The following is a 57,671-nucleotide window of genomic DNA, read 5'->3' as shown; positions in this document are numbered from 1 at the left end:
CCTATTTCTTTGCGCCGTTGCTGGGCCGTAAAAGTTGCCAACCCAAACAAGCCCAGGCAGGCAATAAAAATGGTAAGCCCGGCAAAGATGCCCAATATTTTACCTAATTTCTGTTCGGTTTGGTACACCTCGGCAAAACGGTCGTCGAGGAAAGAATAAGCAAACGGCGCTTCGGCAGTCAGGTCGTTCCAGGTATTTTCCAGAGAAGCTATCAAACCCGGAATATTATCGGTTTTAATTTTTACGAGTACGCTGCCGGAGTTTTCGCCGTAGGTCATGACCATGGGACCTATTTTCTGGTGCATCGATTCAAAATGGAAATCTTTTAGTACGCCCACTACGTGCAGGATGCGGCCATTACCATCTTGAATTTTCTGGCCCAACGGGTTTTTCTGCCAGTTCAGGGCCGTTACGGCGGCTTCGTTTAACAGCACCCCCAAAGAATCGGTTTTAAAATCTTTCGAAAAATTGCGCCCAGCTACCAGTTTGAGGCCCAAGGTAGGCAGGTAATTTTCGTCGATTAAATATTGCCGCATTACAATAGGCTGGCCTTTCCGATCTTGCGGGAAAAAGCCATTGTTGCTTTCTTTCGAATCGCCAACCGGTACGTTGCCCGAAATACTGGCCTGCACTACCTGCGGGAACTGCGCTATTTTCTCTTTAAATACTTTTTCGTTCTTTTTAAGGGCGTAACTATCCTGCACCACCAGCACCTGCTCTTTGCTGTAGCCCACCGCTTTTTGCTGCATATAAGTTAGCTGCCGGTACACTACCACCGTACCCACCAATAAGGCTATAGAAATAAAAAACTGGAACACCACCAGCATGCTCCGTAACCGAAAACTGCCCCACCACTGGTTACCGCTGAATAATTTGCTACCCAGGCTACTGCCTTTTAAAACCGCTACCGGCCGGAAACCCGATAAATAAAACGCGGGGTAACTGCCGGCCAGCAAACCAACCAGGATACCAAATACAGGCAAGCCCACCAGGTAAACCGGCTGTAGCAAAAAATCGAGGGTGAAAGATTTACCCGTTAAGTCGTTGAAAACCGGTAAAGCCAGGCTCACCAGAAAAATGGCAATAAACAGCGCGCAAAAGCTAATCAGCACCGATTCCGACATAAACTGAAAGATTAGCTGCTGGCGCACCGAACCCAATACTTTCCGGATGCCTACTTCTTTGGCCCGTTTGGAAGCCCCGGCCGTAGATAAATTCATAAAATTAATACAGGCAATCAAGAGCATAAAACCCGCAATCGCCAGAAAAATATATACGTACTGAATATTGCCGTTCGGCTCCAGTTCAAATTTATACTGCGACCGCAAATGTATACTGGTCAGGGGCTGTAAGAATAACCCAAAATCGTTACCGGCTTTCCGGAACTCGGCCATACTAACGCCAATGCCGTCTTTTACTTCTTTGGAGATAAAGCGTTCGGCTTCCGCCTGAAATTTAGTTTCGAGCTGGCGCATGTTGGTACCGGGTTTTACCAGCACGTAGGTGTAAAAATTAAAACCTAACCAAGCTGGGTTTTTAGCTAAACCGTGGCTGTGCATCGAGGCCAGCATATCGAAATGGAAATGGGTATTGGCGGGCATTTTGGAGATAACGCCGGTTATTTTATAAGAAGCATTCCAGGCTTTTAAATCCAGCACTTTGCCCATGGGGTTTTCTTGCCCGAAATATTTTTGGGCGAAATCTTCGGTAATGACAATACCGCTGGGGTCGGATAAAGCGGTGGCCGGATCGCCCTGCAACAACGGGAAATCAAATACCTGAAAAAAAGTAGGATCGGCGTAGGCAAACTTTTCTTCTTTAAACGTTTGGCCATTGTAGGTCACAAACGGACTGCCATTTACCCGAATGCGGGTATAGGCCGCTACTTCCGGGAAAACGGTTTTAAGCTGCTCGCCCACCGGCGCCCCGGTCATCGGAAATTCCAGCACCTCCTGGTTTAACCGGCCATTAAACCCAACCCGGTAAATTTGGTCGGCCCGACTGAAATGCTTGTCGTAACTAACTTCATCGAACACAAATAAAATTATGAGCAGGCAGGAGGCAATGCCAATAGCCAGACCCAGAATATTAATCGCCGAAAATGCTTTGTTCCGGGCAATATTCCGGATCGCAATCGTCAGGTAGTTCTTAAGCATGGTTCGATATTGTTATCTAACTTTTGTTTTGTCGTTAATGCGAAGTGCCCCTTTGGAGGGGCAGGATTACACATCTAGGCAATAAATATTCTGATGAAAATATTTATACCGCTTTAGCTTTCAACAACCGTTTTTTGTGTCCGCAACAGTACTTGTCCTCCCCCTACCCCCTCCAAAGGGTGACAGCCATCCACACCGGCTAGGCGGGCAGAAAAGTTGTTGTAGGCAACATTGGCCTTTTCTGAATAGTCAGGGCAGATTGTTTAGCTTATAAAAATTACTTTTCTAGTTCCATCTTAATGCTGCCCATGCCGGCACTAACGGTAATATCCAGGTTCTGCGGGGTTTTGCCGTAGGCATCATTTACGTAGTAGCCGCCTTGTTTTCTCAAAGTTCGGCTTTCTACCCCGCCCAAGCCCGAGACTTTTACCCGCACACCAGTTTGGCGTGGCAGTACCAGGGTCAGGTCGCCGATGCCGCCATTAATTTCTGCTTTTAGATTGGTGTTGCGTTTGCCCGTGAGGTTTAGGGTTAAAGCACCTACTCCGGCACTTACTTTTAAACTGGCAACAGCGGTATTGGCTAAATTTACTTTAAAATCGCCGGCGCCAGCTTCCATTTCCAGCCGGTTTACTTTTGCCCCGCTTAAATTTACCGTGCCTTCACCGGCTCCCATTCTAAACTTCAGATCAGTAGGTACAGAGCGGGGCATTTTTATTTCCCATTCGTTCCGCTCCTTCTCCTGCATGTTCGTATTCTTTTCTTCGGGCTGCTTTATGCTTAATATTCCTTTACCAGCTTGTGGTGTAAATTTTATTTCGGGTTTCCAGTTTTTGCGGGTGTAATTAAAACTGGCATTTACCGCTGCCTGGTCCTGGGTTGTAAGCTTAAAGGTGCCGGCATTCAGCTGCAGTTCGGCTTGCAAATTTTTAATATTTTTTAAGTCGATTGTTTGCTTGGAAATAAGCTGACTTTTGGCAGGAGTTGCCAAAAACCAACTTACTAAAAAGAAACTGGCAGCATAAAACAAAAGCAGTTTGAATGGTTTCGGGAGCATTATTTTGAATGTTATAAGGTGTAAGGTGGTAGTAATATAAATCTTAATTTATTATTTACCACGCCTGCCCCACCTAAAATAGGCGGGGAATTTTCGGAATATTTTTTAGTAATAATTACTCGCTGCGCAAGGCTTTTACCGGGTTAGAAACGGCTGCTTTTACCGCGTGGAAACTTACGGTAAACAACGCAATCACCAGCGCTGCCATAGCCGCTACCATAAATATCCACCACGAAAAAGGCGTCCGGAAGGCAAAGTTCTGCAACCATTGGTTCATGCCGTACCAGGCCAGCGGCCAGGCAATAATATTGGCTACTAATACTAGTTTCAGGAAATCTTTGGAGAGCATGCCTACAATACCGCTTACCGAAGCCCCCAGTACTTTGCGGATACCAATTTCTTTGGTGCGCTGCTCAGTGGTAAAAGAAGCCAGGCCAAATAAACCCAAACAGGCAATAAAAATGGCTAACCCGGCAAAAGTGGCAAATATTCTACCTAATTGCAGTTCGGCCTGGTACTGATTCTGTAACCGGTCGTCCATAAAAGTAAAGTCAAAAGGGTGTTTGGGGTCGAAGGCGTTCCATTTGCTTTCGAGTTGGGCCAGGGTGCCGGAAATATCGTTAGTGGCCAGGCGCACAGCCAAAAACGAGACACGGCGGGTGCTGGCGCTAAATACCATGGGCTCTACTTTCTGGTGCAACGACTGGAAATTAAAGTCTTTTAGTACGCCTACTACCACGCTGCCAATCGAGTCGCGGCCACCATAACTAATGCGTTGCCCCACGGCCTCTTCCGGCGATTGCCAGCCAAAAGCCGCAGCGGCTGCTTCGTTCAGCATAATAGATCGGGCCGTATCGGTGGCAAATTTCTTATCAAGGAAACGCCCGGCTTTCAACTCCAGGTCGAAGGTTTGAATAAATTCAAAATCGGTGGGCAATACAAACCCAATGATAGAATTATCCTGAGAATTGCCTTTACCCATCGGGCGCATAGGCGTACGCCACCAGCCTTCGTCGGCCGGAATAGAGCCGGTAAGGGTGGCATTTTTTACCTGCGGTAGCTGCCGTATTTCGTCGCGGAAGGTGCGTGATTTCTGGATAGGCAAGTTACCCGGAATATTTACAATAACCATTTGCTCCTGGTTAAAGCCCAGGCGTTTGTTTTGCACGTACTGCATCTGGTTATACACTACGGCGGTGCCCACAATCATGCCAATAGAAATGGCAAACTGCAATATTACCAAGCCCTGCCGCAAAGCCACGCCGCTAACCGCACCGGTTTGCCGGCCTTTAAGCACCTGCACCGGCCGGAAACCCGATAAATAAAACGCCGGATAAATGCCCGCTACCAAACCCGCCAATAAAGTAAGCCCCAGCATACCCAGCCACAACTCCGGATTATGCAGGTAGTTTAGTTCGATATATTTACCAGATAATTTATTAAACAAAGGCAAAGCCAGGTAAACCATAATAATGGCTAGTAGCAAGGCAAAGCCCGAAAGCAACATTGATTCGGCTAAAAACTGGCGAATAAGTTGCGAACGGGTAGCGCCAATTACCTTACGCACACCTACTTCTTTGGAGCGGTTCTGCGACCGGGCCGTAGCCAGGTTCATGAAATTAATGCAGGCCAGCAAAATAATAAACAAAGCCAGTGCCGAGAACAGATAAATATTATTAATATCGCTAACGGGTGCTATCTGCCCGCCGTAATCCGGGTCCAGGTGAATAGCTAACAAAGGTTGAATATGCAAAGAAGGCGGCGGCGGGGTGCCAGGGCGATTGGGCTGATATTTTTTAGTAAAAGCAGCCAGTTTTTTATCGAAAGCAGCAGCATTAAAATTATTGTTTACCAAAATATAAGCTGTAACACCGTAAGCAAACCACTGATTTAGGTAATCGCGACCAGCCAGGCGCATGGGTACTAAAAAATCGGGACGTAATTGGGTGGTACGCGGCACTTCGGCCAATATTCCGGTTACTTTTAAGGTATGCGGCGTATTGCCTTCCATTTCAATTATTTTACCCATCGGGTTTTCGCTGCCGAAATATTTCTGGGCCAGCTCCTGACTCAGTACAATCGAATTAGGCTCACTTAAAGCCGTTTGGGAGTTTCCGGCTGCCAGCGGAAAATCGAATACTTCAAAAACCGTGGAATCGGCAAAAAAGCCCCCGGTTTCGTAAAGGGCTTTGTCACCGTAGCGGAGCAGTTCGTGGCCGCCGGTACTGTTGAAACGCACAAATTGTTTTACTTCCGGGTAATCTTGTTTTAGGTGCGGCGCAATAGGCGGCGAGGTAATACCGGCTTTTTCGGTGGTGCCGTTGTTATCAATGGTAATGGTAAGCCGGTAAATATTTTCGGCCTGCCGATGGTGTTTCTCAAAAGAAAGCTCATCCTGCACATACAGCAAAATAAACGTGCAGCAGGCAATGCCCACCGCCAAACCCGCCATGTTAATAAAAGTATAACCTTTGTGCCGGAGCAGGTTTCTAAACGCAATTTTCAGACAGTTTTTCAGCATAGTAGCAGCAAATAGGTCTATGGTGGTGGTTTAAGCAGAATCAGGAAATCTAACCGAAAGTTTTGGAGTAAGCATAATTTAACCTGGCTCCGCTATTCTTTCAATAATAAAAATGCCACAATATTATATTATTGTTAATCAATTATTTATATAAAAAATATTAAAACTAAAGGAATAAACCGTTCGGTTTTGATACACTTTTTTGTTCGGTTTTATAACACCCCCAATCAGATAATTTAATCCGGACGGGGCCACTTGTAAATCCTTAACCTGTAACTTTATTTGTTTTAAATTTAAATATTTTACCGCTTACCGCCGTTTTTAAAGTCCGTGCTTTTAGCGGGCAGGCCGCGGGTAAAAGAAAACGAATTGCCCAAAAAGCTGGAGAAAATAGAAGGCGTTTTAAGAATTTTTCTGTATGTTAGATATCTGGTTTTGGCTTAAAATTTATGCATGGCGTCCATGAAGGTACTCTTTTCGTTGGTTAGGTTTTTGTGGTTGGCGGGCTTCTGCTTGTTGTTTTCCTGTTCCGAATCAGCCTCCGATAAAAATGAGGCAGCGGCAGCAGAACAAGACGAGCAGTTCGATAAAATAGTGGCGCTCGTAAACCCCGAAAGAGCCAAAAAGCAGGAGTGCCAACTGGATTCGCTGTTCCGGGATTTACATAAAAAACGAGGATTTAACGGCACGGTGCTGGTAACGCAGTACAACCAAATATTATACAAAGGCGCTTTTGGCTACGCCGATTTTCAGAAGAAAGACACCTTAACCACGCAAAAGCCTTTTCAGTTAGCCTCGGTCAGTAAGCAGTTTACCGCCATGGCCATTATGATGCTGCAGGAACAAGGACGCCTGAAATACGAAGACGAGGTGCAGCGTTTTTTCCCGGATTTTCCTTACGAGTGCATCACCGTCCGGCACTTACTTACGCACCGCTCGGGCTTGCCCAACTACACTTATTTTACCGAAAAATATTGGAAAGACCGCCGGGCTTTTATCAGCAACGAAGAAGTAATCGGGCTGATGACCCAACACAAACCCGCCGTTTATTACCAACCCGATAAACGCTTTAATTATAGTAATACGGGCTATATGTTGCTGGCCGCCATTGTTGCCAAAGCATCGGGTATGCCTTACGAGCAGTTTATGGAAAAGAAAATATTCCGGCCCCTGGGCATGAAAAACAGTTGGGTACTTACCGATAAGAACGCTGAAATTCCGCCTGGCCACACGGCCCGCCGCCGCAAACGCGAAATTGATTTTTTAGATGGCGTGCAGGGCGATAAAGGTATTTATTCCACGGTAGAAGATTTATATAAATGGGACCAGGCTTTGTACACCGAAAAACTGGTTAAGCGGAAAACCCTGGAAGAAGCTTTTGTAGGAGCCGCCAAGGAAACAACAAAAGAAGATTACGGCTTTGGCTGGCGCCTCCGCAAACTCGCCGACACCGAACCGGTGGAGTACCATGGCGGCTTGTGGCACGGGTTTAATAATTATTTTATGCGCAACCGCAAAGACCACAGCGCCATAATTGTATTAAGCAACGTAACCAACGGCAGCTTGGTGTATATGCAAAATGTGCAGGCCATTCTGTACCCCGAAACAGTAAAACCATTGGTTATTGCCGAAAGAAAAGTAAAACGACCAACTAAGAAAATAGCCCGCGCCAAGAAAGCTAAAAAATCATCGGTAGCGGCCCGGCGCAAACAAAGTAGGCGCAACTCATCTTAGTTTCATTGGCACAGAGAATCTTGTTACAGACTCTATAATTGGAGGCCGTACAACACATACCAGATTATAAGTCAGGAATTTACATATTTTTATTAATAAGAATAGTACTTCAGTTCTGCGCTTAAGAAGATTAAACACCGGGTGGTATATGGCGCGGGCGTCCCGCCCGTGTCTTCTTTTTCTGGCCTCTGGCCGCTATAAACAACCGGCTATTTTTTTACCGATGAAAGCGGCCAGAGGCCGGCAGAAATTATCTCCAGCGGGACGCTGGCGATAACATTAAATAAAGCACTCAAGTAATTTTTTGGTATAATAACAATTTGTATCAAGCTTTATTTTTATAAATTAGAAACAAAACAATAGCTCTCAACCTGAACCTTACAGCAATACCCTGATGAACAAAACCATCCTGGCATTATTATCCATTCTATTATTGGCGACTTCGTTTCAGCAACCTGAAATTGCTTATAAAGCCAGGAAAGTACCAGCCATTATTGATAAATCGGTAAAGGCCCGCATAGATGCTACTCTAAAAAGCTTTGTTGATTCCGGCAAAATAGCAGGAGTATCGGCTTTGATTTTTGAGAAAAACAAGGAGGTCTATTACAATGCTTTTGGCCATGCCGACCGTGAAGCCAAAATCCCGATGGACCGAAATACGATTGTACGCATTTATTCCATGACCAAGCCGGTAACTGGGGTAGCCTTAATGCAGCTTTATGAAAAAGGTGCTTTCCAACTGGATGATCCGTTGGCCAAATACCTGCCCGAGTTTGCCGATATGAAAGTGTATAAAGGTGTTGATGCGGCGGGCAACTTAATATTGGAACCGGCCAAACGCCCCATTACCATCCGCGATATTACCCGCCATACCGCTGGTTTTGCTACCAGTACCAACCTGCCGGGCCTCAGCGATTTGGTAAAGCAGGCTGATGTGATGAACCCTGCCAATACCTTAAGCGAAATGGCTAAAAAATTAGCTGGTCTGCCGCTGGAGTTTCATCCGGGCGAGCAATGGGCTTACGGACCATCGGTAGACGTGCAGGCTTATTTGGTAGAGCGTATTTCCGGCAAACCTTTTGACCAATATTTGCAAGAAAATATCTTTAATCCGCTGGGCATGACCAACACCCGTTACGTAGTTCCGGCAAGCGACCGGCAGAAGTTTGCCGGTATGTATCGCCGCAGCACCGAAGGCCAGTTAACGCGCGTACCCGATGATGAAAACACCTACAACATTAAAAACTGGCCGTTAAAACCTGGCGGTTTTGGCCTCACCTCTACCCTGGACGATTACATGAAATTTGCCCGCATGCTGGTGAATAAAGGCAAGTCGGGTAAAGCTACTATTCTAAAACCCGAAACAATAAAATTAATGGCTACCAACCATTTAGCCGAAAGTATTACCGAACGCATGTGGCTACCCAGCAAAGGGCAGGTGGGTTTTGGCATTGATTTCGCGGTGCGGCTGCGCCCGCCTTTTACAAAAGAAGAAAACAATGGTGTAGTGGGTGAGTTTTTCTGGGATGGCGCCGCCAGCACTTTATTTTGGGTAGATCCGGTTAATGAAGTCACCGCCGTACTGTTTGTGCAGGTCATGCCCTTTTACGGCCAATTGCACAAGCGCTTCCGGGATGCGGTATATGGCGAATACTTGCCTAAGTAAATTAGAATAGCAGAAAATTTATAGGCTTAGGAAATAATCCTAAAAGAATACCTATAGCTTTCCTGGCGCGTCAGGTTATCACCCTAAGCAGGCTAAGCTACTAGCGCTGGCGCAAGTTTAGCGAAGCGCAACTTGTGCCTACTAATAATTGCCAGTTTTCAACTGGTCGGAAATTGGAAACGTCCTTTCATAAAACACACCAGCTACAATCTGGTGCGAGCAAACGTAAATTATTCTAAAATATTCCTTAGTCTGACGGGCATCTTCCCTTAATCCCCCGACTTTGAATTACCCCTGACTTCAGTCAGGGGTGCCAAATATTTCTTAAAACCCGGGGCTAAAGCTCCCGGGCAATACAATGCTGCGTTTACCCTGAGGCCATGGTGATAACTCCTGACATGGCGAAAAATATCAAAATAAAGAGATAAAATTTTTGTGGAATTCGATTGCACTTGCATCTGTAAAGAACAAGTCATGGCAATTCTTATGAAAAAAATACCCAAACCTCTGCTGCTACATTTTTCTCCTCTGGGTTGGGTTTGCCTTGCAGCTGGCTATTACTTTCTCCCAGCTATAAACGCTGCCTACCTGCACCTCAATTAAATATATACCTAAACCTTATAACCTTAACTATAAAATTTTCTCGCTATGAAAACAAGTCCTTTTTTATCTCGCCCGATCGGCAGCTATTTATCATTTACCCTGGCAATTATTTTAGCTTTAGTATTGCCAATCAGCCTGCTGGCTAACAAACCACAGAAAATAACCCGCCAACCCGCAGCAGATTTAAAACAGTTTGAAGGCACTTACCAATTACTTGGCGATCAAAACCTGAAATTACAGATTAGTGCTGTCGGTTCTGGTTTAACCCTGAAAGAACTTTGGAGCAACCGGGAAATCAGCTTTCAGCAAAAAGCAGATTTAAACTTTGTTGCCGCCGAGCACCCGGAATTCACCCTGGATTTTGTCCAGGATAAGAGCGGCACCATTAACCAGGTTACTGCTTTTAAAAGGGATATTTGGATAAAAGCAAACGCCAACGCTACTGAAAAGAAACTAAGCGCAGCCGAAACTGCCCGCTTAAACCAAAGTTACCAGAAAATATTCCCAGCTTTTCAGGAAGCCATTAACGCCAACGCTACCGATAAAATACAAAGCTTTTTAAAAACCTATCTGGATGAGAGCCTAATATCTGCGCTGACCTTAGAAAAATTAACGGTGCAGGCAAAGGAAATGTACCAAAAAACCGGCGGTATTATGCTGGATACAACCAAACCCATTAATCCCGAAACGGGAGCCGCCAATTTTAAAAGTAAAAACCAGGCAGTTTCATTCCAGATGAGTTTTACCTTAAACCCAGCCGGTAAAATCACCAATTTTGGTTTGCAGGAGTAACCAGCTTTATTTTTTAGATAACGCTTACCTTTAAAGAGCAAGGTCTAAGCAATCCACATTTGTCATTCAGGAGGAACCTATGTAGTAGGCAACCAAATAGATTCCTCTGGAATGACAAATGTGGACTCCTATCACTTAAAAAAAACAGCAAAGTCTTGTTTGCAGGCAATATTGTCCTGGCTTTATTTAGCTAGAATATTGCGCCTACTTTTTAAGAAGCTCAGCCAGGCTTCTCCTTTCTATTATCCTTACACAACACTTCGGCCGCTTCACTTTCCGGTTACTATTTACCTTGTTAAGGCACCATGCAGAAGGCTTTTCTAATTCTTATATGGATAATATTATTGATATGGTTGCCATTACGTACATCAGCCCAAAATAAACTGGCGGCCCAACTCGATAGTTTTATGCAAACAAAAGTGGCTACGCAACATTTTAATGGGAATGTACTGGTGGCAAAATCCGGAAAGGTTGTTTATCAAAAGGCTTTTGGTTACCGAAATTATACAACCAAAGAGCCTTTAACCAACAACTCGGTCTTTGAACTAGCATCCATTTCGAAGCAATTTACCGCCGTGGGCATTCTGCTCCTGGTAGAAAAAGGCAAATTAAAATTATCGGATACCTTGAGAAAGTTCTTTCCGGAACTCCCTTACCCTAATATTACTATTCGGCATCTGCTCACGCATACCTCCGGTTTACCCGATTACATGGATATGCTGAAAACCTGGCCCACCAACCAATTTGCCTCTAATCAGGATGTGCTTGCTTTTCTGATTAAAACAAAACCAGCTAGCTTTTTTAAACCGGGTGAAAAATGGAAATACTCTAACGCCGCCTTTGTACTACTGGCTTCTATTATAGAGAAAATATCCGGCCAACCCTTCCCGGATTACATGAATAAAAATATTTTCAAGCCGCTCCGGATGCAACATACCAGCATTTACAATAGCAGGCATTCAGCAGGTGCAAGCATGGCTAATTACGCTTATGGCTACGTTTATTCAGAGCGTAGAGATAGGTATATTCTGCCGGATAGTTTACTTTCTTATGGGTTTGTTATTCCGAGGGATGGCATCCAAGGCGATGGTAATGTAAATGCTACTACCGCCGATTTATTAAAGTGGGACCGGGCTTTAAAAAATAATAGCTTGCTCAGCACAAAGACCCAGCAGCAGATGCTTTCCCCACAAGTAACTGTTGATCCATCTTCTGCAATGTATCTGGCTACCAAAATAAAAAGCTATGGCTACGGAATAGGCGTTGGCACGAATAAATACGGTAATTATTTGTGGCACGGCGGAAATCAGCCGGGTTATGCTACCAATCTTATTCAGTACGTAGAGGAAGATATAACCATTATTGTACTCTCCAACAACGCTTCTAATGTTTTAGAAATTACAGAGGGCTTAGCGGGCCTGATGATCGCTAAATAAATATTGCAGCTACTCATTACGCAAAGCCTGCACCGGATTAGCCAGTGCTGCCTTTTTCTGCCGTGTCTGGTGTTATAACCTAGCACTTACATTCTCAACTTAAACTTACCCAAAGGTTCCACGCTAGCGGGTTAATACATAAGAGGCTAAAAGTATTATTCTAAATACAAAAACTTACTGCAAAGGAAAAGAACTAAAAATATATTCTTTCATTTATGTAAGCGTAAATGAAACAACTATAATCAAGTATCTCTAACTTTTATAAAATAGAGTCTCTGAATTATAAGGGGCGATGTATATTTCTGTAATCTCATCAGGGTCAAAAGCCTTATCTGTAACTTCTCCGGTCTTACTATCATAAGCTTTTAAATCATTCATTATGTTTGGGTCGAATGAGAATGTAATTTTTTCTTCCTCTCTAACTTTCTCATTTGATGATAAGTCTTTTATAGCCCTGAAATACTTAGCTCCAAATTCTGGTTTTGATAATAGTAATGGAGGACATAAAGGAACCGAATAAGGTTCTCCATTATATAAATTATTGTCTATATCTACTTTAGAAAAAGGAATAGGAAATTGAAAGACATGATTTTGGAAATATAGAGCAAATACATGGTTAATAATCCTACTTTCAGGTTTCAATTTTTTAAACAAAAAAGAAACCGGATTATGAACTATATGATTATATGGTAATTCATAATGTATAATTTTTGCTACCTCAGAATATTTATTATCACTTCTTTTCAAATATTCAAAAGTATATTGATATTCCAATACATATTTTTCAGGCAATATTGATAACGCAATTTTCAGTAATGCCTTATAAACCTTTAAAGGGATATATGGCTGCTTTGGGTATTTAATCTCTGTTCTTCCTTCTTTGCTATCAATATTAAAAATACCTTTTGCCGATTTAGATAGGGAAATTATTAATCCTTCTTTTATTCCATGAAACTCTGTTCTCCTTGCCGAAAGGTTATATCCAGGAGAATTAAATATTGGAATTTTATCTTTTTTGTTCTTAACACCTGAGAATGTTCTCGACATGCCCAAAAAGTTGGCTAAATCATTCTCATAATTAGCACCAAAGAAAGTATTACATTTATCACATTCGAAATCTGAAATCAAATACTTATTACCTAGAAGTTCTGAAATAATGTGTGGTTTATTATCAAAAGTTGTCTGTGAGTAATCTAACCCACAAAACCTGCATCTTCTCTCTTCTTTCGGTTTAAGATTCTTTATTTCTTCAATAGGACAAACTATAAATTCCTCTATTGTATAACTTTTAGTGAATATATCTAATTCATTACCGAGATCAGAAAAAGTATACGCCACAAAATTCATAAGTTAGGATTAATATAAAATCGGGATTGAAATCAAATCTTAAATTTATTCAATTTACTTCTATTAATTTAGTAATAAAAATCCAATACGATTTTAATTACTCATTCCGCAAAGCTTTCACCGGATTAGCTAAGGCCGCTTTTAAAGCCTGATAACTCACCGTTAGTAAAGCAATTATTACGGCGGCTGAACCAGCCAAAACAAATATCCACCAGCTAATATTTGTGCGGTAAGCGTAATCCTGGAGCCAGCGGTGCATGGCCCAGCCCGCCAGCGGCCAGGCAATTATATTGGCTAGTAAAACCAACCGCAGAAAATCTGTGGTTAATAACCGCACAATGGTAGCTACCGAAGCGCCTAAAACCTTACGAATGCCAATTTCTTTGGTGCGCTGCACCGTGGCAAAGGAAATTAAACCGTACAAACCCAGGCAACTAATGAATATAGCCACCCAGGTAAAAGCTTGGATTAATTTCCCCAGCATTGCTTCGGTGGCATAAAAGCGGGCAATTTGTTCGTTCAGGAACTGGTATTCAAAAACTTCTTTGGGGTAAATAGCCTGCCATTTGGCTTGGATAGCAGCTAACTTGGAAGTTAAGTTGTTTCCCTGTAATGCAATTGCAGCATATTGGTAGGTCTCCGGCGCGGTGCCAATTACGGTAGGTTCAATGTCGGTGTGTAAAGAGCGGGTATTAAAATCCGCAACCACGCCCACCACTTTGCCGGGTTTATCGCCCAATTCGCCCACTATTAGTTTTTTACCCAATATTTGGTTTGGGTCCTGTATTTGGAGTTTGCGCAATAAGGTTTCGTTTACCAGCAGTTCCAGCGTAGAATCGCGGTCAATTATATTCCGGCCGGCCAGCAATTTTAAGCCAAATGTGGCTAAATATTCCGAATCACCCCATTTAGACCGAATAGGAAAGGCTTCCCATTCGGTGCGGTTATGGTATTTAAAACTGCCACCATTGTTGGTGGTAGAGGCTGGCGCCCGAAAACACAAACTAACCTGGCGCACCTCAGCTAGCTGTTTTAACTCGTTCCGGAAAGCTTCCATTTTGCCTTTAACAGGTTCCGGCAAAGGCACCATTACCAACGCTTGGGTATTAAAACCCAAATCGGTATTCCGGAAAAGCTTCATTTGGTTAGCTACCACTACCGTACAGATTAAAAGTACCTGGGCAATTGCAAACTGGGTAACCACCAATACTTTGCGTAGCGCTGCCAGGCTCATTTGCGGGGTAGCGACCTTGCCTTTTAAAGCCGCCACCGGGTTAAAACCCGCCAACACCAGGGCCGGATAAAATCCCGCCAGGAAAATAATGGTTAATGCCAATAATACTAAGAAAAGCCATAGCACCGGGTCTGTAGCCAGATTCAGTTGTAATGGCAAGCTGGTCCAGTTATTCAGGTAAGGCAAAAAGAACTTAGCAAGCACCAACGACAGAAACGTAGCAGCCAAGGTAAGCAAACCCGTTTCGAGCATAAACTGCTGGAAAAGCTGAGTCCGCGAGCTACCCAGTACCTTCCGCACCCCAATTTCTTTAGCCCTTCGGAACGACTGCACCGTAGCCAGGTTCACGAAATTAATACCCGCAATAATTACCAGGAAAACGCCAATTAAACTCAGGCCCCAGAGCAGCGATTTCCGGATTACACCTTTGTAACGTTCGTTAAAATGAATATCGCTTAAGGGTTGCAAGTGATGGTGGTAGACCGGGGCCAGGTCGCCGTGGTATTTACGGGAGAAAGCCGGCATAGCTTGGTCAAATGTGCGGGCCGTAAAGCTAGGTGGTAGCAGCACAAAGGTTTCCTTGTTGCTGTCAATCCAACCCCAGTCGTTTTCCGGAAATTCGGGCTTAATAATTTTATACGTGCTCAGCGACACCAACATATTGGCTTTCGTGTCGGTGTTGTCCGGTAAGTTTTGTAGTAAGCCGGTTACTTTAAACGTAAACTGGTTATTTACCCGAATAAATTTACCAATGGGGTTCTCCTGCCCGAAATATTTATTCGCCCACTCTTGCGTTAAGACCACCGCGTTCGGTTCGGATAGGGCATGTTGCGGATTACCGGCCAGCCATTGGTAATCGAATATTTTAAACCATGCGGGGCTAACAAAGCTGATGCCTTCTTTTTCGAGGTAGCGTTTGGGCGCAGTTTGTCGGTTGTTTGGTATTTCCACCGTCAGGGCCTGGTTCCGGATAATAAAGGCGGTGGTTTTAATCTCCGGAAAATCATTCCTAATCGCTTCGGCCATCGGGTAAGGGCTGCCGGGCCCATATTCAATGCTGCCGTCTTCCAGGTGTAAATCGGTAACTACCCGGTAAATCCGGTCAGCATTGGTATGGTAGCGGTCGGTGCTCAGGTGGTATTTCACGAGCAAAAAAATCAGAATGGCCCCGGTAATGCCCAACGCTAAACCCAGAATATTCAATACCGAGTGGCTCCGGTGCCGCAGCAGGTTACGGAAAGCTATTTTCAGAAATGGGTACACCATGCTATTTCTTTACCTTGCCTAAGCGGTTTGAATTATTCAATAATATTTGAATTATTTAATAATAAATATTACTGCTACTCGCTCCTTAAGGATTTTACCGGGTTAACTACGCCCGCTTTTATAGCCAGGAAACTCACCGGTACCAGGGCAATTAGCATAGCCATAACCCCAGCCAGAATAAAGGCCCAGCCACTAATATTGGTGCGATATTCAAAATCTTGTAACCATTGCTGCATGGCATACCAGGCTAGCGGCCAGGCAATAATATTGGCCACCAATACTAATTTTAGTAAGTCTTTAGAAAGAAGCGAAACAATATTTAGCAAAGAAGCACCCAGCACTTTCCGGATGCCAATTTCTTTGGTGCGTTGTTCGGCGGTAAACATGGCTAAGCCAAATAAACCCAAACAAGCAATAAAAACGGTGAGCCCCGCAAATATTGCCAGAATACGGCCAATCTTTTGTTCGGCCTGGTAGGTTTGGGCAAAACGCTCATCCATAAAGGTGTAAGTTAACGGGGCTTCGGCCGTTAAATTCTGCCATTCTTCTTTTATGGAGGTTAATAGGCCTGCCATATCTTTGGTTTTAGCTTTTACCACCAGCGAGCCAGAATTATCGTTCAGCATCATGAGCAGCGGGGTAATGCGTTGGTGCAGCGATTGAAAATGAAAATCTTTTACCACGCCAATAACCTGGTAAATAGCCTTATCGCCCTGGTTATTTATAAAGCAGGTAACCTTACGGCCCAGAATATTATTTCCCCAGCCAAAAGCTTTGGCAGCGGCTTCGTTAATTATCATGCCGGCCGAATCGGTAGCAAAGTCTTTAGAGAAATTACGGCCGGCCGCCAACTGCATACCCAACGTGGGAATATAATTATAATCAACCCGGTACTGATAAGTGCTCACGCTTTGGGCGGCATTATTATCAGGAAAAACCACAGAATTATTTGCATTGGTTGGCCCTACCGGCAGGTAAGAAGATATACTGGCATTACCTACCCGCGGATCTTGCAGGAGTTTCTGCCGGAGTATTTCTTCCTGTTTGCCCAGTAAGTAGGTGTCGTGCAGTACCATTAACTGGTCTTTGCTGTAGCCAACTTTTTTATTTTGAATAAAGGTAAGCTGCTCATACACCACGGCTGTACTAATAATAAGGGCAATGGAAACAAAGAACTGAAATACAACCAAACCACTGCGAAGGCTCAGGCTTTCTTTACCCGAACTGAACTTACCTTTAAGCACCGCCACGGGCCGGAAGGAAGAAAGAAAAAAGGCCGGATAACTACCTGCTAAAATGCCCACGAGCAAACCAAATAAACAAAGCCCAGTAAGTACCCAAATATTCTTCAGGAATTGCATGGTTAATTGTTTGTTAGCCAACTCATTAAAAACGGGCAAAGCTACCTGAACCAGAACTATTGCCAACAGCAAGGCAATAATGGTAAGCAGAACAGACTCAAACAGGAACTGGCGTATTAATTCGCCTTTAACCGAGCCCAGCACTTTCCGGATGCCTACTTCCCGGGCCCGGCGCGAAGCCCCGGCCGTAGAAAGATTCATAAAATTTATAGCGGCAATAAGCAGCATAAATAAGGCAATAGCCGAGAAAATATAAACGTACCGGATGTCGCCGGCAGCACCTACGTCGGAAGTAAAATTAGAATGCAAGTGAATATCCGCGAGGGGTTGTAAAAACAAACCGGCATCATCGCCTTTTTTACGAAACTGCGCCAGGCTCATTCCCATAGATTTCTGGATTTCCGGGCCCATGTACTTTTCTACTACCAGCGGTAATTTGGCTTCGAGTTGCTTATAATTATAACCTGGCTGCAGTACCAAATACGTAAAAAAATTATTGCTTAACCAGGTGGTCTCTTTAGCTTCCGGCAAGCTGGCCATAGAAGCAAAAAAATCGAACTTGAAGTGCGAATTAGTGGGTACGCGGTCTATTACACCGGTTATTTTATAATTTGTTTTTTCGCTTTTAAATTGCAACACCTTCCCGATAGGGTCTTGGTCGCCGAAATATTTCTTGGCAATGGCCTGCGAAATAACCATGGTATTGGGGTCTTGCAAAGCCGCTTTAGCATCGCCCTTGAGCAAGGGTATGGTAAAAACCTGAAAGAAATTAGCATCAACAAAGGCAAAGCTTTCTTCCTTAAAAGTTTTATTTTGGTAGGTAACAATTGGCGAGCCGTAAGGGCGCAAACGCGTAGCTTCCTGCACCTCCGGGTAATCGGCAAGAAACGTTTGCGCAGCGGGAGCCGCAGAAGTAGGCGTTTCCAACTTTTCGCCGTTTAGTACAGCCCGGAAGTTTAAGCGTACCATCCGGTCGGCTTTAATATTATACCGGTCGTAGCTCAGCTCATCCATCACGAAGAGCATAATAATTAAGCAGGTTGCCATACCAATAGCCAAACCAAATATGTTTATGGCCGAGAAGGCCTTGTTGCGCCAAAGATTACGCAACGCAATTTTTAAATAATTCTGAAACATAGTTTTATTGTTAATCGGCAATATTGGTTTGTTACTCGTTCCGCAGCGAATTTACCGGGTTAGATAAAGCGGCCCGCACTGCCTGAATACTAATAGTAAGCAAGGCAATCAGCAAAGCAGCCACGCCAGCCAAAGCAAATATTCCCGGACTTATATTGATGCGGTACTCGAAATCCTGGAGCCACTGCCGCATGCCCCACCAGGCCAAAGGCCAGGCAATGAGGTTGGCTATTAAAACCAGTTTGAGAAAATCTTTCGAAAGCAGTGTTAGAATATTGGTTACCGAAGCACCCAGTACTTTGCGAATACCGATTTCTTTGGTGCGCTGCTCGGCCATAAAAATGGCTAAACCCAACAAGCCCAAACAAGCAATAAAAATGGTGAGGCTGGCAAAAATACCCAGAATGGTTCCGGTTTTTCTCTCAGTTTCGTAAGTTGCCTGAAAACGTTCGTCCAGGAACGAGTAAGTAAAAGGCGAATCGGCGGTTAAGTTTTTCCAGTTCGTTTCCATGGCGGCGAGCAAGCCGGCCATGTCGGAGGTTTTGGCTTTCACGATTATAGAACCCGAGTGCCGGCCCAGCACCATCATCAGCGGCGAGATGCGCTCGTGCAACGATTTAAAATGGAAATCTTTTATCACGCCAATTACCCGGTAATTCTTTTTCGCGCCATCGTTGTTTATAAAATCGGTTAGGCGGCGGCCCAGCGGGTCTTTTTCCCAGCCGTAAGTCCGTACGGCGGTTTCGTTCAGAATTACGCTGAGCGAATCGCTGGTTAAATCCTCAGAAAAATTACGGCCGGCTATGAGTTGCATACCCAGCGTAGCAATATATTGGTGGTCGACTTCGTACTTCAGGGTTTTAACTAACTGGTTCGGGTTGTCTTCGGTGTAAATCATGTTATTATTGCCGTAGGTTGGTCCCACTGGCAAATAACCCGAAGCGCTCATACTTACTACCCTGGAGTCTTGCGCTAACTGGTTCAAGAAAGCTTTTTCGTTGCCACCCAACACCCAGGTTTCCGGCAATATTAATACCTGGTCTTTGTTGTAGCCCAACTCCTTGTTCCAGATATAGCGCAGTTGCTGGTACACCAATACGGTGCTAATCATGAGCGTAATGGAAATAAAAAACTGAAACACCACCAATCCACTACGTAAATTCAGGCTGCTTTTAGCGGAAGTAATTTTGCCTTTTAGTACGGTTACCGGCTGGAAGCTAGACAAAAAGAAAGCCGGGTAAGAACCCGCTAAAACGCCAATAAACAAGCCGAACACCAGCAAGCCCGGCAACAAAGCCGGATGCGCCAATAAATTAAACTCCAAGTTTTTACCGGCCAGTTGGTTAAATACGGGTAAGGCCAGTTGCACCAGCAAAATAGCCAGCACCAGAGCCACAACCGTTACCAGAATAGATTCCAATAAAAACTGCCGCACCAACTGCAGCTTTACCGAACCCAAAACTTTGCGGATGCCCACCTCGCGAGCCCGCTTGGAAGCCCCGGCCGTTGATAAATTCATAAAATTAATGCAGGCAATCAAAAGCATAAAAAGGGCGATAGCGCCGAAAACGTACACGTACCGGATATCGCCTACGGGTTCAATGTCGTTGGTAGATTCAGAATGCAAATGAATAGAAGTAACCGGCTCCAGGAACAAACCAATCTGGTTACCTTTTTTCCGGAATTCGGCCAGGCTCATGCCCATGGCTTGCAATATTTGAGGGCCCATATATTTTTCAATTACCTGCGGCAGTTTGGCTTCCAGCTTTTTGTAATCGTAGCCTTTGGGTAGCACCAGGTAAGTGAAATAATTAGAAGTCATCCACGACGAAGATTTTGCTTCCTGGTCGGAAGCCAGCGAGGCAATCAGGTCGAAGTGAAAATGGGTGTTAGCCGGTATTTTGTCGAAAACGCCGGTAACGCGGTACGTTTTTTTCCAGGTTTTAAAGTTCAGCACCTTGCCAATGGGATTACTCGCACCGAAATATTTTTGCGCAGTAGCCCGCGAAATAACCACAGTATAAGGCTCTACTAAGGCTGTTTTGGGATTGCCTTGCAGCAAAGGCAGCGTAAACACCTCGAAAAAATTAGCATCTACGTGGGCCAGGGAAGTTTCTTTAAAAGCTTTGTCGCCGTAAGTTACCATCGGTTCACCACCCTGGCGGATGCGGGTAGCAGCCTGCACTTCCGGGTAATCGGCTTGCAAAGTTTTTGCTACCGGCGGCATCACCACGGCTTCTTTTATTTTATCGCCGTTAATCGAGGCCCGGAAAATAACCCGCACCAGGCGGTCGGCTTTTTCGTGGTATTGGTCGTAACTGAGTTCATGCACCACGAACAAAGAGATAATTAAGCAAGTAGCCAAACCAATCGCCAGCCCCAAAATATTAATGGCCGAGAAGGTTTTGTTGCGCCACAAGTTGCGGAAAGCTATTTTGAGGTAATTTTTAAACATGACTGTATATTGTCTTAACCAGGATTTACCTGATTTTTATGATTAATATGATTATTATTTAATGTATTTAGAATCTGTTTTGGATTATTATTTAGATGAAAGACTACTTATAATTTATGCTTTATAGTGATAATGCCAAGAGCTTCTTTTTCTTAGTTGCGTGCAGTCCTCCCCCTACCCCCTCCGAAGGGGCACTTTCGCAGGCTGGGCAAATTTTCCTTAAATACATTTCATAAAGGCAATTCGGTAAAACATTCATAATCAATTCAAAAACCTTTCTTCAAGGCGTTTTCCTCAAAAGTCACATTACCAGAAAGTCCCCCTTCGGAGGGGGTAGGGGGAGGATTTGTTGACCACTATTCCCTATTATCAACAATCCCATTATTCACAAACCATAAATAATTTACCTACTCGCTCCGCAGTGATTTAACCGGATTAGCTACCGCCGCTCTTATCGCCTGAAAACTAACTGTAAACAAAGCAATTAAAACTCCTATTCCTCCGGCCAACGCAAATATTCCCCAACTTAAATTAATACGGTAAGCAAAATCCTGGAGCCACTGGTGCATGGCATACCACGCTACCGGGAAAGCAATAATGGCAGCAATGAATACCAGCTTCAAAAAATCTTTCGAGAGCATAATCACCACGCTTTGGATGCTGGCACCTAACACTTTGCGAATGCCAATTTCCTTCGTGCGTTGCTCGGCGGCAAAAGTGGCCAGCCCGAATAAACCTAAACAACCAATAAAAATAGCCAGCGCGGCGCCCATCAGAAAAATGGTTTCCCGGATTTTATCTTCGCGGTAAAACAAATCCCACTGGCTATCCAGGAAATGATATTCAAATAAATGTTCCTGGTCTATGTTGTGCAGCACCGCCTCCATTTGCTTAATGGTTTCGCTCATGTTAGCGGCGCTTACCCGGGCAGTAAAATAATCGATGTTGTGCACCGGATTTTTATGGAAAGCCAGTACCATGGGAGCCAGCGGTTCGCGTAAAGACTGGAAGTTGAAATCTTTTACAATACCCACTACCCGCACCCGGTAAGGCTTATCGGCCGGCATCGGGTCAAAGCTACTCCCGAAATTGGTAGCCGGAATCTGAATAATTTGCCCGGAAGGTTCGGTAATGCCGAGTTCATGTGCCGCCGTTTGGTTTAGCAATACCGCCGACGAATCGGCCAGGCTGCCGGCTCTAAAGTTGCGGCCTTTTAGTAGTTCAATTTCGTAAGTCGGAAGAAATTTATCATCTACCCCCAGGAAAAACATTTCGTGGTCCGCAGCCGGGGCGGTGTTGTTTTGGGTAACCTTTACTTTGGGCAAATTTTTCCATTCGCCGGGCACCCGCGAGCTAACGGTTACGCCTTTTACCTGCGCTATTTTAGCGAATTCATTTTTAATCGTTTCGGCGCCCTGGCGTACCTTGCCGCTGTTAATATCTACCACCAGCAACTGGCTTTTGGTGAAGCCCATGTCTTTGGTACTTACATATTTTATTTGGCGGTAAACCACCAGCGTGGCCACTATCATCACAATAGAAACCGCGAACTGCATTACTACCAGAAACTGCCGAAGCGAAATACTATCGTTTCCAACCGGAATTTTAGATTTAAACAACACCAACGGGTTTAACCTTGACTGAAATAAGGCTGGGTAAATACCGGATAAACCTCCCACCAAAAGCATAATAATAGCCGTGCCCAGCCAAATGCGGTAATCAGTTCCCGGTCCCAGACTAAGTTGCTTTTCGGTGAAGCCATTAAAATATGGCAACAACAGTTTTACGAGCGTTAAGGCCAAGACCAGCGAGATGAAAGTAGTTAGGAAAGCTTCGGCCAAAAACTGGTTCGCCAGGGTTTTGCGCGAAGCCCCAATCATTTTGCGTACGCCAATTTCTTTTGCCCGTTTCGAGAACAGGGCCGTGGTTAAATTGGTGTAATTAATGCAGGCCAGCAGCAGCACAAACACGGCTATCAACGAGAAAACGTATATATAAGTCAGGCTACCCGTTTTGCCCAAAGTGCCTTCAATGCCTTCGGAATTAAAATGCACTTCTTTTAGAGGTTGTAAGGTAAGCTGGCGTTTATCCTGGTTATCGGGTTTGCGGTTAGCGGCTACTAACTGATTTATTTTACCGGAAACGACCTGCGGATTTGCTTTAGCGTCTAATAACAAATAGGTATAAAAATTATTGGAGTCCCAGTCGGTGTTAAAACCAGCATCCTGGTAAGTAACCTCGGAGAAAAGCAGGTTAAAGGAAAACTGGGAGTTAACCGGAAAATTCTTCAGTACCCCGGTTACGAGAAAAGGCGTTGGTTCCCGGTCTACTTTAATGCTTTTGCCCAGCGCGTTGGTGGTGCCGAACATTTTCCGGGCCATTTCTTCGGTAACAATTACACTATGGGGCGCCTTTAAAGCCGTTTGGCCATTCCCTTGCAGCAATTTAAAATCGAATATTTGCAGAAAGCCGGGGCTGCTAATCCAGAAATCTTCGTAAAAAATATTGGTACTATTAGATGGCGCTACATTGGCGCGGCCCAACGCCACCAGCCGCACGGCATTTTTTACTTCGGGTAAATTAGCCTGGGCACCAGCCGACACCTGGTAACCGGTACCCGCTATTTTGGTTTCCTTTCCTTCGGGCGTAGTGCGGTGCTCTACCAACCGGTAAATATTATTGGCATTCTGATGAAACCGGTCGAAGGTAACCTCATCGAAAATATAGAGCGCAATCAGCAGAAAACTGGTTAATCCAACAGATAGCCCCACCACGTTTATGAAGGTGAATATTTTGTTTCGCCAGATGTGTCGCCAGGCCGTTTTAATATGATTTTTAAACATAAAAGTGGTTTTTTTAAGAAGATTAAAAATCAATATTATTCCGTTCGTAAACTCTTGACCGGGTTAACCAATGCCGCCCGTACCGAGTGAAAACTGACCGTGAGCAGCGCAATTAAAAGCGTTGCAGCGCCCGCCAACCCGAACAACCACCAGCCTACATCTACCCGGTAAGCAAAATCCTGCAGCCACTGGTGCAGACCGTACCAGGCCAGCGGCCAGGCCAAAATATTGGCTACCACTACCAAGGCAATAAAATCTTTCGAAAGCAGGCTTATAATATCGCCCACCGAAGCACCCAGTACTTTGCGCACGCCAATTTCTTTCGTGCGGCGCGCTACCGCCAGTGTAGCCAAACCAAATAAACCCAGGCAGGAAATAAAAATGGAAAGCCCCGAAGCAATGGTTACAATAGTACCCAAACGTTTTTCCTGTTGGTATTGGCTGGCGATATTCTCGTCTAAGAAGGTATAGCTAAAGGGTTCGTCCGGGAGTACTTTTTTCCAGGTTTGTTCTAACAAGGCCACTTGTTCGGCTACCGCGCCGGGCTGCAAACGCACCGAAATATCCGGGTCCGGCGACGACTGGAACATTAAATCGTTAATACCGGCAAAGAGCGAATCGGGCCGCTGCACCAGTAGCAGGGGTTCTACTTTTGAGTGCAGCGAGGCATAATGAAAATCCTCGACTACCCCAATAATTTGGTGCGCCGGGAAATCTCCGGGTAATTTCTGATTCAGTGGGTCCGGCAAACCAAAGGCTTTTACAAAGGCTTCGTTTATAATAAAGGCAGTGTATTTATCGGCGGTATTATTCTGGTCGAAATTGCGGCCAGCTACGAGTTTAATATTATAAACCGGAATAAATTCCGGGTCGATCATATTCATCTGGAACGAGCGGAATACCTTGTTTTTATCGTTGAATCCAACATCGGCCCAGGCGCCGGTGCCAAAAGCAAACGCCGAAGCCGTAATATTCGCAATTTCTTTATGGCTGCTTAAGGCGTTGCGGTACCGTTCTACAATGGCCAGGCCTTCTTCGCCGCCTTTATTTACCGGAATAACCACGGTGCGGTCGGTTTTAAAACCGAGCGGCATGGCTTGCAGGTAGTTTAACTGCCGGTTCATTACCAACGTACCCACCATCAGGAACACCGATAAACCAAATTGTACCACTACCAAGGTGCGCCGGAACCAATTCTGGTCGCCTTTCAGCGTTAACTTGCCTTTTAGCACTTCTACCGGCTGGAAACGGGATAACACCAATGCCGGGTAACTGCCTGCTACCAATCCCACTACGGCTACGAGTACGAATAAACTCAACAGCGTTGTACTATCTAGCTTAAATATTAACTGGCGGTCAGCAAGCTCGTTAAAGGCGGGTAGCAATAATACGGTAAGCAACACGCCTACTACCACGGCGGCCAATGTCATGAGCAGGGCTTCGCCCCAGAACTGGTAAACTAATTGCTGGCGGATGGCGCCCATGACTTTGCGTACGCCTACTTCGCGGGCCCGACCGGCCGAACGGCCAATGGCCAGGGTCATGAAATTAATGCAGGCAATAACCAGAATAAACAAGGCAATGGTAGCCAGAATATAAGAATAAGCCGGGTTGCTGACCGGCTCAATGCCTTGCGGCAAAGTGTTATCGAGGTGAATGGCGGTGATGGGCTGTAGGTTTACGACGTACTCGCCGGGCTTAAATTTATTGTTAGTGGCCGTTTTTACCATAGCGGGCAACTTGGCTGCTACCTGTTTTACCTCCACGCCAGATTTTAGCAGCACGTAAGTTTCGGCTTCTACCTGTTGCCAATGGTTCATTTGTTTCTGGGAGCGGAGCGGCTTAATATTTTCGAAGGAAAGCAAAATGCCAAAGCGGATGCTGGAATTAGCAGGTACATTTTTGGCCACAGCCCGCACCGTGTAGGTTTCCATTGCACTATCGAGCTGCATCCGGAAAGTTTGGCCAATGGGGTTTTGGTTACCGAAATATTTTTGGGCAATTTCTTCGGTCAGCACCGCATCTTTCAGTTGCGTGAGCGGATTACCTGGTGGTTGGTTTAGTAAAGGAAAATCGAACATCCGGAAAAAATCCGGTTCTACTAAATGCACGCGCTCGTTAAAAATATCGCCATTTCTTTGAGTATTTACATCCAGCGTTACGATGCGGGTCATGGCTTCTACTTCGGGTAAAGCAGCAACCATAGCCGGGCCTAAGGGGTAAGGCGTAATGGTATTCACAATAGGCTCGTTCTGGTGTATTTCGCGCACCCAGGGCCGGTAAAGCCGGTCGGCTTTGCTATGAAACCGGTCGAAACGCCACTCCTGCTGCAGAAACAAACCCAGCAATAAGCAACAGGTAATCGCGATACCCAAGCCGGCTAAATTAATTACCGAGTAAGTTTTGTGCTTAACGAAATTACGAAGGGCAATTTTGAAGTAGTTTCGGAACATAACAGCAGGCAATAAAGAGCTGGGGAAGCTCCAAACGGGCCTCCTGTATTATTTAATTACATACATCAATATTATTATCAGGCTTTTATACCTGGCAGATATTTATAGGGCTTTTGCAAATGGAAGGAGTTTATCAATTATTATCTTGTAGTTATCCTCCCCCTACCCCCTCCAAAGGGGGACATTCAATAATTTACAAATTTTCTGACCTTTAAACGGTAAACTGCTCGCGCACATTTTCCATTACTACTTCGCCGTCGAGTAGCCGGATGATGCGGTGGGCGTAGCGGGCATCGTGCTCGGAGTGCGTTACCATAATTACGGTAGTGCCGGCCTCGTTCAGTTCGGTTAATAATTCCATTACCTCGTTACCGTTAGTCGAGTCGAGGTTACCGGTAGGCTCATCGGCTAGAATTAATTTGGGGTTGTTGATTACCGCCCGGGCCACCGCTACCCGCTGCTGCTGACCACCCGATAACTGCTGCGGAAAATGGTTGCGGCGGTGCATGATCTGCATTTTTTCGAGCACTTTCTCTACCTTTTCCTTGCGCTCGGCGGCGCTTACGCCCAGGTAAATTAAAGGCAGTTCCACATTTTCAAACACTGTCAATTCGTCAATCAGGTTAAAGCTCTGGAACACGAAGCCAATATTTTTCTTCCGCAGATCGGCCCGGTTGCGCTCATTAAACTTACTGATTTCGGTACCAATAAATTTAAAGCTGCCGCCATCCGGTTCATCCAGTAAACCCAAAATATTCAGTAGTGTGGATTTACCACAACCCGATGGACCCATAATGGCTACAAATTCGCCTTCGTTTACCTCAATGGATACTTTGTTCAGCGCTTTGGTCTCCACTTCTTCGGTCCGGTAAACCTTTTCCAAGTTTTCTATTTTGATCATGACGGTGTAGTTGTTTGCGATTCCTTAATATTTTTATCTATTATTTTTTGCTTTATTAGCTTTTTCTATGCTTTAATCCTGCCAGATTACGTTCACAATCTGCCATTTACCATCCAGTTTTGCCAGATGAAAATAATCGGTTCCCCAGAGTGCTCTTAGTTTGGCAACCGCTATTTTGTCTTTTATTTCGAATATATTAATTTCTTTCGGTGCTTCTGAAGTTACTTTGGTTGTTTTATTCCATCGTTGCGATAGTTTAACCATCTGGGCAAACGACATCTTCGATTCGCGGTAAACACCTTCTCTTTTGTAGTAGCCGCGTTTGGCTAATTCGGGATGTACACTGGCGTATACTTTGGTGGTATCGGCCTGGTAAAAGCTTTCCACGTAATCCAAAATGGCTTTCCGTACCGCTTGTTCGTCGTGGATTGTTTGGGCTTGCAACGTAAAACTCAGGCTAAAAAAAAGTAAGGTTAAGCCAATCTTAGTCATTTTTAGTAATTATTTAAGCTTCTTACAACTAACCTAAGTATTATTCCTTCGAATCATTAATTACCAACTCGCCCATATCTTCGTAGCTTTCGTAGCTGCTGGTTACAACTTTGTCACCGGGGTTCAAGCCTTCGAGTACTTCGTAATATTCCGGGTTCTGGCGGCCCAGGCGGATGTCTGTGCGGTAAGCTTTTTTGCCGTTTTCATCTACTTTAAATATCCAGTTGCCACCGGTTTTCTGGTAAAAGCCGCCTTTGGCTACCAATACCGCTTGCGTCTGGTCGCTTAGGGCTAAACGTACCTGCAGGGTTTGGCCGCGCCGGATGCCTTGGGGTACCTCTTTGGTAAACTCCATGTCTACCTGAAACTGGCCGTTGGTAACCTGGGTGAATATTTTCTTCACGCTGAGTTCGTAGGTTTTGCCATTAAAGGCAAACTCGCCTTTCTGACCGGTAAAAATGCGGGAGATGTAATGTTCATCAATATTGGCGCGTACTTTAAAGCCGTTCAGTACATCTATCTGACCGATGCGCTGGCCGCGGGTTTTCGACTCACCAATTTCGGCGTTTAATGAGGTAATCTGGCCGGCAACCGGGGCTTTTATGGTTAGGTCATCCATTTTCTTGCGCATCAGGTCCAGGTTGCTTTTCATGCGGGTTACCGATTCCTGCATCTGCCCAATCTGGTGCTGCATCGATACAGAATCTTGCCGCAAGGTTTGCTTGGTTAACTGGCGCTTGCGCACCTGGTAATTGTAATTGTTCTGGCTTTCCAGATATTCCTGCCGGGGTATTACTTTATCTTCGTACAGCTTTTTGTTCATGTCGTACACCCGCTTGGCCTCGGCTAATTTGTAATCCACATCAGCTAATTGGTTTAATTGGGCAATGCGGTTTTGCTGCATCAGGTTGCGGGTATGTTGCAGGTTGTTAATCAGGTCAAAAACAGCCGTTTCGCGGTTTACCATTTCCAGTTGCAAATCGGTGTTGGTTAGTTGAATAATGGGCTGGCCTTCGGTAAGCGTAGCACCGTCCTCTACCAGAATATTTTGTACTTGTCCGCCTTCGGTGGCATCCAGGTAAATGGTTTTAATGGGCAATACTACCCCGTCAATCGGAATAAATTCCTGAAAATTGCCTTTGCTTACTTCGCTAATGGTAATGCGTTGGTTATCAACATTTAATTTAGGCTTTCCGGTAGTAGAAAAGAAGCTGGCCAGAATCAGCACCACCAACAGGGCTACCCCTGTAATGGGCAGAATCTTTTTGGTGGTCCATTTCTTCTTTTTAATAATAGTATCCATGGTAATGGGTTTTAAATTGCGGGTTCAAGTAAGCCCCCGACGAGTATATAGTAAGAACAATGCCAAAACAGCAAAGCTTTGTTTTTCAATCCGTTAAGGCCTTATTTTTTATTTTCTACTCTAATATTGTCCGGTTTTGATACAACTGCGTGTCCGCTTCTGAAACACCGGAAATAAGGAGATAAATTAATAAATATTACTGTTGATTTGAAGATAAATAATCATGAAAGCTCCAGGAAAAAACACCTGCCCAAATTTGATATTTTAATTTACCGGAAGTTAATTTTATTACCTTGATATTTAAGATTAAGGAAGTCAATCAAAATAATTTCTCTTTGCCAACATCAATAATTGCCATTGCTCCGGCATATTATTACATTTCGTCCAAATTGTTGTATATTGTTCTAATTCTTCCATTCCTGATAAAACTAACCCATGATTTCCAAAAATGCGCGCGTGTTGGTAGTAGACGACGAAAGCGATGTGCTTTTTGCGGTAAAAATGCTGCTCAAAACCGAGGTTAAAGAAGTAGTAACCGAAAAAAATCCGGAAAATTTAATGTCGCTGTTGAGTAAACAAAACTTCGATGTTATTTTCCTGGATATGAATTATAAAAGTGCCCTAAACACCGGCAACGAAGGCTTTTACTGGCTTAACCGAATTCTGGAAAGAGACAAGGAAGCTACGGTTATTATGATTACCGCTTACGGCGATATTGGCACGGCTGTGCGGTCTTTAAAAGAAGGCGCCACCGATTTTATTGTAAAGCCTTGGCACAACGATAAACTCCTGGAAGCGCTGGAAACAGCGTTGCAGAAAAAGGCTGGTAAAGGTAAAAGCCATGCCGGTGCGCCTAAAACGGCTGGTACGCTACCCGGCTTCGATATGCTCGGCGAGTCGGAGGCGATGCAGGATGTGTTTCATAAAATAGATAAAATTGCGCCTACCGAAGCCAATATTTTAATCCTCGGCGAAAACGGCACCGGTAAAGAATTAGTGGCCCGTGCGCTGCATCAGAAATCTTTCCGCTCGACCAAACCATTTATTACCGCCGATCTGGCGGCCATGAGCGAAGGAATATTTGAAAGCGAATTATTCGGGCACAAAAAAGGCTCTTTTACCGATGCTAAAGAAGACCGCATGGGCCGTTTTGAAGCCGCTTCGGGTGGCACTTTGTTTTTAGACGAGATTGGCAATATTTCGCTGCCGCAACAAGCCAAATTATTAACGGCTTTGCAAAACCGACAGGTGATACCGCTGGGCAGCAACGCACCCATACCAATTGATATCAGGTTAGTATCGGCTACCAACGTACCTATTTACGAACTGGCCGCCAAAAACCAGTTCCGCAAAGATTTAATTTACCGCATCAACACCGTAGAAATTACCTTGCCGCCCTTGCGCGAGCGCGGCGACGATGTGCTGATGCTGGCTAAACATTTTGCCGGAATTTACGCCGAACGCAACCACAAACCTACGCCCGATTTCGACCCAGCCACCTTTAAAAAATTAAAGCAGCACACCTGGCCCGGCAATATTCGGGAATTGCAGCACGCCGTGGAGCGGGCCGTAATATTAGCCGAAGGGAATGTGCTGAAGCCGCAGGATTTTAGCTTCTCAGCTATGGAACAGCCGGTACCGGTTACGGGCGTACCCGTAATGGCAGATGGCCCGCTGCAACTAAACGAAGTAGAAAAAACCACTATTTTACGCGTAATTGAGCGCAACAACGGCAACATAACCAAAGCCGCCAAAGAATTAGGTATTACCCGCACTGCCCTTTATCGCCGCCTCGAAAAACATGACATTTAAACGCCTTGAAATCGGAATATTTATCCGGCTTATTCTGCTTTTTGTACTCATGTACGTGGCCGTTTATTATTTACTGAACCCCTCGTACGTGCAGGTAATATTTGCGGCTTTCCTGATGGTTTTGCTGGTAATTGAACTGGCCGGCTACGTTACGCGCAGCAACAACGAGCTGGCAAAATTTATTCTGGCCGTTAAGTACCGCGATTTTTCGCAGCAGTTTAACGAAAACCACACCAACCCTTCTTTAAAGCAGCTGCACCACGCTTTTAACCAGATTAACAATACGTTTAAGCAACTCAGCTCCGAAAAAGAAGCCCAGTACCAATATTTGCAAACCATTCTGGAACTGATAGATACCGGCATTATTTCTTTTGATGCGGAGGGAAACGTAGAATGGCTGAACGAATCTTTTAAGCAAACTATTGAAGTACCTTTCCTGAAAAATATTCATGCGCTGGGTAAACGCAACGAAGTATTATACGAAGCCATTACAAAACTAAAACCCGGCAACACCACGCTGGTAAAATTAACCGTTGGTAAAAGAACGATGCAGTTGCTGTTGTCGGCCACGTTGTTTATGCTGCACGGTCGCCAACTTACCTTAATTGCGTTTAAAAACGTAAGCCACGCCCTCGACGAAACCGAAACCGAAGCCTGGCAAAAGCTGCTGCGCGTAATGACGCACGAAATTATGAACTCGGTGGCTCCTATTGCCTCGCTGGCCGATACCCTGCGCCGCCACGTGCGCCTGGAAAAAGAAAAAGTAACGGAACCGCCGATGTACAACACCGACCTGCTCGACGATGTAGACGAAGGCATTGGCATTATTCAGCACCGCAGCGAAGGCTTGTTAAAATTTGCCCAGATTTACCGCAATTTCAGTAAAATAACCAACCCTAATTTAACTACAGTTTTTGTAGCCGAACTTTTCAACAGCATCAGCGCCCTATTAAAACACCAGCTCGAAGAAAAGAATGTAAAATTAGTTACTACCGTTACGCCGCCCGATTTAATATTTCAGGCCGATTCGCAATTAATGGAGCAGGTACTCATAAACCTGTTGCTGAATGCCGCTAAAGCCGTACGCCACCGCGAAAATCCGGTAATACAATTGGTAGGCCGCCTGGGCGAAAACGAACGCGTTGCTATCGATGTTATCGATAATGGGACCGGCATTCCGCCCGAACTCCTCGACAGTATTTTTATTCCGTTTTTTACCACCCACAAAGACGGCTCGGGTATTGGCCTGAGTTTAGCCAAACAAATTATGCACCTGCACAAAGGCAATATTCAGGTAGAATCGGTGGAAGACGAAGGTACGGTGTTCCGGTTGCAGTTTTAATTATGTTACGCCAATCGGGTTATAGTATTACGCCAATCGGGAGATTGGCTTTCCTAAAAATGCGTAGAGCGCTGCGCTAACTCTACGGATAACGTGGCTAAAACTTTAAACTGTAAACTTTTTTTAGGACGAGACATTTCCAGTTATGGCAACTATGGCGCGGAAGTTACTTCCGTGCCTTTCACTTCTATTTGGCTAATTAAATTTCAATAATTTTCCGAAGAAGATTTAAAACAAGTTTTAGTAGACACAGAGTAACTTTGTTATGCGTAGAGTTAGCGCAGCGCTCTACGCATTCCTCGGAAAGCCAATCTCCTGATTGGCGCACTAGCAATTAGCCTTTATTTTTTGCTCCCATATTAACTTCAAAGGATAATGGAAATGATTTATTATCCCGTATTACTATGTTGCAACCATGCATACAAATAATTTAGAATAAAGCGTTTTAATTAGGCGCTTTGGTATTTGCGTAACAAACCACCAACTTTGCCTTAAAATCTTCTTTTTAAACCAAACTTAAAAGATGTTAAAACACCCCCTTAAATTTTCAGGGCTTGCTTTGCTGGCAGCAGGTTCTTTCTTAACCGTTAGTTGCAACAAATCGGGCACAACGGAGCAAGCCAGAGAATTGCACTCCGGCATTATCCGCGAGAATATGGATACTACCGTTGCCCCCGGCAATAATTTTACGGCTTATGTAAACGGCAACTGGGTCAAAAAAACCGCTATTCCGGCCGATAAATCAACGTACGGCGTATTTCATATTCTCAACGACAAAGCCCAGGAAGATGTAAAAGCCATTATTGAAGCATCGGCCAAAGGCGATTTTGACGAGGGAACCGAAGAACAAAAGATTGGTGATTTATACGAATCGTATCTGGATACCAAAAAGCGCGACGAATTAGGCATTAAACCTTTGGCGCCTGAGTTCCAAAAAATTGCGGCCATCAATAATTACAAAGATTTAGCCGGGTATTTTGCTTACGCGAATAAGTACAGCAACCTGGTGCCCATGAATGTGCAGGTTACCGAAGATTTTAAAAATCCGAAGCAATACATGCTCTTAACCTGGCAAGGCGGCCTGGGCTTACCCGAGCGGGAATATTATTTGCTAACCGATGCTAAATCGAAAGACATCCGGGCGAAATACGTAGCGCACATCGAGAAAATGTTAACGCTGGCGGGCATTGCCGATGCCAAAGCCAAAGCGGCCCAAATAATGGCCCTGGAAACGCAACTGGCTACCAAGCACATGAAAAAAGAAGATACCCGCAACATGGTGGCCCTTTATAACAAGTACGCGGTAAAAAGCCTGAACACCTTAATGCCCGATTTTGATTTACCGTATTTATTGCAGCAAGCTGGCATTAAGCAAGATAGTATTGTAGTGGCGCAGGTAGCTTATACCAAAGATTTAAACAATATTATTAAAGCTACCCCCCTCGATACCTGGAAAACTTACCTGCAGTGGAGCGTGGTGCATGGCGCAGCTACCGTTTTAAACACACCGTTGGATCAGGAGAACTTTAATTTTTACAACAAAACCCTGAATGGTACCCAGGAACAACGGCCGCAATGGCGCCGGGCTGTAGATGTAATAAACGGCAGTTTAGGCGAAATGGTGGGCAAAGTGTACGTGAAAAAACATTTTCCGCCCGCAGCCAAAGAACGGATGGATGCCTTGGTGAAAAATTTATTGAAAGCTTACGAATCTAGCATTAAAGAGCTGGATTGGATGAGCGAAGACACCAAAAAGCAAGCCCTGGATAAATTAAATAAATTTACGCCCAAAATTGGCTACCCCGATAAATGGCGCGATTACTCAGACCTGAAAATTGTAAAAGGCGATTTATTTGGCAACATGATGCGGGCCACCGAATTTGAGTACAACCGCAACATTAATAAGCTGGGCAAGCCCGTTGACCGCGGCGAGTGGTACATGACACCCCAAACCATTAATGCGTATTACAACCCGCCGTTAAACGAAATTGTGTTTCCGGCCGCTATTCTGCAACCGCCTTTCTTTGACCTGAACGCCGAAGATGCCGTTAATTACGGTGCTATTGGGGGCGTTATCGGTCACGAAATTGGCCATGGCTTCGACGACCAGGGCAGCACCTTTGATGGCAACGGCGTAATGCGCAACTGGTGGACCGAAAAAGACCAGCAGGAATTTAAAAAGCGGACCGGCTCTTTGGTAAACCAGTACAATGCATTTAAGGTATTTCCGGATTTAAATGTAAACGGCACATTTACCTTAGGCGAAAATATTGGCGATTTGGGTGGTTTAAGCATTGCCTTAAAAGCCTATAAATTAAGCTTAAACGGCAAAGAAGCACCAGTACTGGATGGCTTTACCGGTGAGCAACGGGTATTTATTGGCTGGGGACAAGCCTGGCTGAACAAAGCTCGCCCGGAATCTCTCCGCAACCAGGTAAACACCGATCCGCATTCGCCGGCCAAGTTCCGGGTAAACGGTGTGGTCCGGAACGTACCGGAATTTTATACCGCCTTTAAGGTACAACCAACTGATTCTTTGTATTTAGCCCCGGAGAAACGCGTTAAAATCTGGTAAGTAGCCCGGATTTAGTAATTAAAACAAAAGCCTGTTTATGTAGTTAAACAGGCTTTTGTTTTTTTAAGTAAAAGAAAAATCTAAGAATATTCCGGCATTAGTAATACCAGGATTGCTTAATAGTTGGTAACGAGCTGACCGCTTAAAATATTGGTATTACCTGCAGGAGGCGTTAAAAATCCTCTTAAGAGCAACGAATAAGATTTACCGGCGGTTAAGGACACGTCCGAAAGGGTTAATAAAACCTCGTTGGTACCGGCTCTTTTAACTTGTATGGTTTGGCTACCACTGGTTAAATCTTTAAACAATGTATGTTCTTTAAAAGCTAAATCGGCAGCAACTGAGGTGCCCGTGGTGCCGGTAGTTACCACATCTACAGCCGGCGCATCCGGCGATAAATGAATAAGGCGCAAGCCGGCTTTACCGCTGGCAGGTGTTATAATGGTGTCGTTTACAACTAATATTTCTATGTTCTGCAGCCGGTTTACCGTAAATATTGAATAAAGCTTGTCTTCTTTAAACGTTAAAGTAGTATCGATGTAAGCGTTGGCGGCATTTACCGGCGTAAACTTAAACTTCCGTTTGCCGGTCAGGAAATTTAAATAATTAGAATAATTATTATACTTAAAAGGCTGCGAATTTAAGCGTTGGTTATCTACTAAAATATCAACATCGGGGGCATCTGGCGAGCCGTGGTATAAGGTTACATAGGCTACCGGCATTGGTTCAGGGGAATCGTCGTTCTTATCTAAACAAGAAGTTAACGACAAAGAAAATACACTTACTAAAACAAGACTGGCTCTTTTTAAGAATAGATTACTGAAAATACTTTTCATTGAAAATAATTAAATTGGTGATACATTAATTTTGCCCTTACCCTTAAAACAGATTGCGCGGGTTCTGTTTTATCGGGGACGAACACCAAAATGACCCACCTTATTTAATATAGGTTGCAAGCGCTTTGCCCGTAAACAACAGATTTACCTTATCAGGTTAGTTTACAGGAATTTAAAATGCCCCTTTTTTTACTGACTACAAGCTTTTACCGGCTTGCGGTAGTTTTAAATATTAAATAGGAGGCAAGTTTTAGGGTTAGCATAACTCGGCTTACGCGTAATTATATTTTGATTAGAATCTATTTATTTCCCTATCGGCTAGCCGGTGAATCAATATTTTAAACCTCTCTAACGCGCTTTTACGAGTACCGCACCCACAGCCGTAAGTTTGGGCCTCAACCATCGGGTAAAAAAAGCAGTAGAAATGTACTATTTATTTACCCCTGCTATGGCTGCCTCTAAAATTCCTTTATACAGTGCCTTGGTGGCTAACTTAGCCATTGCCATTACCAAATTTATTGCTGCCGGCGCCACGGGTAGTTCGGCCATGATTTCGGAAGGTATTCACTCCTTAGTAGATACTACCAACGAAATATTGCTCTTATATGGCATTCACCGGAGTAAAAAACCCGCCGATGCCCAACGCCCATTTGGCTACAGCAAAGAATTATATTTCTGGGCTTTTATTGTTTCTATCTTAATATTTGGCATAGGCGGGGGTATTTCCTTTTACGAAGGCGTTACGCATTTGCAGCACCCATCTGTTATTGAAGATCCGCATTGGAATTACCTGGTGCTGGGCATTGCGTTTGTACTCGATGGCTTTTCGTTTTTTACCGCCCAGCGCGAATTTACCCGCCAGCGGGGCAGCACGCCGTTCTGGGCGGCCGTCCGGAAAAGCAAAGACCCATCTACCTTTGTAGTGTTATTCGAAGATGCCGCCGACCTGCTTGGTCTTACCGTAGCTTTTCTGGGCGTATTCCTGGGCCATTATTACCAAAACCCTTATTTCGATGGCATTGCTTCGATGCTGATTGGCGTTATACTGGCCGCTATAGCAACCTTATTGCTGATAGAAAGCCGGAGTTTGCTCATGGGCGAAACCGCCGAACCAGAAATATTGCAAGAAGCCATGCAACTGGCCAGCAACAACCCGGGGGTTGCCAAAGTTGGGTTGCCGCTCTCGATGTACATGGGGCCGGAAGATATTATTTTGGCTATTCCCATAACCTTCCGGGATGAGGTAACCAGCCGCGAAATTACCGAAACCATCGCGCGCATCCAGCAAAATATTCAACAGCAAATTCCGCCGGTGAAACAAATATTTATTAATCCTACCAGCCCAACGGTTACAAATAATTAAGCGACTAGCCAACTATGTACATCATTAAATTAAAAATTACTTCCCCAAGTGCATCCCTGCCCGACATCTTTCATTATGTTGGTTATTATTTAAGATTACTTTATAAAAACACCCAAATAATTAATAATGAATTACAGTATGAGGCCACCGAAAACGGTGTGATGCTAAATTTATATTGTCCGGAGAAAGATTCTTACAAAGACAAAAACGCTAGTTACTATGCAATTAATGCCAAAAACAATTTCCCGACCGAATTAGAACTGAATTTAACTTTTGAACTGGTTGGTCTAGACCCGGAATTAGGAAAAACATTTATTCCAAAAAAATCTACGCATTACATTTTAACTGAACCCTTAGATGGCAATTGGTCACCGCTTATTTGCGGCGATACTTATAACCAAATTCCGTTGTACAAAATCCCCTTTACTTATGAAGGTAAAAGCCACCAGGAAATAAATTATTGGGAATATAATTACCGAAGTATTAAAACTTTGTGGCATATTGGTTATGGTCAGGACCGGTGGACGCTAAACCAGTTACAGAATTACAAAAGTGAACTGAACCAAAAAGGCGTATCCTGTTGCCGGCAAATAGAAAAGGTTACGAATATTCCTACCTACTATTTTCTGTTTAACGATCGGGCCTGGGGCAAGACAAAGGACAAAAGCCGGAAATGCCCCGGTTGCGGTAAAGATTGGTTTATTCCGGATAGCACCAACAATAATTTAGTTGCCTTTAAATGCGATGATTGCAGATTAGTTTCCCAATTATCTTCCCGATATTAGACTTAAAAATCGTTTTTTTTGGCATAAAGGATTCCTCTCGTAAAAGATTGGGAAGTGATATTTTGGTTGTAGTTCTAATTATTTTAACAACGCCAATCGGGAGATTGGCTTTCCTAAAAATGCGTAGAGCGCTTCGCTAACTCTACGCATAACGAGGCTTGCTTAAGCCTTGCGCCCAGTGGGTAAAAAGGAGGTTTATTTTCAATCTAAGAATAGCCTTATATTATAACAGGTTCTGAGAAAGGTAAGTAGCCAGGGTATCGGCTATAATAAAATTCAGCTTGTTCGAATAATGCACTTTATCTACGTACAAATTTTGTTTTTTATTCTTTTGCATATCAGCCAGCCAAATGAAATTTCCTTGCGCTTCTAATTCCTTTAAGTTCTTGAAAAAGTAAGTGTAAGCACAATCCCGGGAGTTCGGATTATAGGCATTACGGACACCAAACAAATCTTCTTTCGGGAAATACAGGTAGCGGGAAGAAGGCTGCCAAACAAATAAGGTGTTTATTCTTTTTTGACTGGCAACGGCCTCTATCATGCTTTTAGTCTGAATATATCTGTTGTAACACCTTTCTAAATGGCTGGGTGCGCAAAAGTCCGGAATATTCGCTTCGGTATTTTTTAAAATTCGGCCTTGTATGGCGTAAACCAACCGCATTAAAGGTATTTGCTTAACCCATTTTTGTAAAAAGAAACCAGGTTTGCCTTCGTACAAATTTCGCATTTCGGTGGCATAAGAAGGCTCTGCAAATACCCCAACATCATTTAGGCCATCAATAAATATAGCTAAATCCGGAACCTGATTTTGGTAAATCAATTTTTCAAAAAAAAGCTTTTCCTGCACCGAGTAATAAAATGCTGTCCCGAAGTTATAAACGGCAATTTGTTTTTTTGTCCGGCTGTTTTTATTTAACAGGTTTTGCAAATAAGAGGGTATCGTCTCCTGATCGGCTACGCCGTAGCCAAAAGTGGTAGAGCCCCCAAAAACAAAAATATTGTATTTACTTGTATCGATTGGCCAGGCGCTTTGGTCTTTAATAAACCGGAAGCCGGCAGAATGGATATTTACATAAGTGCCTTTAAAAGGCTTCTCTTTAAAAGTAGTGTAATAATTGTATGCCAAAGGGCGGTTCCAGGTTTCTGTTAGCAATTGGTTTATTTGGGAATAAGATAAATGGGGATACGCCTTTGTAACCGCTTCTTTCCCGTATTTCTGCGTTATCTGGTTATCGTAATTTGCCTGGTTCTTTTCTTTATAAGAATAAAAAACAGCTAAAATAAAATTTAGCAGGAGCAAAAAGATGAGCGTATTTAAAAAGATTATGGCGGTTTGTTTGTAATATTTCAGCATTTAAGCAGGTATAGTAGATGTTGGCCGGTATAATCAGATACCTTTGAAAAATAGGGTTATTATTTAGGTTAAAGAAATTTGCCGGCCATCTAATTTTTAGTTTATGGCAGGTTTAGGTAAAGATAAAAAGAATAAAAATAAAAGATTCTTCCGCTGGCACCAGTTGCAAGCTCGCCCGCACCAGCGAAGAAAATAATTATAAATACTTGCTTAAATATTAAACTAAATAAATATTTTCTACTGCCAAGGGTTTTGCTTCTTTTGGGTAGAGATATAGCAGAAATTTACGTATTTAAGTAAAGCCAATTTTAAGCTTTATTAGCAAAAAATTAAACAATGAGCATCACCACCACCGATAAAAATATTGCCGCGTTAGCCGCCCGGTTCGTAAACAACACGCACCGCCACGTATTCTTAACAGGCAAGGCGGGCACGGGCAAAACCACTTTTCTGCGCTACATTACCAACCACACGCACAAGCAGGCGGTAATTGCCGCCCCTACGGGCGTGGCCGCTATCAACGCCGGGGGCGTAACGTTGCACTCGCTTTTTCAGTTGCCATTTGGCGCTTACCTACCCGATACCAAATTACCGGCCAGCCATAACAACCAGCATTTTAATACCCGCGAGTCGCTTATCAGGGGCTTGCAAATTAGAGGTAACAAGCGGCGGCTGTTGCAGGAACTGGAACTACTAATAATTGATGAAGTAAGTATGCTTCGGGCCGATTTACTCGATGCCATTAACACGGTGTTGCAGGTAGTACGGCGGCAGGGCAATATGCCTTTTGGCGGAGTACAAGTGCTTTTTATCGGCGATTTATTGCAGTTGCCCCCGGTGGTAAAAGACCAGGAATGGCAAGTGCTGCAACAGTATTACAACAGTCCGTTTTTCTTCGATGCCCAGTGTCTGCAAGGGCCGCACAAGCCGCTGTATATTGAACTAGACAAAGTTTACCGGCAGTCCGACGATACTTTTATAAAGTTGCTGAATAATTTGCGCCATAACCGGTTGCTGCCGCAAGATGCCGAACTGCTGAACCGCCACTACCAACCCGGCTTCCGGCCCGCCCCCAACGACCCTTACATTCTGCTCACCACCCACAACCACAAAGCCGATACGGTTAACCGCGAAGCACTGCAAAAATTGCCGGGCACATCGTATTATTTTCAGGCCGAAATAGATAAAGATTACCCCGAACACATGTTTCCGCTGGAAGCCACCATGGAATTAAAACCCGGTGCCCAGGTAATGTTTATTAAAAATGATCCTACCGGCGAGAAACGTTTTTACAACGGCAGAATTGGCAAAATAGCCGATATTAATGAAGATGGTTTTCAGGTAGAATTTCCGGACGATAAAACAAAAGTAAAGGTAGAAAAATACGAATGGCAAAATATCAGGTACCGTTTTAACGAAACCACCAACGAGGTAGAAGAAGAAGTACTGGGCACTTTCCGGCAATATCCGGTGCGGCTGGCCTGGGCCATTACGGTGCACAAAAGCCAGGGGCTTACTTTCGAGAAAGCCGTTCTGGATTTGGGCAGCGCTTTTGCGCCGGGGCAAGTGTATGTAGCGCTCTCCCGGTTGGTATCGCTTCAAGGGCTGGTACTTAGTTCGCCGGTACCATCGGTGCTCCCCAACCAGGATCAGGCCATTACGGGTTTTGCCGGCAGCACAGGTCAGGAGCCATTAGAAAGCGTACTGAAAACCGAATCGCAGGCTTTCCTGAAAAATTCGTTGCGGCGCTGTTTCGATTTTGCGCTTTGTGCCGGGCATTTGCGGCAGCATTTGGCCAATTACACCAAAGACGAACAACGCTCTACGCGGCAAAAATATTTACCTTGGGCCCAGGAACTGGAAGCAATATTCCGGAAGGAAAAAGAAGTAGCCGATAAGTTTGGGCAACAACTGGCCGGATTGGTAGAGCAGCAACCGCTAAACCTGGAACAACTGGAAGCCCGCATCCGCGCCGCTACCGAATATTTCCGGCCCCGCCTGAAAGAACTAAGCAGCAGTGTGCTAACGCAAGCCGGGAAAGTAGCCCAGGAGAAAAAAACAAAGCAATACCAAGCCGAACTAAAAGAACTCGAATCGCAAATATTCCGGTTGCAGCAACACCTCGAAAAAGCCACGGCCCTGCTCAGCTCTTTTAAAGAAGGCAAAGAGCTAACCAAAGAGGCCGTACCAAATGTAGCCACCCAGGAACGCCAGCAGCAAATAGAAGATGCCCTGCCAACGCGTACCCGGAAAAGCCGAACCACGAATAATGCCGAACCAAAAGAAAAAGGTGAAAAGAAAGAAAAAGGGCAAACCCAGGAAGAAAGCTACCGGCTGTACCGCGAAGGATTAAGCATTTCGGAAATTGCGGCTACGCGGGGCTTAGCCCAAACTACTATTGAAGGACACCTAGCCCGCTACGTGCAAGCCGGCGCTATTCCCATTGAAACGTTCCTGGACCCGGTAAAACTAGAGCAAATATTAATTGTAGCCCGCACCGTAGATACCGACCAGCTTTCGCCGATAAAACAATTGCTGGGCGATGAATTCTCTTATACCGATATTAGGTTTGCGGTGGCTTTTGCCAAGGGAGCAGAAAATAAATAAGAAATAATTGCCAGGCCTGTGCCCGGCTAAAACCAGCCAGGCCGGTAACTTTAATTTTATTATCTAAATTGGCATTCTCCTTTTCCCGTTCCTGGTAAGATTCGTTTCGGGCCAGGAAAAACCACTTTTTAAACCGTAAATCGCAACTACCATCCAGCATATAACAAAACGTTTTTCCGTTCCATTTAGACAGTACGGCGCGCTCGGGTTTTAAAGAACGATCGCGTACCCAAATAACATCGCCGTGCCGAAAGTCCCGCATGCTTATTTCTAATTCTTTTCTTAAATAAACTACTACTAAAAACAGAATTAGCGCTACTTCGACCAGAAATATTAGCATAGATATATATAATAATCAGTTTAAAACCTTGTATTATTTATTCAAATATGAGAGAATATTCTGAAAAGACAAACACAATAATAAAGCTGGTTTAGCCGTTCAGCAGAAAATTATTAGGCCACTTGTAACGCTAGCTACTGGCCAAAAATAGGCTAAAAACACCTGTATTAAAGCCTAAAAGTAGATTAATTATTTTTAACAAATTCCGATAGATTATGGCTTTTATTTTGTTCTAAAGCCTTCTTATTTACTGATGCTACACAATAATTCGGGAAAGATGAACTTTTGTCTTGAGCCCACTTGTGTCATTCAGGAGGAATCTATTTGGCTGCTTGCTAAATAGGTTCCTCCTGAATGACACGTGTGAATTACTTAAAATTCTATTATTAACTTTTGCGTAATAGCAGATATTTAGATTTAAAAACATTAAGCCAGGCAAGGCGGTATTCTAATAAAGTTAAAAAAATCAACATGGCATTTCCGGCTTCCGAAGGTTCTGTTTTGGGTAAACTCATGGATACAATGCCCCAAACCGGGCGCATCACCTGGATTGGCATTCGGCCGGAACGCCGCCAAACGCCTGTTGCGGTTACCACCGTAGAAGCCCTAACCAACCGCCACCTGGCCGGCGACCATTACGCAGGTAAACCCGGCAGCAAACGGCAAGTTACCCTTATTCAGGCCGAACACTTAACTACTGTAGCCGCGATAATGAATATTCCTAACCTGGACCCTGGCTTAATCCGGCGGAACCTGGTAGTAGCGGGTTTAAATTTATTAGCCCTGAAAGACCGGCAATTTTGGGTAGGCGAAGTTTTGCTCGAATATACCGGCCTTTGCCATCCGTGCTCGCGCATGGAAGAAAACCTGGGCCCCGGCGGCTACAATGCCATGCGCGGCCACGGCGGCATTACGGCCCGCATTTTACAAGGCGGGTTACTTAAAGTAGGCGATGTTGTGCGGCTGGCGTAAAAAAGCTTGGGTTAATTTTTAGCTGAATATAAATTGCAGCTGCTACCGATTATAACCCGGTTAAAAATATAACAGAATGGCTGCAACGGAATATTCTGGCCTTGCTCCCAGAACAGCAAACTCTTTAACCGCTAACCTTTTGAGCCAAAAGCCGAAATATTTCGGGCATCAGGAATAAATAAATTATATTTGCACCCATTAGAAGCAAGCTGGTAAAAAGGGTTGGCAGATTTTTTTTCGTGGTATTTACACAGTTATATTCCTCTGAATCAAACCGCTGAAACGTTACTGCCGCCTAAGCCCGGCTGCTGCTACAGCACAAGCGCTTACTAACATATACTATTCTTTCGTTGTACAGAGTTAGTATAGTTAATAAATATTTATTACCGGTTTAAAAAGTATTGCATGGGTCTTTTCAATTTTTTAACGCACGACATAGCCATTGATCTGGGTACTGCTAATATATTAATTATTTACCGCGATGAAGTAGTAGTAGATGAACCGGCAATTGTGGCTTTTGACCGTACTACCAACAAAGTACTGGCCATTGGGCATAAAGCCATGCGCATGGAAGGGAAAACCCACGAAAATATACGAACGGTAAGGCCTTTAACCGATGGCGTTATTGCCGATTTTAATGCGGCCGAGCACATGATTCGGGGCATGATAAAAATGGTAAACATGAAACGGCATTGGTTTTCGCCGTCGTTGCGCATGGTGGTTTGCATTCCGGCGGGTATTACCGAGGTTGAAAAAAGAGCTATCCGCGACTCTGCCGAAATTGCCGGTGCGAAAGAAGTTTACCTCATTCACGAGCCCATGGCAGCCGCTATTGGCATTGGCATTGATGTAGAAGAACCTACCGGCAACATGATTATAGATATTGGCGGCGGCACCACCGAAATTGCAGTAATTGCCATGAGCGGCATTGTTTGCGACCAGTCTATCCGGATTGCCGGCCAAACCTTCGACTCCGAAATAATGCAATTTATGCGGCAGCAGCACAACCTCATGATTGGTATTCGTACGGCCGAAATGATAAAAATATCCGTAGGTTCGGCGCTAAGCGAACTACAGGAACCACCCGATGATATTGCCGTACTGGGCCGCGACCTGATGTCGGGTATTCCGAAGGAAATAAAAATAACGTACTCTGAAATTGCCGAGTGCCTGGATAAATCGATTGCCAAGATTGAAGAAGCCGTTATGAAAGCGCTGGAAATTACGCCCCCGGAATTATCTTCGGATATTTACCAGAACGGTATGTACTTAACCGGCGGCGGAGCTTTGCTGCGCGGCCTGGACCGGCGCATTTCGCTCCGCACCAAACTGCCGGTGCATATTGCCCCTGACCCGCTCCGCGCGGTAGCCCGGGGTACCGGCGTAGCCCTGAAAAACGTAGGCCGCTTTAACTTTTTAATGCGTTAAAACCGGCGCCTTATTTATTTAGGCTGCTTTTATACAAAGCCTTATAAAATATAAAAGACGTTCCTCTTAGCCGGGGAACGTCTTTATTACTTATAACTTATCACTTAAAACTTCTTACTTATTTAATTTAAGTGAAATTTCTGAAATTTTTTGGGTATTAAAGTGCGGGAGGTTAACAGCAAGCCATATACCACTAGCATAATTACTACTACAATAGCCGTTTGCAGGTTACTAATCATGTAAGCGCCACTCGAAATATGCTGGGAGCCATTCATTAATTCTTTGCCCACGCTGGTTTGAATACTACTCAACTGCACCAAATCTTTATGAATAGCTAAAAACAAAGGCCCCATTTCTTTCTCGTAGGTATCTGCCGCTAAGCTTTCTTTATTAGTTAAATATTCGGTTTCTAATTTGTTGTACTGGCGCACGCTGGCTTTAAAATGATTCAGACTGGTACTTTCTTCATCTACCAGGTAAGTAGATTCGTAAGCCAGAATAATCGAATCTATTTGGCTGTTATGCGCCGCCAGTTGCTTTTTAATTAATCGAAAATCCTGACTGGCCGGGTTAATCAAATATTTTTCCAAAGCCAACCGCTTTCTGTACATAATATCGTTGGCATGAAAAAGCTCGGCGGCCGGTATCAGCCGGTCGTTGTAAATAGACGAAACCGATTCGTTTATATCGGTAAAATATTTCTTCTCTAAAAAATTACTACCCATAATGGTAACTACTATTGCCAGCAACAAGAGAGCAGTTTTAGATTTTTGTTGAATACTATATAGCCACTTCATAATAATCTCCTTTCCTAAATAATATTTAATATACGAGTTTCTTTCTATATAACCTCATTTGTGCTAAGGTTAATTCCCGCTGGTGCGGGTTTGTTGTTGGCGTAAGGTAATGTGCAGTTAATTTAGCTGATATTTTAACAAGTTCTTATTTATTAACGATTTACAATTATTATTTAGCTTACAATAACTAAAAAAGATGTAATCAGTACATCCGAATGCACCCTTAACCTAAACCAAAATGGCAAGGCCTACTACTTTGCAGAAATTTAACCGGGTTATGCTGGCATTTTTGCTGTTTTTTAGTTTTTTACACTTGGGCGCGCCTTTTTTAAAACCGTTGGCCATTGGCGGTTTATTTGCCATGTTGCTGGTGCCCGTTAGCCATAAACTCGAAAAATGGGGTATTCCAAGGTTGTGGGCCGCAGTTATTAGTGTTATTGCCATTGTAATTGTGCTGGTAATTTTACTAATCTTACTCATTAACCAAATTGGCAACCTCACCAACGACCTTCCGGAACTGGGTAAAACCCTGGCCGATAAATTAGAACAAATCCACGCCTTTATTATAGATAAATTTAACCTCACCAATCAGCAGCAGATGGAATACATCCGGCAGGAGCTGAAAATATCGGTGCAAACAATAGCTTCTTCTTTAAAAACTGTACTTCGTTTTTCCGGCACTATTCTGATAAAGTTTATTCTGGTAATGATTTTAACGGCGGTGTTTTTGTTTTACCGGACCAAACTCAAAAACTTTGTATACATGCTGTTTGGCGCTTACCAGCACCACGACCCGTACTTGATTGTAGCGGCAGAGGGCACCAGCCACCCCAGCGCCATTATTAACGATATTGCCCAGGTAGCCAACTCGTATATTGCCGGGGTATTTTTGGTAACTTTAATATTATCGGTGGTAAATACGCTGGGGCTGATGCTAATTGGTTTGGAGCACGCTTTGTTTTTCGGGATACTGGCGGGTATTTTAAATATTATACCCTATGTGGGTTCGGTGGGCGGCAGCCTTATTCCGGTGGTTTATGCGTTAATTACCCGCGATTCGTGGTCTATGCCATTAATTATTGGAATATTTTTTCTGGTGGTGCAACTAAGCGAAAGCTATTTTCTAACGCCTAATATTACCGGCGCCAAGGTACGGCTAAACCCTATGGCCATTATTATAGGCTTGCTGCTGGGGGGCTTTATTTGGGGTGTAGCCGGCATGATTCTGGTTATTCCGTACCTGGGCATTGCCAAAGTTATTTTCGACCACGTAAATAAACTCCGGCCCTACGGCTACCTACTGGGCAAAGACGAAAACAGCAACGGCACTTAAATATTCCGGCAAGAAGGTAAATCCAACCTTGACTTCAATATTTAGAAACCGTTTTATTTCTCAGATACTAACACGTAAAGAATTAAAAGTATAAGTAATTCACGCTCTATCATTCTGGGAATACAAGTATTCCGGGAGGAAACTATTTAGCAAGTAACCAAATAGGTTCCTCCTGAATGATAAGATTTGGATCAATAAACCAAAGCAAGGTAAAATTTAATCTTTATTTAAATCCTCAAACATCAGTACTTAATCGTGCAGAATATTTATCAGAAGCGGAATATTATCGGTTTGAATGGCATCGGGGTTTTTCTGAATAGCTTTTACCAAGCCACTGCGCGATTTTATACCGAGTACCGTTACAAATAAACCTTGCCGGTGCGCTTCCTGTACCTGGGTGCCGGTAATTTCGTAGCTAAACACTGTAATACCTTTAACGCCTAATTGCACCGCCACCGGAATATCGGTATCGGGGTATCGGGTATAAAGCGATATCCACAAACGGCTATCCTGGGCCTGTAACGCTTGTACCATCAGCACCGAACTGGTTTCTACGTGGGTCCAGGAATAAGCATTATATTTATTTATTAAGGCCGCAATAGCTTCTGCAAAATCCACAACGTGGGGTACTTTCTTTAGATTACAGCTATTCAGCAGTTTAATATCAATATGAATTTGGGGCTTTTGCGGGTAGCCGGCAAATTTTTGCAACACCGTTTCCAGGGTAATTAGTCTTTCCTGATTTCTTAAAGAATTACTTACATCCCGGTTGTAGCGGCATTTCAAAACTTCTTCGGCCGTCTGGCCCGAGATACAGTCCGAACAATTAGTTTGGCTTTGCAGAAATTCGTCGTGGTACAAAATTAATTGGTTATCGGCGGTAAGTTGCACGTCCACTTCCACCCCATCTGCTTGCAAACCCTCAATGGCTTGGCTTATACCAAGCAGGCTATTGGCCGGCAACGGGTTAAAGTACGACTGAAAGCCGCCGCCACCATGCCCGATAACCAATATTTTGCCATTGTTGAGGTTCTGAATCTTAGCTGGTTCTATTTTTTCGCACCCAGTTAACCCTGCCAAACCAGCCGCCAGTAGCAAGCATGCTTGTTTAAATTTCATTTCCGAAGTGATAAGCAAGCCCTAATTTAACCAGCATATTTAAACCCTGCACCTGCAAATTATCGTCGCGGAAACGACTGGAAACCGACTCGTGGTAGAGGCCCACGTTAATAGCGTTAAATATGGCGAGCCGTGCACTCAGGCTGTATTGTAAACCGTAGCCCAAACTTATTTCGTGGGTAATATTGCGCTTGTCACTGCAATCGCCGGTGGGGCAGTAAGGCCGCTGAAAAGAATTCTGGTAATCTATGTTGGCAAAGCCCTGCAACCGTTGGTTAGCCGAAAAAGAAGTATAGTAATAGAAAGCTGCTGCGCCACCCCAGGGCCCGGAAGCCAGCCGGTAACTATCGGTGAGCAAAAAACGGGGGCCAACCGTTAAAGCCAGGTTATTTCTTTTAACACTTAGCCCCGCCGAAACGCCCAGGCCGGTATAAGATAAACTCGTACTCAGCGAACTACCCACCTGAATTTTGGGTGCTGGCACCTGTGCCCAGGCAATTGGTTGCCCGGCAAATATTCCCAACATCCCTAATAATAAATATAAACCAATTGTCTTCATTAATTTTTCAGGAGCGCCAAACGGTAACAGTTAAGCGCAATTACCAATAGCAGATTATATTACCGAACCGAATTTTTGATTTTTGTTTAATTACCCGATGGCGTTGCCAAATTTATAACAAAGGTAAAAGATAAAATGCAGAATTAACCTTACTCTAATTACCGAAAATCGGGTTAATTCCAGCTTATACCACCCCAATGCCCTCCTGCCAAACCATAATTATAATATCTGCTTTGCAGTTATTGCGGGTTCTTAAAAATTAACTACCCGGCTCCTGCTGTAACAACAAGCTTTAAAAACTGATTTAGCTGCATTTTTTACAACATAATGGCTAAATACAATTTATATTTTGTAAATGATTCAAAATTCGAACCTTTTAACTTTAGTTTTATATTACTAAACAATAATATTAGAAAATATACGGCAAAAGCAATGTTCCATTTTGAGCCATTAAATCTCAACCATCTATTTTGATATATTTTTAAATAGTTTCGATTTATTCTAAATTAAATTTAAAAAAACAGCTTTTTTATTGACATACACGTAATAGTAGCATACATTTGTAACGAAAATAAATATTACTATTATGAAAAAAGTTATTTACACTGCCTTATTGATGACGGGGTTATCAGTGGGCTCATTTGCCAAAACCGTTAACGACGAAGGAAAAGAAGCTAAAAACAACGCTCCCGCTAAAGTTAAATATTCGAGCGAGCTTGCCGATGCCGAAAACGTGGTATGGTCTTCATCTGCAAGGTTTAAGAAAGCTACATTTGTGAAAGACGGCGTACAAATGACTGCCTTTTACAACCGCGTAAACGAGTACGTAGCTACTACCCAACTGATAGAAGTTACCCAATTGCCGGCAACTGCCATTAAAAGCCTGATTAAGCATTATCCGGGTTACCAAATGGGCGAAATTATCAAATACACTGGCAACAACGAAGCTTACTTTGTAAACCTGAGAAATGAAAAAGAGAACTTCCTGGTAAAAATTACAGATGATGCGAACATTGGTTATTTTAAAGATTTGAAATAACCGGATGTTATGAATTGTAAAGCCAGAAAAATGCCTGAATCCTTACCAACTTTGTGCTGGTAAGGATTTTTTTTCACAAATCCCCTCTTATACTTTCTCTTTCTGCTACTAATTCACTTCTTTTAGGGCTCTGCTGCCTTATTCTTTTATTAAAAGTCTGGTATTAAATTAATTAGGTTTTATCTTTCGAAAGATTTCATCTTTCAAGGTGATGGTGCTAACTGTATTTAAAAGCCTAAGTTTGCTCTAGCCCGCGAGGGCCCGTTTGGTCATTCGGGCTGCTCATCTTTCCTTTCCTCCTACGTCGGAATGCTGCGCACCGGAAACCCAGAAGAGCATCTTCCAAAAGGTCCTCATCGCCCAAACTGCTGTAGTCTGCTTCGTAGCTGCTGGTTGTTGCTCTTTCCATTAATATTATTTTTGAAGAAATACTAACTATGAAAAGTTAGCCGTAGAAAACGCATCAGCGGAGTTCCCCGCCTATTTTAGGAGGAGCTAGGGGTGGTAAAACCAACAACCAACCTTAACCGAGCAGATGCAAAATATTGAGATGGGGCAATATTATAATCAGAACTTGGCTGGGAGGGCTTGTAACCACCCGCATTTAATTCCGTTTTCAGTAGCGTTGGGCTAAACAAACTATCTTGCCGGCACCCGCAAACAGAAAACTATGGAAAATAAAAAATTAGGCTGGGCCATTGTGGGCCTGGGGAAATTTGCCACCGAACAATTAATACCTGCTTTTAAAGATTGTAAATATTCTGAACTAGTTGCTTTGGTAAGCGGCTCGCCGGATAAAGCCAAACGCATTGCCGCCGAATATAACCTGGATGCCAGCAATATTTACGATTACCAGAACTACGACTCTATAAAAGACAACCCGGCGGTAGATGTAATTTATATTGTTTTGCCCAACAGCTTACACGCCGAATTTACCGTTAGAGGCGCCCAGGCCGGCAAGCATATTATGTGCGAAAAACCCATGGCTACCAGCGTGGAAGATTGCCAGAAAATGATAGAAGCCTGCCGGCAAGCCGGTAAAAAACTCATGATTGGCTATCGCGCGCAGTACGAGACTTACAACCTGAAGTGCATAGAATTAATCCGGGAGGGTAAAATTGGTGACCTAAAACTAATTACCTCCGACCACGGCCGCCCCTTAAAACCCGATCAGCCGGAAGATAAATGGCGCACTAATAAAAAGTTGGCCGGCGGCGGCTCACTCATGGATATTGGTATTTACAGTTTGCAGGCTTGCCGTTACTTAACTGGCGAAGAACCCGTTGAAATATCGGCCATGATGAGCAACACCCCCAACGACCCGCGTTTTAATGAAGTAGAAGAAAATATTACTTTTAGTTTACGTTTCCCGGGCGGCGTATTGGCTAATTGCAGTTCCAGTTACAGCTTTTTTGAGATAAAACGCTTCCAGGCTTTCGGCTCCGAAGGCAATATTACCCTCGACCCCGCCACCGATTACAACGAGCACCAACTTACGCTTAAAACCGATGCCGGCACCGAAGAAATTAAATTAGAAGGAAACAACCACTTTGCCGCCGAAATTGATCATTTTTCGGAGTGCATTCTGGAAAACAAAACACCCAAAACACCCGGCGAAGAAGGCTTACAAGATGTAAAACTCATGATGGCGATTTACGAAGCCGCCGCTACAGGTAAACCCGTAAAGGTGTAATCTTTCGCTTTGTTTGGGTCTGGTAATACTACTTTCAAATAGAAAATGCGCGTTAACTTCTTTATTAATATTTTCTCAGGAATCCTAACCCAACGCGGTCATTCCGGAGGAATCTTATCAGTAGGCAGCTAATAAGATTCTTTCAGAATGACCGCGGTGGGAGGTACGGCCTTTGCTTTATTTTAAAGCACAATAATCAACTCATTCTGTATAAATTATTCCGGAAAAAATTAAAAGAAAAAGGCTGTTCCGTATTGCAGAACAGCTTTTCTAATTATTTAAAAATTCATTTCGTCGGCGCTTGGGCCGTAGCTGCCGGGTATAGGAATATTTAACAACCGCAAATAAACGCCTAACTGGGCCCGGTGGTGAATAATCTGGCTAAAGGCCATCCGGATTACTTCGTGTTTGGGTGAGGTGCTATAAATTTCGTCGCCGTTGCGCAGCGTCCAGGGTTGCGTTAGTGGTTCTTCGGTGGCCTGCGCCAAAGAAGCTCTGCCATCGGCTAAAGATTCTTCAAAATAGGCCAGCAATTCTTCGGTGTTGTTAATATTTACGGGTTGGTACGGGTTGTTCGCAAAGTCGAGTTCATCGGTGGTAAGCGCCATGGTCACCCAACCGGGCAGTTCGGCAATGTGGGTAGCCAGCCGTTTAATGGTCATGCTTTTGGGGTGCGGCTGCCAATCGTATTTGTCGTTGGGTACACGCTCCAGCATTTTGCGGGTAGTTTGGGCTTCCTGCTCCAACTCTTTCGAGAACATTTTAATAATATCCATAGTTTTTAGTTGTTTATAAAGCAAAGAAACGCTGTTCCAGTGACAACCCTATGGCAGTGCTTTTCGGGTAAATAAAAAAATATTCTTTTTTTACCGGAAGCTTGTTAATATTCCACCGGTAATATTTTCAGCGATGCATTCAGGTCTAGGGAATCGGCGCTTTTAAAAATTGGCTGGTGCTTTTTATTTTCAAAATTCAGGCTACCCTAAAATTCAGTATTCCTGTCGCAAGTAGCACCAAGCTATCAGGCATAAAATATCAGCCAATAAGTTCTGAGAAAACGCCTGCTACTATTGCTTAATAAATGCCGTTACCACAACCATTTTAGCAGCCCGCTTAGTAACTCCGTTTTCTATATAATTATCGGGCGTAATAGCTACTTGCCAGTACATTCTTTCTTCGGTTAAAAAGGTAATTAAGTGTTGCGAACCGCCGGGTGTGTCCAGAAGAATATATTTTTCATCTTCTATCTCGTGTAACACATACTTAGATGATTTCGGCGCTGCATTTTGCTTTGATAAGGTAACATACCCTTTCGTAAATTTAAAAGTAACAGTATCGTTTTCCTGCTCCTCAAAAATTTTGTTACCCGCGCCATCGTAATAATTGCGGGTAAAGGTGCTTTTCCAGTTTCCTTGTAGGCGGTCGTCCAGGCTAGGCACCGGCGCTGCTTTTTCGGCACAACCTACTAACAGCCATAAAAATATTGGCAGGATAAATATTACCTTCATGCTGTTTTATTTAAAAGTTATAGTTATTAAAATATCACTGCTTTTTATTAAGTGGGTAATTGAAGCTGCGCCAGAACTAAATACGAAGCAGGCGTATGCATCAGGCTGGTTCTGGCGAAATAACCCGATAACAAAACCAATAATGCGCATAGTATGCTTATTATTTGTAACGTTATACGCTTATAAGATAAACGTAAACGGCCGTAAAACCAAGCCATTATTTTGCTTAGATTTACCTTAAATTATTTAACCTGTGCATACTATTTCTAAAAAGAAGCTGGTTTACCCGGTATCGAAAAAGCTGCGGAAATACCTGCATACCTACGACCGGGAAAGAAAGCTGCCCCTGGGCTACGAAGACCTTACGCATTATACCGAATCTTTTCCGTACTTCGATAAACAAGGCCAAGATACGCTGTGGCAAATTGTGCTTTACGAACAACACCTGCGCGAAGAAATAAACCAGGGCTTAACCATGATTTATGCCTTATTAAAAACCGATGGCGATATTTCGGTGATGGAGCACTTAGAGGTATCGCGCGTTGATTATTGTACTTTCGGCAATACCAATCCGTTCCGGGTACAAATTAAAAACCAGCTTAACGACAACTACGATTATTTTTACGTGAAACGGGCCGATGCTTCCCGCATTTACGGTCTGGAACTGGAGCATATATTATCGCCGAGCCGCATTAATTACCTCGTAGACGGCGAAACCCTAATTGAAGAGCACATTGCCGGCATACCCGGCGACGTGTTTATAAAAGAATATTTGCACCGTCCCAATACCAACCTGGTACGCATTGCCAAAGAGTTTGTAAAATTTAACGAACGCTGCTTTATCCGGCTCCTCGGCGATATGCGCTCTTATAACTACGTAATAGATGTTACGCCTGATTTTGAAGACGAGCAGTACCGGGTGCGTTCCATCGATTTCGACCAGCAATCGTACGAAGGCCGCAAGGTTATGTACCTGCCCCAGTTTTTTAAAGACAACAACAAGGTAGTAGAACTGGTATTAAAACTGCTGAAGCCCCAAACCGTGCAGCAATATTTAAGCGAAGAACGCACCCTGCTGTACCACCGTTTAAAACTGGCCCGCTACCGCCTGAAAGATTTAATTGATATTATGCGTACCGACACCATTTCGACGGCCGAAAAAATAGAACAGCTAAAAAAAGATTTGGCTGAACATCACCAGTCAGAGGAGTTTTTGCGGTGCAATAATATGGGCGATTTGGTACGTTTAAACCTGAAAACAATTCTTACCCGCGAGCCCCGCATTGTGGTTAATGTGCAGCGGAAACAAAGCCCTGGCAATTTAAAGAAGAGAAGTTAAAGCCTAACCAATTAAAAATGTATCACTGCCTATCATCAGGCTTCCGCCATTTTAGTCCGGCGGAGTTTTTCGCGTTGGGCCAGCACCAAGCCGGCAATTACCATAGCCGTGCCGCCGTATGTATAACCGGTAATTGGCTCGCCCAGTAAGGCCCAGGAATAAATAAAGCCAAATATAGGGCAAAGAAATAACCAAAGCGAAGCCCGAACCGTGTCTTGCCGCACCAGGAAAAACCAGAGTTGTAAGGCCACAATCGAAACCGGCCCGATGAGCCACAACACGCCGCCCCAAAACTGCGCATTCCAGCGGGTGGCGCTAATATTGGCAGTAAACAAAGTAAAAGGCAGCAGAAAAATACCGCCAATTAATACCTGCCAACCGTTAATAACCAAAGCCGGCAAATTCCAGGTTATGCGCGCATAATAAACCGTAGCTGCCGAAACCGATACCATTCCGGTGAGCAATATTATTAAGCCGGTAAGGGTTGCGTGGCTGGTTTGCAGTAAGGGGTAAGTGGCCAAAGCTACACCCGCCAAACCCAGCAAAATACCGGCTCCTTCGTACCACTTTAAGGTGCGTCGCAGCCAAACCGCCGAAAGTAAAGTAATAAACAAAGGATTAGTAGCCGTAGATAAACTGCCGATGCCCGCCGAAACCTGTTTTAATGCCAGTACAAAAGCGCCCAGGTAAATAGTAGTATTCAGCAGCGCAAACACCATTATATAACGCCATTGTACGCCGCGGGGCATCGGATTGCCGCCGGGTTTTAAAAAATAAGCATAACCCAGCATAAGGCTGCCCGCTATTAAAAACCGGACCAAAGCCAGCACGAGCGGGTCGGCGGCCTGGATGCCTATTTTGGTTGCTACCGATGCCGAAGCCCACAGCATGGCAAAAAATAATCCGGGCAGTAACTGGCGCATAGTTGGGTTTAATATTTACGCCGGCAAAGTAAATAATTTAACGCCAAACTAGTAGGATGAAATATTGCTGTTTCTGCGCCAGATATTTCTGGTTAGTAGTCTTTAATAATTGTTATCGAAAATCAACCTGAAAACTATTTTTAATTTAAATATTGCCGCACTTCGCAAGCAAACGCAGTTTTATTTATAGCAGAAAAGTAAAAGAATAAAGACTTTTTTTATAGATTGAAGCATGAGCGCCGTCATAAATTGTGCTGCCTATACCAATGGTCACCGGATAGCCAACCTCAAAATAAACGACATTGGCAAAATACTCCAGCAAACCGATAAATTTGTTTGGATAGGCCTTAACGAGCCCGACGAAGCGTTGCTGGCCGAAGCCCAGCAAGAATTTGGCTTACACGACTTGGCCATTGAAGATGCCCACCGCGCCCACCAGCGGCCCAAAATTGAAACCTACGGCGACACTTTCTTTATTGTACTGCGCACGGCCCAGTTACAGGAAGGTCAGCGCGAAATTGTTTTTGGCGAGACCCACTTTTTTGTAGGCGTAAATTTTATTGTATCGGTGCGGCATGGCTCTACTTTTTCTTACAGCGATGTGCGCGCCCGCTGCGAAAGTACGCCGCACCTGTTGCGCAAAGGCCCCTTCTTTGCCCTTTATGCGGTTATGGATGCCATTGTTGATCAGTATTTTCCCATTATACAAGCCTTAGGCGAAGAACTGGAAAAGCTGGAAGCTGATGTTTTCAGCGGCAAACCCAACCGCGAAACCATTACCCAGATTTACCAGCTAAAACGGGAACTGCTGGAAATAAAGCGAGCCGTTTCGCCGCAGATAGATATTTGTAACCGCCTCATGCGCTTCGACTCTACCATTATTCCGGAAGAAACCCGCCCCTACTTTAGAGATATTTACGACCACGCCATCCGGATAAACGAAATGATAGATACCACCCGCGAACTGCTTACCAGTGTACTCGAAGTTAATTTCTCGCTTATTTCTATTTCGCAGAACGAGGTATCTAAAAAATTTGCCGGTTGGGCGGCCATTCTGGGCGTACCCACAGCCATTGCCGGCATTTACGGCATGAATTTCGAATTTATTCCGGAATTAAACTGGCGGTTTGGTTACCCGGTGGTACTGGTATTTATTGCCGGTACCTGTGTTTTCCTTTACCGGCATTTCAAGCAATCGGGCTGGCTGTAAACCCAATTCTATTTTTTTATTAATCCGGAATAATTCTGAATATTTTAACCCTGTATTGGGGAAATGAGTATACCTTGCCAGCTATATTTTAGATAAAATAATTTGACTAAACGTGATTTTGATGCGGTAGTAGTAGGCAGCGGCCCTAACGGTTTGGCCGCGGCCATTACCTTACAAAAGTCTGGGTTATCGGTTTTGTTGCTGGAAGCTAAAGCTACCATTGGTGGCGGGTTACGCTCCGCCGAACTAACCTTACCCGGCTTTACCCACGATATTTGTTCCGCTATTCACCCGCTGGCCGCCGAGTCGCCTTTTTTTAAAACATTGTCGCTGCAAGCTCACGGCCTGGAATATATTTACCCGCTTGTTGCGGCGGCGCATCCCTTCGATGATGGTACTGCCGCTATCCTGGGCAAATCATTAACCGAAACCGCTCATTTACTCGGAACGGATGCGCAAGCTTATCAAAATTTGTTAGCGCCTTTAATAAAAGACTGGCCCGGATTGGCAACCGCAATATTGGGACCGTTGCGCATTCCAAGTAATCCGTTTGCTATGGCCCGGTTTGGCTTAAAGGCGCTTACTTCGGCAAGCTTTCTGGCTAACCGCTACTTTAAAACTACCAAGGCGCGCGGGCTTTGGGCTGGCATGGCGGCGCATGCTATTCAGCCTTTATCTAATATTACCACTTCGGCTATTGGGCTGGTACTAATGGCCATGGGGCATTTGCACGGCTGGCCAATGCCCAAAGGCGGCTCTCAGTCTATTGCGGATGCATTAGCCGCTTATTTTATTTCGCTGGGTGGAAAAATAGAAACAAATACTTATGTAAGTTCTTTAAAAGAATTGCCTGCTACTCACGCCGTTTTGCTCGATGTTACCCCCAAACAATTATTGCAAATTGCCGGTCACCAATTTTCATCGGTTTATAAATGGCAACTACAACGGTACCGCTACGGCATGGGCGTATTTAAAATTGACTGGGCGTTGGCTGGCCCCATTCCTTTTACAGCACCTGAAGTCCGGCAGGCCGGCACCGTACATTTAGGCAATACCCTGGAAGAAATTGCCGCTTCGGAAAAATCAACCTCTCAAGGCAAACATTCCGAAAAGCCTTTTGTACTGCTGGCCCAACAGAGTTTGTTCGATGCAACCCGCGCTCCATCCGGACAACATACTGCCTGGGCTTACTGCCACGTACCCAACGGTTCCGAAAAAGACATGACCGCCGCTATTGAAAACCAGGTTGAGCGCTTTGCCCCCGGCTTCCGGGATTTAATTCTGCACCGCCACGTCATGAACACCGCCCAGATGCAGGCTTATAACAGCAATTATATTGGCGGCGACATAAACGGCGGCATTATTGATATTGGGCAACTTTTTACCCGGCCAGCCTTGCGGCTTTCGCCGTATCGTACCTCGGCCAAAGGCATTTACATTTGTTCTTCTGCTACCCCACCGGGCGGCGGTGTACACGGCATGTGCGGCTACCACGCGGCCCGCCGGGCGCTAAAAGACGTCTTTAATATCCGGGCTACACCCAGTTTATAATATTTGTTGCATAAATTACCGGCAAGTCTGTAATTGGCAAGTGATACCAATTTCTATAATCAATATTCCATAGAAAGGCTGTTCAGGTATTATTCTAAGAGGAAGGTTCTTTGTAATTTATTCAGAGCTCTTTGATATTCTGTGGTACTTTTTCGGCCTTTCTAACTTTAGTCGGTTTGGCTTTTCTTCTGGCGCAGATTAACCCTTCCGCCCTCCGGGCACCTTCCCTAAATTAGGGCTACGATTAGGACACAAAATGGAGCGGGGAGCTGTTGGAGGTAAATGGCAGATGCAATATTTAGCAACATTCGGATAGAGCGACGGGTCAAGCAAGTAGTAGAAAAGATAATAGAAAAGCAAAGTGTGGTGATACATCAGCTAAGTGCGAGCGAAGCCGAGCAGCGGAGTTACTACCGTCTGCTGCATAAC

39 protein-coding genes (1 of these 39 running past the window's edge) are annotated in these 57,671 nt (G+C 44.2%); 18 read left to right on the top strand and 21 right to left on the bottom strand.

Going from position 1 to position 57,671, the window contains the following annotated elements:
* From F0145_RS18100 to F0145_RS18090, 3 genes are all read right to left on the bottom strand, one after another.
* On the bottom strand, positions 1–2,156 hold the 5' portion of the coding sequence (locus tag F0145_RS18100) for an ABC transporter permease (protein WP_150090536.1). It extends 277 nt beyond the left edge of the window; only the first 2,156 of its 2,433 coding nucleotides appear in the window; its start codon is at positions 2,154–2,156; its stop codon lies off the left edge, out of view.
* 277 nt (positions 2,157–2,433) lie between these two features.
* Entirely contained in the window at positions 2,434–3,213 is a 780-nt protein-coding gene (locus F0145_RS18095) for a toast rack family protein (protein ID WP_150090535.1), read from the bottom strand.
* Positions 3,214–3,328: 115 nt separating this feature from the next.
* Complete coding sequence (locus tag F0145_RS18090) at positions 3,329–5,734, bottom strand: ABC transporter permease (RefSeq protein ID WP_150090533.1); 2,406 nt, start codon at positions 5,732–5,734, stop codon at positions 3,329–3,331.
* A gap of 462 nt (positions 5,735–6,196) precedes the next feature.
* On the opposite strand from F0145_RS18090, the gene F0145_RS18085 reads away from it, so the two are divergent.
* The 4 genes from F0145_RS18085 to F0145_RS18070 all read left to right on the top strand — a co-directional run bounded on the left by F0145_RS18085 (position 6,197) and on the right by F0145_RS18070 (position 11,965).
* A complete protein-coding gene (locus F0145_RS18085) occupies positions 6,197–7,468 on the top strand; it encodes a serine hydrolase domain-containing protein (RefSeq protein WP_150090531.1) in 1,272 nt (423 codons plus the stop codon).
* A 394-nt stretch (positions 7,469–7,862) separates the two neighbouring features.
* Complete coding sequence (locus F0145_RS18080) at positions 7,863–9,134, top strand: serine hydrolase domain-containing protein (protein WP_150090529.1); 1,272 nt, start codon at positions 7,863–7,865, stop codon at positions 9,132–9,134.
* 648 nt (positions 9,135–9,782) lie between these two features.
* Positions 9,783–10,529: a hypothetical protein gene (locus F0145_RS18075; protein WP_150090527.1), complete on the top strand. Its 747-nt coding sequence runs from the start codon at positions 9,783–9,785 to the stop codon at positions 10,527–10,529.
* A gap of 407 nt (positions 10,530–10,936) precedes the next feature.
* The gene (locus tag F0145_RS18070) at positions 10,937–11,965 is read left to right on the top strand and encodes a serine hydrolase domain-containing protein (protein WP_190277592.1); all 1,029 of its coding nucleotides are present in this window, start codon (positions 10,937–10,939) and stop codon (positions 11,963–11,965) included.
* 252 nt (positions 11,966–12,217) lie between these two features.
* Here the strand turns inward: F0145_RS18070 and F0145_RS18065 are convergent, their stop codons facing one another.
* The 9 genes from F0145_RS18065 to F0145_RS18025 form a co-directional block, all read right to left on the bottom strand.
* On the bottom strand, positions 12,218–13,312 hold the full coding sequence (locus F0145_RS18065) for an HNH endonuclease (protein WP_150090523.1): 1,095 nt from the start codon (positions 13,310–13,312) through the stop codon (positions 12,218–12,220).
* 97 nt (positions 13,313–13,409) lie between these two features.
* A complete protein-coding gene (locus tag F0145_RS18060) occupies positions 13,410–15,812 on the bottom strand; it encodes an ABC transporter permease (RefSeq protein ID WP_150090521.1) in 2,403 nt (800 codons plus the stop codon).
* Between the two features lie 74 nt (positions 15,813–15,886).
* Positions 15,887–18,310 carry an ABC transporter permease gene (locus F0145_RS18055; protein WP_150090519.1) on the bottom strand — a complete coding sequence of 808 codons (2,424 nt, stop codon included), beginning with the start codon at positions 18,308–18,310 and terminating at the stop codon, positions 15,887–15,889.
* A 31-nt stretch (positions 18,311–18,341) separates the two neighbouring features.
* The gene (locus tag F0145_RS18050; protein WP_150090517.1) at positions 18,342–20,765 is read right to left on the bottom strand and encodes an ABC transporter permease; all 2,424 of its coding nucleotides are present in this window, start codon (positions 20,763–20,765) and stop codon (positions 18,342–18,344) included.
* A 407-nt stretch (positions 20,766–21,172) separates the two neighbouring features.
* Positions 21,173–23,608: an ABC transporter permease gene (locus F0145_RS18045; protein ID WP_150090515.1), complete on the bottom strand. Its 2,436-nt coding sequence runs from the start codon at positions 23,606–23,608 to the stop codon at positions 21,173–21,175.
* Positions 23,609–23,643: 35 nt separating this feature from the next.
* Positions 23,644–26,061 carry an ABC transporter permease gene (locus F0145_RS18040; protein WP_150090513.1) on the bottom strand — a complete coding sequence of 806 codons (2,418 nt, stop codon included), beginning with the start codon at positions 26,059–26,061 and terminating at the stop codon, positions 23,644–23,646.
* Between the two features lie 211 nt (positions 26,062–26,272).
* Entirely contained in the window at positions 26,273–26,962 is a 690-nt protein-coding gene (locus tag F0145_RS18035; RefSeq protein WP_146902888.1) for an ABC transporter ATP-binding protein, read from the bottom strand.
* Positions 26,963–27,034: 72 nt separating this feature from the next.
* Positions 27,035–27,454, bottom strand: coding sequence for a nuclear transport factor 2 family protein (locus tag F0145_RS18030; RefSeq protein ID WP_150090511.1), 420 nt, complete (start codon positions 27,452–27,454; stop codon positions 27,035–27,037).
* A 40-nt stretch (positions 27,455–27,494) separates the two neighbouring features.
* A complete protein-coding gene (locus F0145_RS18025) occupies positions 27,495–28,757 on the bottom strand; it encodes an efflux RND transporter periplasmic adaptor subunit (protein WP_150090509.1) in 1,263 nt (420 codons plus the stop codon).
* 435 nt (positions 28,758–29,192) lie between these two features.
* Here F0145_RS18025 and F0145_RS18020 point away from each other — a divergent pair, with 435 nt between their 5' ends.
* The 3 genes from F0145_RS18020 to F0145_RS18010 all read left to right on the top strand — a co-directional run bounded on the left by F0145_RS18020 (position 29,193) and on the right by F0145_RS18010 (position 34,486).
* Positions 29,193–30,569: a sigma-54-dependent transcriptional regulator gene (locus tag F0145_RS18020; RefSeq protein ID WP_150090507.1), complete on the top strand. Its 1,377-nt coding sequence runs from the start codon at positions 29,193–29,195 to the stop codon at positions 30,567–30,569.
* The gene (locus F0145_RS18015; RefSeq protein ID WP_150090505.1) at positions 30,559–31,911 is read left to right on the top strand and encodes a sensor histidine kinase; all 1,353 of its coding nucleotides are present in this window, start codon (positions 30,559–30,561) and stop codon (positions 31,909–31,911) included. The genes F0145_RS18020 and F0145_RS18015 overlap by 11 nt, the downstream gene beginning before the upstream one ends.
* A 523-nt stretch (positions 31,912–32,434) precedes the next feature.
* On the top strand, positions 32,435–34,486 hold the full coding sequence (locus tag F0145_RS18010) for a M13 family metallopeptidase (RefSeq protein ID WP_150090503.1): 2,052 nt from the start codon (positions 32,435–32,437) through the stop codon (positions 34,484–34,486).
* A gap of 116 nt (positions 34,487–34,602) precedes the next feature.
* On the opposite strand, the gene F0145_RS18005 is transcribed toward F0145_RS18010, so the two are convergent.
* Positions 34,603–35,322, bottom strand: a complete 720-nt coding sequence (locus F0145_RS18005; protein ID WP_150090501.1) for a DUF4397 domain-containing protein — start codon at positions 35,320–35,322, stop codon at positions 34,603–34,605.
* Between the two features lie 424 nt (positions 35,323–35,746).
* Between F0145_RS18005 and F0145_RS18000 the strand changes: the two genes are divergently transcribed.
* Positions 35,747–36,685, top strand: coding sequence for a cation diffusion facilitator family transporter (locus F0145_RS18000; RefSeq protein WP_223816142.1), 939 nt, complete (start codon positions 35,747–35,749; stop codon positions 36,683–36,685).
* Positions 36,686–36,699: 14 nt separating this feature from the next.
* Positions 36,700–37,470, top strand: coding sequence for a DUF2310 family Zn-ribbon-containing protein (locus tag F0145_RS17995; RefSeq protein ID WP_150090499.1), 771 nt, complete (start codon positions 36,700–36,702; stop codon positions 37,468–37,470).
* A 223-nt stretch (positions 37,471–37,693) separates the two neighbouring features.
* On the opposite strand, the gene F0145_RS17990 is transcribed toward F0145_RS17995, so the two are convergent.
* A complete protein-coding gene (locus F0145_RS17990; protein ID WP_150090496.1) occupies positions 37,694–38,824 on the bottom strand; it encodes an SGNH/GDSL hydrolase family protein in 1,131 nt (376 codons plus the stop codon).
* A gap of 336 nt (positions 38,825–39,160) precedes the next feature.
* Here F0145_RS17990 and F0145_RS17985 point away from each other — a divergent pair, with 336 nt between their 5' ends.
* Positions 39,161–41,431 carry a helix-turn-helix domain-containing protein gene (locus F0145_RS17985; protein ID WP_150090494.1) on the top strand — a complete coding sequence of 757 codons (2,271 nt, stop codon included), beginning with the start codon at positions 39,161–39,163 and terminating at the stop codon, positions 41,429–41,431.
* Here the strand turns inward: F0145_RS17985 and F0145_RS17980 are convergent.
* A complete protein-coding gene (locus F0145_RS17980) occupies positions 41,388–41,771 on the bottom strand; it encodes a hypothetical protein (RefSeq protein WP_150090492.1) in 384 nt (127 codons plus the stop codon). The genes F0145_RS17985 and F0145_RS17980 overlap by 44 nt on opposite strands.
* A 471-nt stretch (positions 41,772–42,242) precedes the next feature.
* Here F0145_RS17980 and F0145_RS17975 point away from each other — a divergent pair, with 471 nt between their 5' ends.
* Positions 42,243–42,743 carry an MOSC domain-containing protein gene (locus F0145_RS17975; protein WP_150090490.1) on the top strand — a complete coding sequence of 167 codons (501 nt, stop codon included), beginning with the start codon at positions 42,243–42,245 and terminating at the stop codon, positions 42,741–42,743.
* A 405-nt stretch (positions 42,744–43,148) separates the two neighbouring features.
* Positions 43,149–44,171 carry a rod shape-determining protein gene (locus tag F0145_RS17970; RefSeq protein ID WP_150090488.1) on the top strand — a complete coding sequence of 341 codons (1,023 nt, stop codon included), beginning with the start codon at positions 43,149–43,151 and terminating at the stop codon, positions 44,169–44,171.
* 122 nt (positions 44,172–44,293) lie between these two features.
* On the opposite strand, the gene F0145_RS17965 is transcribed toward F0145_RS17970, so the two are convergent.
* A complete protein-coding gene (locus F0145_RS17965) occupies positions 44,294–44,968 on the bottom strand; it encodes an MCP four helix bundle domain-containing protein (RefSeq protein ID WP_150090486.1) in 675 nt (224 codons plus the stop codon).
* 238 nt (positions 44,969–45,206) lie between these two features.
* Here F0145_RS17965 and F0145_RS17960 point away from each other — a divergent pair, with 238 nt between their 5' ends.
* Complete coding sequence (locus tag F0145_RS17960; RefSeq protein ID WP_150090484.1) at positions 45,207–46,301, top strand: AI-2E family transporter; 1,095 nt, start codon at positions 45,207–45,209, stop codon at positions 46,299–46,301.
* Positions 46,302–46,550: 249 nt separating this feature from the next.
* On the opposite strand, the gene F0145_RS17955 is transcribed toward F0145_RS17960, so the two are convergent.
* Positions 46,551–47,420, bottom strand: coding sequence for a glycerophosphodiester phosphodiesterase (locus F0145_RS17955; RefSeq protein WP_150090482.1), 870 nt, complete (start codon positions 47,418–47,420; stop codon positions 46,551–46,553).
* Positions 47,410–47,979, bottom strand: coding sequence for a hypothetical protein (locus tag F0145_RS17950; RefSeq protein WP_150090480.1), 570 nt, complete (start codon positions 47,977–47,979; stop codon positions 47,410–47,412). Before F0145_RS17950 ends, F0145_RS17955 begins: the two co-directional genes overlap by 11 nt.
* A 586-nt stretch (positions 47,980–48,565) precedes the next feature.
* Here F0145_RS17950 and F0145_RS17945 point away from each other — a divergent pair.
* Together F0145_RS17945 and F0145_RS17940 are read left to right on the top strand one after the other, a co-directional pair.
* Positions 48,566–49,018 carry a hypothetical protein gene (locus F0145_RS17945; protein WP_150090477.1) on the top strand — a complete coding sequence of 151 codons (453 nt, stop codon included), beginning with the start codon at positions 48,566–48,568 and terminating at the stop codon, positions 49,016–49,018.
* Positions 49,019–49,688: 670 nt separating this feature from the next.
* Positions 49,689–50,711, top strand: a complete 1,023-nt coding sequence (locus F0145_RS17940) for a Gfo/Idh/MocA family protein (RefSeq protein ID WP_150090475.1) — start codon at positions 49,689–49,691, stop codon at positions 50,709–50,711.
* Positions 50,712–50,989: 278 nt separating this feature from the next.
* Here F0145_RS17940 and F0145_RS17935 read toward each other — a convergent pair whose 3' ends face one another.
* Positions 50,990–51,487, bottom strand: coding sequence for a DinB family protein (locus tag F0145_RS17935; protein ID WP_150090473.1), 498 nt, complete (start codon positions 51,485–51,487; stop codon positions 50,990–50,992).
* Positions 51,488–51,778: 291 nt separating this feature from the next.
* Complete coding sequence (locus F0145_RS17930) at positions 51,779–52,219, bottom strand: hypothetical protein (protein ID WP_150090471.1); 441 nt, start codon at positions 52,217–52,219, stop codon at positions 51,779–51,781.
* Between the two features lie 253 nt (positions 52,220–52,472).
* Here F0145_RS17930 and F0145_RS17925 point away from each other — a divergent pair, with 253 nt between their 5' ends.
* Entirely contained in the window at positions 52,473–53,558 is a 1,086-nt protein-coding gene (locus F0145_RS17925; protein ID WP_150090469.1) for a hypothetical protein, read from the top strand.
* Positions 53,559–53,593: 35 nt separating this feature from the next.
* Here F0145_RS17925 and F0145_RS17920 read toward each other — a convergent pair whose 3' ends face one another.
* Positions 53,594–54,481, bottom strand: coding sequence for a DMT family transporter (locus F0145_RS17920; RefSeq protein ID WP_150090468.1), 888 nt, complete (start codon positions 54,479–54,481; stop codon positions 53,594–53,596).
* Positions 54,482–54,713: 232 nt separating this feature from the next.
* On the opposite strand from F0145_RS17920, the gene corA reads away from it, so the two are divergent.
* Both corA and F0145_RS17910 read left to right on the top strand, forming a co-directional pair.
* Positions 54,714–55,691 (top strand): magnesium/cobalt transporter CorA, encoded by a 978-nt coding sequence (corA, locus tag F0145_RS17915; RefSeq protein ID WP_150090466.1) that lies wholly within the window; start codon positions 54,714–54,716, stop codon positions 55,689–55,691.
* 102 nt (positions 55,692–55,793) lie between these two features.
* On the top strand, positions 55,794–57,242 hold the full coding sequence (locus F0145_RS17910; RefSeq protein ID WP_150090464.1) for a phytoene desaturase family protein: 1,449 nt from the start codon (positions 55,794–55,796) through the stop codon (positions 57,240–57,242).
* Positions 57,243–57,671 lie beyond the last annotated feature (429 nt).

This window comes from Adhaeribacter rhizoryzae (genome assembly GCF_008629685.1).
Taxonomy (GTDB): domain Bacteria; phylum Bacteroidota; class Bacteroidia; order Cytophagales; family Hymenobacteraceae; genus Adhaeribacter; species Adhaeribacter rhizoryzae.
Note: the sequence above shows the minus strand (reverse complement) of the source record. Positions and strands in the feature narration are given on the sequence as shown.

What these genes read in the sequence shown, in the direction of transcription:
- F0145_RS17985 (WP_150090494.1), top strand. Translation starts at nt 39,161, where the DNA reads ATGAGCATCACCACCACCGATAAAAATATTGCCGCGTTAGCCGCCCGG.
- F0145_RS18060 (WP_150090521.1), bottom strand. Translation starts at nt 15,812, where the DNA reads ATGGTGTACCCATTTCTGAAAATAGCTTTCCGTAACCTGCTGCGGCAC.
- F0145_RS18000 (WP_223816142.1), top strand. Translation starts at nt 35,747, where the DNA reads ATGTACTATTTATTTACCCCTGCTATGGCTGCCTCTAAAATTCCTTTA.
- F0145_RS18050 (WP_150090517.1), bottom strand. Translation starts at nt 20,765, where the DNA reads ATGTTTAAAAATTACCTCAAAATAGCTTTCCGCAACTTGTGGCGCAAC.
- F0145_RS18020 (WP_150090507.1), top strand. Translation starts at nt 29,193, where the DNA reads ATGATTTCCAAAAATGCGCGCGTGTTGGTAGTAGACGACGAAAGCGAT.
- F0145_RS18035 (WP_146902888.1), bottom strand. Translation starts at nt 26,962, where the DNA reads ATGATCAAAATAGAAAACTTGGAAAAGGTTTACCGGACCGAAGAAGTG.
- F0145_RS18080 (WP_150090529.1), top strand. Translation starts at nt 7,863, where the DNA reads ATGAACAAAACCATCCTGGCATTATTATCCATTCTATTATTGGCGACT.
- corA (WP_150090466.1), top strand. Translation starts at nt 54,714, where the DNA reads ATGAGCGCCGTCATAAATTGTGCTGCCTATACCAATGGTCACCGGATA.
- F0145_RS18025 (WP_150090509.1), bottom strand. Translation starts at nt 28,757, where the DNA reads ATGGATACTATTATTAAAAAGAAGAAATGGACCACCAAAAAGATTCTG.
- F0145_RS18040 (WP_150090513.1), bottom strand. Translation starts at nt 26,061, where the DNA reads ATGTTCCGAAACTACTTCAAAATTGCCCTTCGTAATTTCGTTAAGCAC.
- F0145_RS18055 (WP_150090519.1), bottom strand. Translation starts at nt 18,310, where the DNA reads ATGTTTCAGAATTATTTAAAAATTGCGTTGCGTAATCTTTGGCGCAAC.
- F0145_RS17935 (WP_150090473.1), bottom strand. Translation starts at nt 51,487, where the DNA reads ATGGATATTATTAAAATGTTCTCGAAAGAGTTGGAGCAGGAAGCCCAA.
- F0145_RS17980 (WP_150090492.1), bottom strand. Translation starts at nt 41,771, where the DNA reads ATGCTAATATTTCTGGTCGAAGTAGCGCTAATTCTGTTTTTAGTAGTA.
- F0145_RS18075 (WP_150090527.1), top strand. Translation starts at nt 9,783, where the DNA reads ATGAAAACAAGTCCTTTTTTATCTCGCCCGATCGGCAGCTATTTATCA.
- F0145_RS17945 (WP_150090477.1), top strand. Translation starts at nt 48,566, where the DNA reads ATGAAAAAAGTTATTTACACTGCCTTATTGATGACGGGGTTATCAGTG.
- F0145_RS18095 (WP_150090535.1), bottom strand. Translation starts at nt 3,213, where the DNA reads ATGCTCCCGAAACCATTCAAACTGCTTTTGTTTTATGCTGCCAGTTTC.
- F0145_RS17955 (WP_150090482.1), bottom strand. Translation starts at nt 47,420, where the DNA reads ATGAAATTTAAACAAGCATGCTTGCTACTGGCGGCTGGTTTGGCAGGG.
- F0145_RS18065 (WP_150090523.1), bottom strand. Translation starts at nt 13,312, where the DNA reads ATGAATTTTGTGGCGTATACTTTTTCTGATCTCGGTAATGAATTAGAT.
- F0145_RS18010 (WP_150090503.1), top strand. Translation starts at nt 32,435, where the DNA reads ATGTTAAAACACCCCCTTAAATTTTCAGGGCTTGCTTTGCTGGCAGCA.
- F0145_RS17950 (WP_150090480.1), bottom strand. Translation starts at nt 47,979, where the DNA reads ATGAAGACAATTGGTTTATATTTATTATTAGGGATGTTGGGAATATTT.
- F0145_RS17975 (WP_150090490.1), top strand. Translation starts at nt 42,243, where the DNA reads ATGGCATTTCCGGCTTCCGAAGGTTCTGTTTTGGGTAAACTCATGGAT.
- F0145_RS18005 (WP_150090501.1), bottom strand. Translation starts at nt 35,322, where the DNA reads ATGAAAAGTATTTTCAGTAATCTATTCTTAAAAAGAGCCAGTCTTGTT.
- F0145_RS17960 (WP_150090484.1), top strand. Translation starts at nt 45,207, where the DNA reads ATGGCAAGGCCTACTACTTTGCAGAAATTTAACCGGGTTATGCTGGCA.
- F0145_RS17940 (WP_150090475.1), top strand. Translation starts at nt 49,689, where the DNA reads ATGGAAAATAAAAAATTAGGCTGGGCCATTGTGGGCCTGGGGAAATTT.
- F0145_RS17930 (WP_150090471.1), bottom strand. Translation starts at nt 52,219, where the DNA reads ATGAAGGTAATATTTATCCTGCCAATATTTTTATGGCTGTTAGTAGGT.
- F0145_RS17965 (WP_150090486.1), bottom strand. Translation starts at nt 44,968, where the DNA reads ATGAAGTGGCTATATAGTATTCAACAAAAATCTAAAACTGCTCTCTTG.
- F0145_RS17990 (WP_150090496.1), bottom strand. Translation starts at nt 38,824, where the DNA reads ATGCTGAAATATTACAAACAAACCGCCATAATCTTTTTAAATACGCTC.
- F0145_RS18085 (WP_150090531.1), top strand. Translation starts at nt 6,197, where the DNA reads ATGAAGGTACTCTTTTCGTTGGTTAGGTTTTTGTGGTTGGCGGGCTTC.
- F0145_RS18070 (WP_190277592.1), top strand. Translation starts at nt 10,937, where the DNA reads ATGCAAACAAAAGTGGCTACGCAACATTTTAATGGGAATGTACTGGTG.
- F0145_RS18045 (WP_150090515.1), bottom strand. Translation starts at nt 23,608, where the DNA reads ATGTTTAAAAATCATATTAAAACGGCCTGGCGACACATCTGGCGAAAC.
- F0145_RS17920 (WP_150090468.1), bottom strand. Translation starts at nt 54,481, where the DNA reads ATGCGCCAGTTACTGCCCGGATTATTTTTTGCCATGCTGTGGGCTTCG.
- F0145_RS18030 (WP_150090511.1), bottom strand. Translation starts at nt 27,454, where the DNA reads ATGACTAAGATTGGCTTAACCTTACTTTTTTTTAGCCTGAGTTTTACG.
- F0145_RS18015 (WP_150090505.1), top strand. Translation starts at nt 30,559, where the DNA reads ATGACATTTAAACGCCTTGAAATCGGAATATTTATCCGGCTTATTCTG.
- F0145_RS18090 (WP_150090533.1), bottom strand. Translation starts at nt 5,734, where the DNA reads ATGCTGAAAAACTGTCTGAAAATTGCGTTTAGAAACCTGCTCCGGCAC.
- F0145_RS17995 (WP_150090499.1), top strand. Translation starts at nt 36,700, where the DNA reads ATGTACATCATTAAATTAAAAATTACTTCCCCAAGTGCATCCCTGCCC.
- F0145_RS17970 (WP_150090488.1), top strand. Translation starts at nt 43,149, where the DNA reads ATGGGTCTTTTCAATTTTTTAACGCACGACATAGCCATTGATCTGGGT.